65 protein-coding genes (1 of these 65 cut by a window edge) are annotated in these 55,678 nt (G+C 40.2%); 40 read left to right on the top strand and 25 right to left on the bottom strand.

Annotation, left to right across the window (positions count from 1 at the left end):
* Positions 1-1,881 carry the 5' portion of a glycoside hydrolase family 97 protein gene (locus HH219_RS16820; protein ID WP_169328124.1) on the bottom strand. 162 nt of this gene lie to the left of the window's left edge, so 1,881 of the gene's 2,043 nt are visible here — the first part of the coding sequence; the start codon lies at positions 1,879-1,881; the stop codon falls past the left edge of the window.
* Positions 1,882-2,063: 182 nt separating this feature from the next.
* Between HH219_RS16820 and HH219_RS16815 the strand changes: the two genes are divergently transcribed.
* Positions 2,064-2,687: a methylamine utilization protein gene (locus tag HH219_RS16815; protein ID WP_169328123.1), complete on the top strand. Its 624-nt coding sequence runs from the start codon at positions 2,064-2,066 to the stop codon at positions 2,685-2,687.
* On the top strand, positions 2,677-3,906 hold the full coding sequence (locus tag HH219_RS16810; RefSeq protein WP_169328137.1) for a hypothetical protein: 1,230 nt from the start codon (positions 2,677-2,679) through the stop codon (positions 3,904-3,906). Before HH219_RS16815 ends, HH219_RS16810 begins: the two co-directional genes overlap by 11 nt.
* Positions 3,907-4,031: 125 nt before the next feature.
* Here the strand turns inward: HH219_RS16810 and speE are convergent, their stop codons facing one another.
* Positions 4,032-4,895, bottom strand: a complete 864-nt coding sequence (gene speE, locus HH219_RS16805; RefSeq protein ID WP_169328122.1) for a polyamine aminopropyltransferase — start codon at positions 4,893-4,895, stop codon at positions 4,032-4,034.
* A 205-nt stretch (positions 4,896-5,100) separates the two neighbouring features.
* On the opposite strand from speE, the gene speA reads away from it, so the two are divergent.
* The 3 genes from speA (at position 5,101) to HH219_RS16790 (ending at position 9,296) form a co-directional block, all read left to right on the top strand.
* Positions 5,101-6,978, top strand: a complete 1,878-nt coding sequence (gene speA / locus HH219_RS16800) for a biosynthetic arginine decarboxylase (RefSeq protein WP_054206387.1) — start codon at positions 5,101-5,103, stop codon at positions 6,976-6,978.
* A gap of 63 nt (positions 6,979-7,041) precedes the next feature.
* Complete coding sequence (locus tag HH219_RS16795; protein ID WP_169328121.1) at positions 7,042-7,920, top strand: acyltransferase; 879 nt, start codon at positions 7,042-7,044, stop codon at positions 7,918-7,920.
* Positions 7,921-8,033: 113 nt separating this feature from the next.
* Positions 8,034-9,296 (top strand): mechanosensitive ion channel family protein, encoded by a 1,263-nt coding sequence (locus HH219_RS16790; protein ID WP_169328120.1) that lies wholly within the window; start codon positions 8,034-8,036, stop codon positions 9,294-9,296.
* Here HH219_RS16790 and chrA read toward each other — a convergent pair.
* Entirely contained in the window at positions 9,256-10,407 is a 1,152-nt protein-coding gene (chrA, locus tag HH219_RS16785; protein ID WP_169328119.1) for a chromate efflux transporter, read from the bottom strand. The genes HH219_RS16790 and chrA overlap by 41 nt on opposite strands.
* Positions 10,408-10,528: 121 nt before the next feature.
* Between chrA and HH219_RS16780 the strand changes: the two genes are divergently transcribed.
* Positions 10,529-11,323 (top strand): transporter substrate-binding domain-containing protein, encoded by a 795-nt coding sequence (locus tag HH219_RS16780; RefSeq protein WP_249118540.1) that lies wholly within the window; start codon positions 10,529-10,531, stop codon positions 11,321-11,323.
* Positions 11,324-11,399: 76 nt separating this feature from the next.
* Entirely contained in the window at positions 11,400-12,032 is a 633-nt protein-coding gene (locus tag HH219_RS16775) for an OmpA family protein (RefSeq protein ID WP_054206391.1), read from the top strand.
* Between the two features lie 154 nt (positions 12,033-12,186).
* Here the strand turns inward: HH219_RS16775 and HH219_RS16770 are convergent, their stop codons facing one another.
* From HH219_RS16770 to HH219_RS16760, 3 genes are all read right to left on the bottom strand, one after another.
* Positions 12,187-12,342, bottom strand: coding sequence for a hypothetical protein (locus HH219_RS16770; RefSeq protein WP_169328118.1), 156 nt, complete (start codon positions 12,340-12,342; stop codon positions 12,187-12,189).
* Positions 12,339-12,566 carry a hypothetical protein gene (locus tag HH219_RS16765; RefSeq protein WP_169328117.1) on the bottom strand — a complete coding sequence of 76 codons (228 nt, stop codon included), beginning with the start codon at positions 12,564-12,566 and terminating at the stop codon, positions 12,339-12,341. The genes HH219_RS16770 and HH219_RS16765 overlap by 4 nt, the downstream gene beginning before the upstream one ends.
* Before the next feature lie 234 nt (positions 12,567-12,800).
* On the bottom strand, positions 12,801-14,582 hold the full coding sequence (locus HH219_RS16760; protein ID WP_169328116.1) for an ABC transporter transmembrane domain-containing protein: 1,782 nt from the start codon (positions 14,580-14,582) through the stop codon (positions 12,801-12,803).
* An 89-nt stretch (positions 14,583-14,671) separates the two neighbouring features.
* Here HH219_RS16760 and HH219_RS16755 point away from each other — a divergent pair, with 89 nt between their 5' ends.
* From HH219_RS16755 to HH219_RS16730, 6 genes are all read left to right on the top strand, one after another.
* Complete coding sequence (locus HH219_RS16755) at positions 14,672-15,070, top strand: DUF3224 domain-containing protein (RefSeq protein WP_169328115.1); 399 nt, start codon at positions 14,672-14,674, stop codon at positions 15,068-15,070.
* 17 nt (positions 15,071-15,087) lie between these two features.
* Positions 15,088-15,270 carry a hypothetical protein gene (locus HH219_RS16750; protein ID WP_169328114.1) on the top strand — a complete coding sequence of 61 codons (183 nt, stop codon included), beginning with the start codon at positions 15,088-15,090 and terminating at the stop codon, positions 15,268-15,270.
* A gap of 48 nt (positions 15,271-15,318) precedes the next feature.
* Positions 15,319-15,861, top strand: a complete 543-nt coding sequence (locus HH219_RS16745; protein WP_169328113.1) for a PH domain-containing protein — start codon at positions 15,319-15,321, stop codon at positions 15,859-15,861.
* A 50-nt stretch (positions 15,862-15,911) separates the two neighbouring features.
* Positions 15,912-16,454, top strand: a complete 543-nt coding sequence (locus tag HH219_RS16740; protein ID WP_169328112.1) for a hypothetical protein — start codon at positions 15,912-15,914, stop codon at positions 16,452-16,454.
* Positions 16,455-16,857: 403 nt separating this feature from the next.
* Entirely contained in the window at positions 16,858-18,765 is a 1,908-nt protein-coding gene (locus HH219_RS16735) for a DUF1800 domain-containing protein (RefSeq protein ID WP_169328111.1), read from the top strand.
* A 9-nt stretch (positions 18,766-18,774) separates the two neighbouring features.
* Positions 18,775-20,118, top strand: coding sequence for a DUF1501 domain-containing protein (locus tag HH219_RS16730; RefSeq protein WP_169328110.1), 1,344 nt, complete (start codon positions 18,775-18,777; stop codon positions 20,116-20,118).
* Between the two features lie 105 nt (positions 20,119-20,223).
* On the opposite strand, the gene HH219_RS16725 is transcribed toward HH219_RS16730, so the two are convergent.
* Genes HH219_RS16725 through HH219_RS16705 form a run of 5 tightly spaced genes read right to left on the bottom strand, consistent with a single transcriptional unit; the run spans position 20,224 to position 24,138 of the window.
* Positions 20,224-20,547, bottom strand: coding sequence for a hypothetical protein (locus HH219_RS16725; protein ID WP_169328109.1), 324 nt, complete (start codon positions 20,545-20,547; stop codon positions 20,224-20,226).
* 19 nt (positions 20,548-20,566) lie between these two features.
* Complete coding sequence (locus HH219_RS16720; protein WP_169328108.1) at positions 20,567-21,133, bottom strand: DNA-3-methyladenine glycosylase I; 567 nt, start codon at positions 21,131-21,133, stop codon at positions 20,567-20,569.
* Positions 21,130-22,368, bottom strand: a complete 1,239-nt coding sequence (locus HH219_RS16715) for a hypothetical protein (RefSeq protein ID WP_169328107.1) — start codon at positions 22,366-22,368, stop codon at positions 21,130-21,132. Before HH219_RS16715 ends, HH219_RS16720 begins: the two co-directional genes overlap by 4 nt.
* Positions 22,355-23,284, bottom strand: a complete 930-nt coding sequence (locus tag HH219_RS16710) for a hypothetical protein (protein ID WP_169328106.1) — start codon at positions 23,282-23,284, stop codon at positions 22,355-22,357. Before HH219_RS16710 ends, HH219_RS16715 begins: the two co-directional genes overlap by 14 nt.
* Positions 23,284-24,138 (bottom strand): hypothetical protein, encoded by an 855-nt coding sequence (locus HH219_RS16705; RefSeq protein WP_169328105.1) that lies wholly within the window; start codon positions 24,136-24,138, stop codon positions 23,284-23,286. The genes HH219_RS16710 and HH219_RS16705 overlap by 1 nt, the downstream gene beginning before the upstream one ends.
* 140 nt (positions 24,139-24,278) lie before the next feature.
* Here HH219_RS16705 and HH219_RS16700 point away from each other — a divergent pair, with 140 nt between their 5' ends.
* Positions 24,279-25,151 (top strand): LysR family transcriptional regulator, encoded by an 873-nt coding sequence (locus HH219_RS16700; RefSeq protein WP_169328104.1) that lies wholly within the window; start codon positions 24,279-24,281, stop codon positions 25,149-25,151.
* Positions 25,152-25,226: 75 nt separating this feature from the next.
* Here HH219_RS16700 and HH219_RS16695 read toward each other — a convergent pair whose 3' ends face one another.
* Both HH219_RS16695 and HH219_RS16690 read right to left on the bottom strand, forming a co-directional pair.
* On the bottom strand, positions 25,227-25,571 hold the full coding sequence (locus HH219_RS16695) for a rhodanese-like domain-containing protein (RefSeq protein WP_169328103.1): 345 nt from the start codon (positions 25,569-25,571) through the stop codon (positions 25,227-25,229).
* Positions 25,571-25,759, bottom strand: a complete 189-nt coding sequence (locus tag HH219_RS16690) for a DUF2892 domain-containing protein (protein WP_082355714.1) — start codon at positions 25,757-25,759, stop codon at positions 25,571-25,573. The genes HH219_RS16695 and HH219_RS16690 overlap by 1 nt, the downstream gene beginning before the upstream one ends.
* A 105-nt stretch (positions 25,760-25,864) precedes the next feature.
* Between HH219_RS16690 and HH219_RS16685 the strand changes: the two genes are divergently transcribed.
* Positions 25,865-26,176, top strand: coding sequence for a metalloregulator ArsR/SmtB family transcription factor (locus tag HH219_RS16685; protein ID WP_169328102.1), 312 nt, complete (start codon positions 25,865-25,867; stop codon positions 26,174-26,176).
* On the opposite strand, the gene HH219_RS16680 is transcribed toward HH219_RS16685, so the two are convergent.
* Complete coding sequence (locus HH219_RS16680) at positions 26,169-26,846, bottom strand: nitroreductase family protein (protein WP_169328101.1); 678 nt, start codon at positions 26,844-26,846, stop codon at positions 26,169-26,171. The genes HH219_RS16685 and HH219_RS16680 overlap by 8 nt on opposite strands.
* Before the next feature lie 150 nt (positions 26,847-26,996).
* On the opposite strand from HH219_RS16680, the gene HH219_RS16675 reads away from it, so the two are divergent.
* Together HH219_RS16675 and HH219_RS16670 are read left to right on the top strand one after the other, a co-directional pair.
* Positions 26,997-27,875 (top strand): ABC transporter ATP-binding protein, encoded by an 879-nt coding sequence (locus tag HH219_RS16675; RefSeq protein WP_169328100.1) that lies wholly within the window; start codon positions 26,997-26,999, stop codon positions 27,873-27,875.
* Between the two features lie 11 nt (positions 27,876-27,886).
* On the top strand, positions 27,887-31,462 hold the full coding sequence (locus tag HH219_RS16670; protein ID WP_169328099.1) for a M1 family aminopeptidase: 3,576 nt from the start codon (positions 27,887-27,889) through the stop codon (positions 31,460-31,462).
* A gap of 427 nt (positions 31,463-31,889) precedes the next feature.
* Here the strand turns inward: HH219_RS16670 and HH219_RS16665 are convergent, their stop codons facing one another.
* Entirely contained in the window at positions 31,890-32,264 is a 375-nt protein-coding gene (locus HH219_RS16665) for a DUF5329 domain-containing protein (protein ID WP_169328098.1), read from the bottom strand.
* Between the two features lie 228 nt (positions 32,265-32,492).
* Here HH219_RS16665 and HH219_RS16660 point away from each other — a divergent pair, with 228 nt between their 5' ends.
* The gene (locus HH219_RS16660) at positions 32,493-32,807 is read left to right on the top strand and encodes a Bor family protein (protein WP_054206402.1); all 315 of its coding nucleotides are present in this window, start codon (positions 32,493-32,495) and stop codon (positions 32,805-32,807) included.
* Positions 32,804-33,133, top strand: coding sequence for a hypothetical protein (locus HH219_RS16655; protein ID WP_169328097.1), 330 nt, complete (start codon positions 32,804-32,806; stop codon positions 33,131-33,133). The genes HH219_RS16660 and HH219_RS16655 overlap by 4 nt, the downstream gene beginning before the upstream one ends.
* Here the strand turns inward: HH219_RS16655 and HH219_RS16650 are convergent, their stop codons facing one another.
* The 4 genes from HH219_RS16650 to HH219_RS16635 are packed head-to-tail and all read right to left on the bottom strand — an operon-like array spanning position 33,134 to position 37,000.
* The gene (locus HH219_RS16650) at positions 33,134-34,372 is read right to left on the bottom strand and encodes an ABC transporter permease (RefSeq protein WP_054206404.1); all 1,239 of its coding nucleotides are present in this window, start codon (positions 34,370-34,372) and stop codon (positions 33,134-33,136) included.
* Positions 34,365-35,072, bottom strand: a complete 708-nt coding sequence (locus tag HH219_RS16645; RefSeq protein WP_169328096.1) for an ABC transporter ATP-binding protein — start codon at positions 35,070-35,072, stop codon at positions 34,365-34,367. The genes HH219_RS16650 and HH219_RS16645 overlap by 8 nt, the downstream gene beginning before the upstream one ends.
* Positions 35,072-36,238: an efflux RND transporter periplasmic adaptor subunit gene (locus tag HH219_RS16640; protein WP_054206406.1), complete on the bottom strand. Its 1,167-nt coding sequence runs from the start codon at positions 36,236-36,238 to the stop codon at positions 35,072-35,074. The genes HH219_RS16645 and HH219_RS16640 overlap by 1 nt, the downstream gene beginning before the upstream one ends.
* A gap of 51 nt (positions 36,239-36,289) precedes the next feature.
* A complete protein-coding gene (locus tag HH219_RS16635) occupies positions 36,290-37,000 on the bottom strand; it encodes a YIP1 family protein (protein ID WP_169328095.1) in 711 nt (236 codons plus the stop codon).
* Between the two features lie 168 nt (positions 37,001-37,168).
* Here HH219_RS16635 and HH219_RS16630 point away from each other — a divergent pair, with 168 nt between their 5' ends.
* On the top strand, positions 37,169-38,062 hold the full coding sequence (locus HH219_RS16630) for an aldo/keto reductase (protein ID WP_169328094.1): 894 nt from the start codon (positions 37,169-37,171) through the stop codon (positions 38,060-38,062).
* 52 nt (positions 38,063-38,114) lie between these two features.
* Here HH219_RS16630 and HH219_RS16625 read toward each other — a convergent pair whose 3' ends face one another.
* Positions 38,115-39,170, bottom strand: a complete 1,056-nt coding sequence (locus HH219_RS16625) for a hypothetical protein (RefSeq protein WP_169328093.1) — start codon at positions 39,168-39,170, stop codon at positions 38,115-38,117.
* Between the two features lie 94 nt (positions 39,171-39,264).
* On the opposite strand from HH219_RS16625, the gene HH219_RS16620 reads away from it, so the two are divergent.
* Positions 39,265-39,432, top strand: a complete 168-nt coding sequence (locus HH219_RS16620) for a hypothetical protein (RefSeq protein ID WP_211842168.1) — start codon at positions 39,265-39,267, stop codon at positions 39,430-39,432.
* Between the two features lie 82 nt (positions 39,433-39,514).
* Here HH219_RS16620 and HH219_RS16615 read toward each other — a convergent pair whose 3' ends face one another.
* Positions 39,515-40,579, bottom strand: a complete 1,065-nt coding sequence (locus tag HH219_RS16615) for a hypothetical protein (protein WP_169328092.1) — start codon at positions 40,577-40,579, stop codon at positions 39,515-39,517.
* Between the two features lie 94 nt (positions 40,580-40,673).
* Here HH219_RS16615 and HH219_RS16610 point away from each other — a divergent pair, with 94 nt between their 5' ends.
* Positions 40,674-40,961: a hypothetical protein gene (locus HH219_RS16610; RefSeq protein ID WP_169328088.1), complete on the top strand. Its 288-nt coding sequence runs from the start codon at positions 40,674-40,676 to the stop codon at positions 40,959-40,961.
* Between the two features lie 48 nt (positions 40,962-41,009).
* On the opposite strand, the gene HH219_RS16605 is transcribed toward HH219_RS16610, so the two are convergent.
* The 4 genes from HH219_RS16605 to HH219_RS16590 form a co-directional block, all read right to left on the bottom strand.
* Entirely contained in the window at positions 41,010-41,687 is a 678-nt protein-coding gene (locus HH219_RS16605) for a TorF family putative porin (RefSeq protein WP_054206411.1), read from the bottom strand.
* A gap of 290 nt (positions 41,688-41,977) precedes the next feature.
* The gene (locus HH219_RS16600) at positions 41,978-43,141 is read right to left on the bottom strand and encodes a hypothetical protein (RefSeq protein ID WP_169328091.1); all 1,164 of its coding nucleotides are present in this window, start codon (positions 43,139-43,141) and stop codon (positions 41,978-41,980) included.
* Between the two features lie 148 nt (positions 43,142-43,289).
* Positions 43,290-43,490 (bottom strand): helix-turn-helix transcriptional regulator, encoded by a 201-nt coding sequence (locus HH219_RS16595; protein ID WP_054206413.1) that lies wholly within the window; start codon positions 43,488-43,490, stop codon positions 43,290-43,292.
* Positions 43,491-43,498: 8 nt separating this feature from the next.
* Positions 43,499-43,924 carry a hypothetical protein gene (locus HH219_RS16590; protein WP_169328090.1) on the bottom strand — a complete coding sequence of 142 codons (426 nt, stop codon included), beginning with the start codon at positions 43,922-43,924 and terminating at the stop codon, positions 43,499-43,501.
* A 235-nt stretch (positions 43,925-44,159) separates the two neighbouring features.
* Between HH219_RS16590 and HH219_RS16585 the strand changes: the two genes are divergently transcribed.
* From HH219_RS16585 to rplQ, 18 genes are all read left to right on the top strand, one after another.
* On the top strand, positions 44,160-46,094 hold the full coding sequence (locus HH219_RS16585; RefSeq protein WP_169328089.1) for an AsmA family protein: 1,935 nt from the start codon (positions 44,160-44,162) through the stop codon (positions 46,092-46,094).
* Positions 46,095-46,376: 282 nt separating this feature from the next.
* Positions 46,377-46,745: a 50S ribosomal protein L14 gene (gene rplN, locus HH219_RS16580; RefSeq protein ID WP_002959498.1), complete on the top strand. Its 369-nt coding sequence runs from the start codon at positions 46,377-46,379 to the stop codon at positions 46,743-46,745.
* A 10-nt stretch (positions 46,746-46,755) separates the two neighbouring features.
* Positions 46,756-47,070 (top strand): 50S ribosomal protein L24, encoded by a 315-nt coding sequence (rplX, locus tag HH219_RS16575; RefSeq protein ID WP_054206416.1) that lies wholly within the window; start codon positions 46,756-46,758, stop codon positions 47,068-47,070.
* A gap of 16 nt (positions 47,071-47,086) precedes the next feature.
* Positions 47,087-47,626, top strand: a complete 540-nt coding sequence (gene rplE, locus HH219_RS16570) for a 50S ribosomal protein L5 (RefSeq protein WP_054206417.1) — start codon at positions 47,087-47,089, stop codon at positions 47,624-47,626.
* 10 nt (positions 47,627-47,636) lie between these two features.
* Positions 47,637-47,942, top strand: a complete 306-nt coding sequence (gene rpsN, locus HH219_RS16565) for a 30S ribosomal protein S14 (protein ID WP_054206418.1) — start codon at positions 47,637-47,639, stop codon at positions 47,940-47,942.
* Between the two features lie 21 nt (positions 47,943-47,963).
* The gene (rpsH, locus tag HH219_RS16560; RefSeq protein WP_054206419.1) at positions 47,964-48,356 is read left to right on the top strand and encodes a 30S ribosomal protein S8; all 393 of its coding nucleotides are present in this window, start codon (positions 47,964-47,966) and stop codon (positions 48,354-48,356) included.
* A gap of 13 nt (positions 48,357-48,369) precedes the next feature.
* The gene (rplF, locus tag HH219_RS16555; protein WP_054206420.1) at positions 48,370-48,903 is read left to right on the top strand and encodes a 50S ribosomal protein L6; all 534 of its coding nucleotides are present in this window, start codon (positions 48,370-48,372) and stop codon (positions 48,901-48,903) included.
* 9 nt (positions 48,904-48,912) lie between these two features.
* A complete protein-coding gene (gene rplR / locus HH219_RS16550) occupies positions 48,913-49,263 on the top strand; it encodes a 50S ribosomal protein L18 (RefSeq protein WP_054206421.1) in 351 nt (116 codons plus the stop codon).
* Between the two features lie 9 nt (positions 49,264-49,272).
* A complete protein-coding gene (rpsE, locus tag HH219_RS16545) occupies positions 49,273-49,779 on the top strand; it encodes a 30S ribosomal protein S5 (RefSeq protein WP_002959485.1) in 507 nt (168 codons plus the stop codon).
* A 3-nt stretch (positions 49,780-49,782) separates the two neighbouring features.
* The gene (rpmD, locus tag HH219_RS16540; protein WP_004589203.1) at positions 49,783-49,965 is read left to right on the top strand and encodes a 50S ribosomal protein L30; all 183 of its coding nucleotides are present in this window, start codon (positions 49,783-49,785) and stop codon (positions 49,963-49,965) included.
* Positions 49,966-49,970: 5 nt separating this feature from the next.
* On the top strand, positions 49,971-50,405 hold the full coding sequence (gene rplO, locus HH219_RS16535; protein ID WP_054206422.1) for a 50S ribosomal protein L15: 435 nt from the start codon (positions 49,971-49,973) through the stop codon (positions 50,403-50,405).
* A gap of 10 nt (positions 50,406-50,415) precedes the next feature.
* A complete protein-coding gene (gene secY, locus HH219_RS16530) occupies positions 50,416-51,744 on the top strand; it encodes a preprotein translocase subunit SecY (protein WP_054206423.1) in 1,329 nt (442 codons plus the stop codon).
* A gap of 22 nt (positions 51,745-51,766) precedes the next feature.
* Positions 51,767-51,880, top strand: coding sequence for a 50S ribosomal protein L36 (gene rpmJ / locus HH219_RS16525; RefSeq protein ID WP_002959476.1), 114 nt, complete (start codon positions 51,767-51,769; stop codon positions 51,878-51,880).
* 125 nt (positions 51,881-52,005) lie between these two features.
* Positions 52,006-52,362: a 30S ribosomal protein S13 gene (rpsM, locus tag HH219_RS16520; RefSeq protein WP_054206424.1), complete on the top strand. Its 357-nt coding sequence runs from the start codon at positions 52,006-52,008 to the stop codon at positions 52,360-52,362.
* A gap of 12 nt (positions 52,363-52,374) precedes the next feature.
* Complete coding sequence (rpsK, locus tag HH219_RS16515) at positions 52,375-52,761, top strand: 30S ribosomal protein S11 (protein ID WP_002959471.1); 387 nt, start codon at positions 52,375-52,377, stop codon at positions 52,759-52,761.
* 21 nt (positions 52,762-52,782) lie between these two features.
* Positions 52,783-53,403, top strand: coding sequence for a 30S ribosomal protein S4 (rpsD, locus tag HH219_RS16510; protein ID WP_016710205.1), 621 nt, complete (start codon positions 52,783-52,785; stop codon positions 53,401-53,403).
* Between the two features lie 24 nt (positions 53,404-53,427).
* The gene (rpoA, locus tag HH219_RS16505; RefSeq protein WP_054206425.1) at positions 53,428-54,414 is read left to right on the top strand and encodes a DNA-directed RNA polymerase subunit alpha; all 987 of its coding nucleotides are present in this window, start codon (positions 53,428-53,430) and stop codon (positions 54,412-54,414) included.
* A gap of 39 nt (positions 54,415-54,453) precedes the next feature.
* Positions 54,454-54,855, top strand: coding sequence for a 50S ribosomal protein L17 (gene rplQ / locus HH219_RS16500; RefSeq protein WP_054206426.1), 402 nt, complete (start codon positions 54,454-54,456; stop codon positions 54,853-54,855).
* Positions 54,856-55,678: the final 823 nt, after the last annotated feature.

Genomic DNA, 55,678 nt, shown 5'->3' with positions numbered 1-55,678 from the left:
ATCGCCATCCAAAAAGTCGAGCTTAATATCAACCGTGCGGGCATGTTCATCAGTGACAGCGCCTAAATACCAGTCGTTACCAGAATAACCATCGCGTTTACGTTCTTTTCGTGCAAACACTATGTAGTCGCCAACTTCACCTGCAAGCGCAATACTGTGTTGCCAGTCGGTTGGTACATCTTGAATAAATTGAAATGCCTCAGGTTTTGCTAAATAGTTGCGCGGTAAATCTGCGGCCATTTGAATTGGGCTGTACATCACGACATACAAAGCGAGTTGTTTCGCTAGCGTGGTTTGTGGGCGGTTAGTTTTTGCGCCTAAACCATTAAAGCCCATATCAAAAATACCCGGTGTAAAATCCATTGGCCCAGCTAGCATACGTGTAAAAGCAAGCATAGGAATATGTTCAGGTGGATTAGGTGGCGTACCCCATGCGTTAAATTCTTGGCCGCGAGCTCCTTCGCGCGCTATCCAGTTAGGGTAAGTACGACGCAGACCTGTGTCTTTAATTGGCTCATGGGTGTTAATACTGATTTTATGTTTAGCTGCGAGTTTTACACTATGAAGGTATTCGTTAACCATAAATTGACCGTCGTGCCACTCATGACGTGCAATGCCATTATCATCGATACGTTTTATATTGCCGCCATCAGCTACATAGCCTGTTTTTACTTGGCTCACGTTCGCTTTTTCATAGAGTGCGTAGGCATCATTCATTTGGTTGCGATAGTTACTGACGTTACCAGATGTTTCGTGATGGCCAATTAGCTGAACGCCTTTTTGTTTGCCGTAACGAGTTAGTTCATCAATATCAAAATCATTATAAGGTTTAGTAAAACTAAATACGTCACCATTGAAAAACCAGTCTCCGTCCCAGCCAATGTTCCAGCCTTCAACTAATACGCCATCAAAACCATATTTGGCAGCAAAATCCATGTAATACTTGGTATTTTGTGTTGTTGCGCCATGTTTTTCACCGCTACCCCACGTTGTTTCGTTGATGTGCATACCCCACCAAATACCAACATATTTACCCGGTTTAACCCATGAAACATCGCCGAGCTTGTTAGGTTCATTGAGGTTTAAAATTATATCTGAATTAATCAAATCAACGGCTTTTTCACCGATTTGAATTGTACGCCAAGGGGTATTAAAAGCACCGTGTTTTTTAACTGCAATACCATCAGACCAAGGAGTTAGGTCTGCCTGAAATGTCCCCGGGCGACGTTGATTAAGCACCATACCTGCATAATCAACTAAAGCCGCCTCGTGAATACTGACATGTACACCGTCTGCATTTTTAAAAGTAAAAGGGGTATGTACAAGCCCAGCTTGTTGCAATGGTGTGGTGTTATAAACATATTCATAGCGGTTCCAGCCACGCGCAGGGATCCACCACGCGGTTGCTTTATCGGCGTTGGCAATTGCAAACTCGGTTAGCTCTTTAGTGATTTCAATGCTCTCAAAACCCGTTTGTTTGGGCACTTCGTAGCGAAATCCTACCCCGCTATTAAAGGCCTTAAAGCGGACTATGTAAGTGCCACCGTGCGGCGCAGGTTTATTAAAGGTAACCGTTAGCTCATTATGCTTATCTATAATAGTTTGACGCTCGCCCCACGGTTGCTGCCATTGACTATTTACTTGATTGTTAGATGTTTTAGTGATTTTAAAGCCTTCAGCGAAAGAGGCCTGTTGTTTAAAATTAAAACCAAGCGATGAGTTTTGAATAACTTCTTTATTGTTAAAACTGATTTTGTAGCTTGGTGTGGAGTGCGTATCTGATACCGTTATTTTTATTTTCCCATTGGGGGATTGAATTGTTGTATCTTTAGCAAAGCAAGCACTTGAAAGTGTAAGCAGAAGTAGCAAAGGTAATCGCATGACTGATCCTTGAGGTTAACGCTATTTTAATCAGTTAGCATAAAGCGCGGAGGCTTTGATTACGAGATGACTGCATACGTATTCAATCTATTAAACAGACTAAATAATATTTTAATTAAGTAACATTTTGCTCATAAAATAGGTCTATAATGAATTAAATCAAATAATAAGATCTTAAGACGATGAAGCTTGTACTCGTAATTGCATTAATTTTTATGGTATTTAAAAGCCATGCAGCCACTATTACAATTTATGATCAAAATCAGCAACCGCTGCCTAATGCCGTTGTATGGTTAACGTCATCAGTGACGATGCTAGATAATGAATTACCAAACGCCCCCTTTATGATGAAGCAGCAGGAACGCCAGTTTACGCCACATGTTTTAGTTGTGCCTAAAAACGCTCAGGTTGAATTTCCGAACGCGGATTCAATCATGCACCATGTGTATTCATTTTCTAAAAGCAAATCGTTTGAGCTCAAGTTGTATCGTGAGCAACCACAGGCGCCTATTACATTTGAACAAACGGGTGTGGTGGAGTTAGGTTGTAATATTCATGACTGGATGTTGGGTTATATCGTTGTAGTAGATAGCCTGTTTTATGCCATAACCGATGAGCAGGGGCGGTTATCATTAAACAGCCCACAAGGCGAATACACACTCAATGTTTGGCATGAGGGGTTTAGTGATATTAGTTCAACAGAGTCACAAGCGGTGACTGTTTCGAACAAAAATTTGCGTTATCAACTTAAGCAAAAAGTAATACCACGTGTTGCAATTGGTGTAGATGAATTTGATGATTATTAAAAACTCACTAGGTGTTGTCGCTTTAGTTGGCTTATTAAGCGCCACCAATGTAAATGCGCAAATTAAAGGGCTATTACACGTTAGTGCTGTAAAAGGCGATTCGCAATCGAGTTGGCAAGAAGGTGGTGTAGGGCTTTATCGCTATGACAGTGAAAACGATGGCGTGCTACTTTCACAAGGGTTAATTGATTTTAGAGCAGACTTGAGTACTGATTGGTCAGCCCATGGAGTGATTAATGCTTACCAAGATCCTGAGCCTACTTTAGGCTTTAGCCAAGCGTATTTACAATATAAGCCGCTAACTAAAAGTAAATATAAGTGGCATGTGCGCGTAGGTGGATTTTTCCCTTTATTGTCACTAGAGAATCCAGATATGGGTTGGATCTCACCTTATAACTACACTAACTCCGCCATAAATTCATGGATAGGTGAAGAAGTACGCACTCTGGGTGTTGAAGCAACCATTAAGCGCCCTGGGCGAAGCTTTAATAGTGCCCACAGCTTTGCATTTGTAGGAGCTACATTTAAAGGTAACGATCCTGCTGGCACATTATTGGCGTGGCGTGGTTTTGCCATGCACGATCGCCAAACAACGTTTAACGAAGGTGTTGCATTTGCGCCAGTGGCTTCTTTAAATACACCCCAATTACAGCATCAAGCAAATCAGGTTTTGCCTTTTGAAGAGGTGGATGGCCGTTATGGTTATTACACAGGGATTCATTGGGATTATTTAAAAAAATCACAATTTCGTTTTTATTATTACGATAACAACGGTGATCCTGCCGCGATCAATTACAGTATTGGGCAATATGCATGGGATACCCGATTCTCAAGCGCTGCATGGCTTTATAAATTTACGGCCAAAACACGTTTGATAACTCAGGCTATGTCAGGCAGTACTGCGATGGGGAAAAATAGAGGTGTTGATAACCGTTTTTATAGTCACTTTTTTTTACTAAGTCATAAAATAGCAGAGCATAGATTATCTATTCGTTATGATTATTTTAAAGTGACTGATAAAGACGATTGGGCGTTTGATCCAAATGCAAGCCATGGCGAAGGAATTACAGCAACTTGGCGTTACCAGTTAACACCACAGTGGCAGTTAGGAATTGAAGGTTCGGCTTTGCGCAGTCAAGCTGATAACCGCAAAGCGATTGGTATAGCATCAAGAATATCACAGCAGCAAGTTTTACTTAACGCACAGTGGCGTTTTTGATGTGAGCATTTTTTAGGTGTCAAAAATTAAAAAAGGGTTCATACGAACCCTTTTTTGCTACTTTATACCCAAGCCACCTCAAGATGCGAATTCTGCATCTTGAGGTGGCCTGGGTATATTATTGCTTACTTTTTCTCAAAAGCGCGTTTCATAAAGTTTGGGATTGCAAGTGCGCCGTGGTGAATACCGTTATTGTAGTATTGCGTACTTTGCGCCAGCTCTGCGGCAGCATCTTCTCTAAAGCCTGCAAATGCTTCACCTTTGCGTGCAAGCGTCACAGACCATAAACCACTTGGGTAAATAGGTTGTGGGAATGGCAATGTTTGCAAATCCTTAAAGCCCACTTCAGTCATTGCGTCACGCATTTCAACAAGTAATGGCATGTGCATAAGAGGGGATTCACTTTGTTGCACCATAATGCCACCAGGGCGAAGAGCATTTAAGCAGCTAGTGTAGAACGCATGGTTAAATAGTCCTTCGCCTGGGCCTACAGGGTCTGTGCCATCAACAATAACTACGTCAATTGACTCAGCAGCAAGTTCTCGCATGTATTTAATACCATCATCAAACATGACTGTTGCGCGTGGGTCTTGGTTTGCTTCACATAACTCTGGAAAGTATTTAAGTGACATTTGTGTCACAACTTCGTCAATATCAATTTGTGTTACCGATTCTACATCTGGGTGTTTAAGTGCTTCACGTAAAGTACCACAGTCACCACCGCCGATGATCACTACATTTTTAGGGTTAGGATGAGCAAGTAGTGCAGGGTGGCTGATCATTTCATGGTAAAAAAAGTTTTCGCGGCTACTTACCATTGTACAACCATCAATAATCATTAGATTACCAAAGTCAGTCGTTTCGTACATTTCGACTTTTTGAAAAGGCGATTGCTTTTCATCTAGCTTTTTATTGATGCGAAGAGAAAACGCACTGCCGTCACGTTCACTAATTTCGGTAAACCAGTTACTTTGATCTAAATTTGCCATGATTGCTATTACACTTTTTGAGTTAAAGACGAAAAAGGGGGCAATTCTGCCAGTGCTTGGCGTTTTGCTCAATGAAATTTTACTGTTCTTGTGAATAATTTAACCTGTGCTTTGGTTAAAGGTCAATTTTTGTTAGCGTAGGGGCTACTGACGTATTAAAATACGCGATTACAGATGCATTAGTTAACACTTGGAAGAATTTGCCATGACTTGGGGTTTAGACACAGCACGCGCTACATATAATGTTGCACATTGGAGTGACGGTTATTTTGATATTAACAGTCAAGGTGAGCTGGTGGCTTTTCCTGATGGCGACCAAACAAAAACGGCGATTTCACTTACAGAATTAACAGAGCAGTTTAAAAAGCAGGGTTTAACTCTCCCTGTTTTGGTGCGCTTTACTGATATTTTACAAAATCGTGTTGATACACTCACAAGCGCTTTTAGTAAAGCGCGTGATGTGCGGGATTATCAAGGTCAATACACCTGTGTATATCCGATAAAAGTAAATCAGCAGCGCTCTGTCGTTAGCAAGTTACTGGCGCATCCAAGTGGGCTTGTTGGTCTTGAGGCTGGTTCAAAGCCCGAATTGATGGCGATTTTAGGTGTTGCAAAATCACCGATTACTATTGTGTGTAACGGTTACAAAGACAGTGAATTTTTACGTTTAGCCTGCATTGGTCAAGCAATGGGCCATAAAGTTAAAATTGTGGTTGAAAAGCTTTCAGAGCTAACAACATTGTTAGCCGAAATAGAAGATTTAGATATTGAGCCTGCCATTGGTATCCGTATTCGTTTAAATTCTGTTGGTAAAGGCAAATGGCAAAACACGGGCGGAGAAAAAGGTAAGTTTGGCTTAACTGCAGGGCAAGTTTTAAGTGCCGTTGACGTTCTTAAGCAGCATAACAAATTACACTTAATGCAAATGGTGCATTTTCATATAGGTTCACAAATTGCCAATATACGAGATATCCACCGTGCTTTACGTGAGTGTTCACGCCATTTTGCTGAATTAACACAACTGGGTGTACCATTAAATACCGTTGATGTAGGTGGTGGCTTAGGTGTGGATTACGAAGGCTCAGGCTCTCGTAGTGCATGCTCTATGAACTACACCGTTGAAGAATATGCGCGTAATGTAGTGAATGCGTTTGCTGAAGTATGTGAGCAGCATGACTTGCCGCACCCTGCAATTATCACTGAATCTGGGCGCGCATTAACGGCGCATCATGCGGTGTTGATCACCGACGTAATTGACGTAGAACAAGCACCTAATCATATTAACCCAAGTGCGCCACAACCAAATAGTGCGCTTGTGCTAGATGAAATGTGGCAGTGTTTACAACGCTTAAACCCACGTATGGCGCTGGAAATTTATCACGATGCAATGCATTTATTCAGCGAAGCTCATGATCAATACGTACATGGCTTAGTGAGTATGTTGGAATGGGCTAAAATTGAGCAATTGTACTTTACAATATTACACCGTGTTCGTGCATCGCTTAGCAATGCGCGTGCTCACCGTGAGGTACTTGATGATCTAAACGAAAAACTAGCGGATAAATTGTTCGTTAATTTCTCATTGTTCCAATCGTTACCTGATGTATGGGGAATTCAGCAGTTATTTCCAGTAATGCCGATTGAAAATCTTGATAAACCATTAACGCAACGTGCCATTATTCAAGATATTACCTGTGATTCTGATGGCCAAATTCGCGAATATGTTGAAGGTGCAGGTATTGAAACAAGCTTGCCTATCCCACAGTATATACCAGGGCAGCAATATCATATTGCAATGTTTATGGTTGGTGCGTATCAAGAGATTTTAGGTGATTTACATAACCTGTTTGGCGATACAGACTCTGTGCATGTGGAACTCACAGAGCAAGGTTATCAACTTACTAATGCGATTAAAGGCGACAGCGTTAAGGATGTATTAAAGTTTGTTGACTATGATAGCGCCATTTTAGCAGATAACTTTGCCAATACAGTGCAGCAACTTGATGTCAGTGATCCTGTTAAAGAACAGTATTTAGCAGAGCTTAATGCCGGCCTTGAAGGGTATACTTATTTTGAAGATTAATTACGCCACTGAGTGTTGTGTAATGAGTTGTTGAGCAGTTTTAATGAAAGGAATTAAGTAGTAATGTCTTTGATCCGTTGTATTTTTAGTATTTTATTGTACACCTTAAATACTGTAATTTGGTTTATACCTATTTTTATCTTTGGCCTAATAAAATTACTGCCAATTAAAGCACTGCAAAAAGCAATGAGTTGGGCGGCGAAGAAGTGCGCGAGTATGTGGGTTACGTGTAACTCTTTAACTCAGAATGTATTTACGCCCTATAAGTTAAACGTGACAGGTCTTGAACAAGTAAAACTAAAAGACTGGTATTTAATTATCGCTAATCACCAAAGCTGGGTCGATATATTGGTGTTACAGCGTTTACTTAATCGCCGTATACCATTTTTAAATTTCTTTTTGAAAAAAGAATTAATTTACGTGCCTATTTTAGGTTTAGCGTGGTGGGCTTTAGATTTTCCATTTATGACGCGTACCAGTAAAAGTCAGCTTAAGAAAAATCCAAAGCTGCGCGGTAAAGATTTAGAAACGACCCGCAAAGCCTGCGAAAAATTTAAAGAGATGCCTGTTAGCATTGTTAATTTTGTAGAAGGCACGCGTTATACGCCTGCAAAACATCAGCGCCAAAATAGCCCATTTCCGCATTTGCTTAAGCCTAAAGCAGGTGGTATTGCTTTTGTAATGCAGGCTATGGGAGATCAAATATCTAAAGTTGTGAATGTAACAATACAGTATCCTGATGGGATCCCAACATTTGTGGATTTTGCCAGTGGGCGGGTAAAGAACATCAATGTTCACGTTGAAGTAATGCCTGTGAGTGAGGAGTTAATAGGCGATTACACGGGTGATAATGAGTTTAGAGTGCGCTTTCAATCAGAACTAAACCGTTTGTGGCAAGATAAAGAGCAGCAGCTGACTCAGCTTGAGCAGCAATCCAAGTAATCGATAGGCAGTGTATCAATCAGCTGTGGCTAACTAATAATTAGGTTAGTCGCTATAAACGTAATTTAGGATGCAGCTCACATAGCTGCACGCAGCAAGGAAATTGAATTACCATGACGACTCCAATTCATTTACAGCAGCTAGTTCAACCTTGGTTTGAAGGCATGCCAGAATCTACGTGGTTTAGCTCACTGACTGCCGTATCTATAGGTGTTTTTTCCTTATTAGTAGTGTACTTGTTTACTCGTCGTTTAATGTTGCCAGGTATTCAAAAAGTAGTAACAAAGCTATCTCCTGAACGAATTGGCGTACTAGCCCCGATGATAGACAAGCTCAACCGTCGCTTTGCTGGTATGTTGTGCTGTGTTTTATTTTTAGCCACGTTTGATAGCGTATACCCGGTTAGTGAGCTTGCAGGAGAGGTATTAAAAACTATTGGTCAGACTATTTTAATTATCCATGTGGGCTTTATTATTAGTAGTTTGGTGAGTATTGCTGGTGGTATTTATAACCAACTTGAGTTTGCGCGAGAGGTGCCAATTCAAGGCTTAATTCAAGTTGTTAAATTAATCACCTTTATGATTTGCGCTATTTTAATCGTCAGTATCGTACTAGAGAAATCACCAACGTATATTCTTTCAGGCTTTGGTGCTATCGCCGCAGTTACTTTGTTAGTTTTTAAAGATACCATTTTAGGTTTTGTTGCCAGTATTCAAATTGCGGCTAATCGCTTAGTAACTTATGGGGATTGGATTCAAGTTGAAAACTATGGCGCTGATGGTGAAGTGATTGATCTGGGTTTAAATACTGTAAAAGTACGTAACTGGGATAACACGATTACCACCATTCCGACCTATATGTTAGTTGCCGGCTCGTTCAAAAACTGGCGCGGGATGCAAGAGTCTGGCGGTCGTCGTATTAAGCGCTCACTTAATATTGATATGAACAGTATTCGTTTAGCTGATGACGAAATGAAGAAAGTGATTGGCCAATCAATTGTTTTGAAAGATTACATTAAATTAAGCACTTTGCCTGACCCTGTTTCTAATTTAGGCTTGTTTCGACGTTACGCGGAAGGTTATTTAAAGCGCCATAGTAAAGTTAATACTGCATTAACGCTTATGGTTCGCGAATTACAGCCACTGAATCATGGATTGCCAATTGAGTTTTATTGCTTTAGTGAAGATAAGCGCTGGATATCTTACGAGCATTTACAAGCAGAAATTATGGATCATCTGCTTGCAGTACTCCCTCTATTTGATTTACGCCCGTATCAAAGTGTCACGGGGCAGTTTAGCCCCCCAGCAAGTGCACCTACAAGTATCAAACCCACAATTAAAGTGGTAAATAATACTGAAGCAGACCCACGCCAATAAACCCAAGCAGTAGCCACCAAATAGGTGGCTTTGCCATTCTTAGCCATGCAAATGCAGCAATAACAAGGGCAATGTGCCATATGTTATGTACCGCGGAAGTCCAAATTGGCGAATAAAGTGCTGCCGCTAAAAATCCAACAACAGCGGCGTTAAGTGCAGCTATACTGCTGGCAAATCGCGGACGCTGTGCTAGTTGTAGCCAACTTTTTTGAAAGGCGAGCATAAGCAGTAAGCCAGGTAAAAAAATCAATACAGTCGCTATGAGTGCGCCAATGATAGGTTGAGTATCTGTCAGTTGTGCGCCTAAGTAAGTGGCAATGGTAAACATAGGTCCCGGTACGGCTTGCGCGCTGGCATATGCACTTAAAAATTGTTCAGTGCCTAAGCTTGGTAAGCCTGCTTGTAGTAGAGGCAATACAACATGCCCGCCGCCAAAGACTAATGCTCCAGCTTGATAAAATGGTGCAAACAAACCTAACTCTTGCCCTAGAGGAATGAAGCTAATTATTAATAACAACGAAAATAAAGCTAAGGCAACCCAATTTATACCACTTTTTGTCGTGGGAGAGGAGATAGTGCTTTTTTCTAAATTCAATAGAGGCCAGATAGCCCCAATTACTGCTGCAATAACTAATACTGCGATTTGCGTTGTCATGTTGGGCAGTAAAATTAAGGCTAACGTGCTCAGTGTAGCAAGTGCTTTAAGTGCCCAGCTAGTACAAAAGCTTTTTGCCATACTAACAATGGCATCAGCAACAATTACAACTGCAAACAACTTTAAGCCTGCGATAATTGCAAAGTAAATAGCATCAAATTGATGGGCGCTAATAGCCAATAACACCATGATTAGAAATGATGGCAAAGTAAAGCCAATAAATGCAGCAATACCACCCAGTACACCACTGCGCTCTACGCCAATAGCAAAACCAACTTGGCTAGACCCTGGGCCCGGCAGCGCTTGACTTAAGCTGATCAATTGCGCGTAACGTTGATTGTCTAACCAATTTAAATTATCAACAAAGTGACGTTTAAAGTAGCCAAGGTGGGCGGCAGGCCCACCAAAACTCATACAGCCAAGTAAAAAAAACTGCTTAAAAATAGCTAACAACATGATATTTATGATCCTTTGGGTATACGCTATTGCATTATGACAAAATTTTGTGACATTTATATGGTCTTTATCGTTTGTACCTTAGTACAATGGTCATAAGTTACACTTTTGACTGGTCGTTATGCGCCTAATTGATAAAATTTTATTGCTGTCGTTATTCGCTTTATCATTTTTGATGAAGGTATCGGCTGCCCCTATCCCAAGGCTATCGTTAGCCGTTGATCATGCTCCCCCGTATAGTCAGATAAATGAAGAGGGTGATATAACAGGTGCAATAGTTGATATTGCTGAGGCGATTCAAGCACGGGTCCCTTTTAAGATTGAGTTAGTTGCTTGTCCTTTTCCTCGCTGTTTAAAAATGCTTGAGGATGGTGAGGTAAATGCTATGGGCGGACTCATCCGTACCGTAGAGCGTCAAACTCAAATGCATTTTTTAATGCCCCCGTATATGATTTTATCGTCTTCTTTTGTGTTTTACGGTCGTCACGATAGTGAGTTAGCTGTTCAAAACTACGGTGATTTATATGGCAAAAAAGTAGCGGTAATGCGTGGTGCTGCTCACTTTAAGCGTTTTGATCAGGATCAAAAGTTAGAAAAAATTGAAGCATTATCTGAAAAGAATGCAATAGATATGCTTTTAAAAGGCCGAGTCGATTTGGTTGTGGCAGTGGAGGAGACCGCTGAACACTCTATGAGCGTGTTAAATCAACCAATAAATAAATTAAAAAAAATGTCTTATCGTTATGATGATGTTATATATGGTTATTTTGTATTAAGTCGTCAATTTAAAAATACCCCTTTAGCCATCGAAATAGAGCATCATATGAAGTTGTTGGCGCAAAGTGGTGAGCTTACTGATCTTGTGGCACCTTATAACTTACCTCCTATTGAACAGCCAACCCTGGGCTTTTATTAACTCCTTCTTCATAGTTTGTTCATTGATGTGTTTGCATACTTGCTGTTATTGAAATAATTAATAGGCAGGATACATCATGACTATAATCAAACCATTAGTAACAGCCACGGCGTTAGCGCTATTACTTACAGGGTGTGAAACCACCAAAACAGGAACTGGCGCTGCAATTGGTGCTGCAACAGGAGCTGTATTGGGCAAAGCCACCGGTGATCATGATGATAAACGTATTTTTATTGGTGCTGCCATTGGTGCTTTAGCGGGTGCTGCGATTGGTGATTATATGGATAAACAAGAAGCGGCCTTTCGCGATGAGCTCGCAGGCTCTGGCGTAGAGGTTATTCGCGAAGGTGATAATCTACGTTTAGTTATGCCATCTAATATCACCTTTGCCACTGATCAATCTTATATTTCATCTGGCTTTCACAACACTTTGGACGCTATCGCTAAAGTAATGAATAAATATGAAAAAACATATTTAAGCATTGAAGGCCACACCGACAGCACAGGGAAAGACAGCTATAATATGACCTTATCGCAGCAGCGTGCGCAAAGCGTTAAGGGATATTTAGTGAATCAACAAATTTTAGCAGCACGTATCAGTACTCGTGGCTACGGAGAAACGCGCCCTATAGCAGGTAATGATAACGCCAACGGGCGAGCTCAAAACCGTCGCGTCGAAATTCAAATAGTACCTAATACACAAAGTTAATTTACTGATGAAACTTAAAAGCTGAAAGCTATTTGGATCAATATTCATTGCGGAAGAAGAACCGCCCATTACACTTCCTGTTAATAAAAAGCGCATGATGGGTGGTGTGGGGCTGGAGGTTAGAGACCGGTGGCTACGCGATTAGGTGCAAATTTTAATACTGCCCTTTGAGCCACCTTTTAGCTGTGATTTTTTCAAGTTTTCTTCTGTACTTTTTTTGAGAAAACTCTTCTGCGTTTCCATTTAGAACATCAAAGATATCTTCTGAGATTAGCGCACCAATAGCATGGATTGCTTCATGTCGATTCAAACCTTGCCTTGTAAGTTTAGCAATAGTTTCAGGTATGAATTCAACCCCATAGCTAATTGATTTTCAACTAGGACATGGATTGTTGAATGTAAGCTTAAAGCATCATCAGCCATTTCAAGGCCTAACTCTGAGTGAAAATCACGAACCAGTTCAATTCGTATAGCTTCATCGAGTGCTAACCAATGTTTAGAATTTACTGGTTGCTCAGGATTGTATTTATCCATAGTTGCCTCGAATGCATAAGTTTGTTTTGCACCTAACGAGCCTGTAAAATAACTCGTTTTTAATTTATTTTTCTTGATGGTTTAACCATAGCGGAGTTCATATTTTGATTCAATCGCAATAATTAGGGACAGGCACATAAAATTTCTGCATATCCTTTTTTACTTACAACTTACAACTTACAGCTTACAACTTACAGCTTACAGCTTTTTACCTTCCAGCTTAACCCCCCCCCTTTAATCCCTATTAAATTGCAGCTCACACAGCTTTTGATACAGCGGATTGCTTGTTAATAGTTGTTGGTGAGTACCTGTAGCTATAATTTCACCATGTTCCATCACTACGATTACATCAGCATGTTTTACTGTGGCCAAGCGATGGGCAATAATTAGCGTAGTGCGGTTTTGCATTAAGTGTTCTAGTGCAGCTTGAACGTGGTGTTCGCTTTGTGCATCAAGAGCACTGGTCGCTTCATCGAGTAATAGTATTTCGGGGTCTTTTAATATAGCGCGTGCTAATATAATACGCTGTTTTTGGCCACCAGATAAACGCACACCTTGCTCACCTAAAAAGCTTTCATAGCCGTTTGGTAGTTGCGCGATAAACTCATCGGCGTGAGCATGTTTAGCTGCTGCGTAGACTTGTTCGTCAGTCGCATCAGGGTTGCCATAGCGAATATTGTGCATAACATCGGAGCTAAATAAAATGGGATTTTGTGCGACCATACCCATACTGTTGCGCAGCCGATTAAGCGATAGATCTTTTATATCAATTCCGTGGAATTCAATGGCGCCGGTGGCTGGGTCGTAAAAGCGTTGTAGTAGTTCAAATAAAGTTGTTTTACCGGCTCCTGAGGGGCCAACTATCGCCACAGTTTGGCCTTGCTTAATAGTTAGCGATACGTTCTTCAGTGCGCTAACATCAGGACGAGATGGGTAGTTAAACGTAATGTTGTTGAGTTCAATTGCCGCAATACCGGATTTTGGATGTAGCTTTTCATCAAGGGGCTGTTCAGGGTTAACAATTTCGCTTTTGACGGCCAATAACTCCAGTAAGCGTGCTGCAGCACCTGCTGCGCGCTGTAGTTCACCGTATACCTCGGCAACGGTTGCCACTGACATCGCTACCATAATGGCGTAAAACACAAATGCGCCTAACTCACCACCGCTCATCGTACCTGCAAGTACATCACTGCCGCCAACCCACAGCATTACACTAATAGCGCTGAAAGTTAAAAATATCACTGCGGCGATTAAAAATGAACGCTGCTTAATACGGCTTTTAGCAACGGCAAAGGCTTTTTCGGTTTCTAGAGCGAACGCGTGTTGTTCTCGTTGTTCGTGGCTATAACTTTGCACCACTTTAATATTTTGAATGATCTCACCGGCGTATGTGCTTATGTCAGCAATCGCATCTTGGCTAGAGCTGGCTAATTTACGCACCTTCTTACCAAACACCATCATTGGCACTAACACCAAAGGTACACAGGCAACCACGACTAAAGTGAGCTTTAAATTAGTAAATAACAGCATGACTAGGCCACCAACGAGCATGAGGGCGCTTCGTAGTGCCATTGAAAATGACGAACCAATAATTGATTGCAGCAAGGTGGTGTCGGTTGTTAAGCGTGACATTAACTCGCCACTGCGGTTTTCTTCAAAGTAGCTAGGGTGCAAAGTCACTATGCGGTTAAATACCGCTTTACGAATGTCGTTACTAACGCGCTCCCCAATCCACGACATTAAATAAAAGCGGCTAAAGGTGCCAATGGCTAATAGGCTGATCAGCCCTATTAGCACTAAAACAGCCTGCTTTAATTGCTCTTGTGAGCCTGCAATAAAGCCATGGTCGATTACAAATTTAACTCCTTGGCCAAGAGATAAATTAACTCCCGCGGTAACGAGCAACGCCATAAGCGCCGAAAAAACTACCCATTTATAAGGTTTAATAAACTGAAAAATCGGAATTAAACTACTAAAAGCAGCCTTGTCTTTTTGCGCGTTTTTGCTATTACTCATGGTGGATTCTTTTATGTGAATAGGGTATAGATATGGTTACTTTAATCATAATTTCAATAACCAATTAAAATAACAAATAAGGGACTAGTATGGTAACTCATAACGTAACGGGTCAATTTAATGTAAAACTCAATCCAATTGAGGGCTACGCCAAAGGGATTGACGGCGTAAATTTAGGGCGTATGTCGATTGATAAAACATTTACCGGCGATCTTGATGCAACGAGTACAGGTGAAATGCTTAGCGCAATGACCACGACTCAAGGCAGTGCTGGTTATGTGGCAATTGAACAAGTTGTTGGGTCGCTTGTTGGCAAGCAGGGCAGTTTTGTATTGCAACACTTTGGTACGATGGATAAAGGCCAAGATTCATTAATTTTAAATGTAGTCCCCGACTCTGGTAGTAATGAACTAGCAGGTCTTAGCGGTAAAATGGTGATTCGTATTGAAAGTGGCGTACATTTTTATGATTTTGAATTTCAGTTATAAAAGGTGAAAAAGTGGTTGTGCAAAAAATAATTGAATTTAAAAAGACCCGTTTTTTTGGTGGAATAGATACAGAAGCCCTTAATCAGCGAATATACAAACTAAACCTAGATGGTTGGAAAGTGATAAATGTAGGGCCAATTACAAATTTTTTTGGTCAAGTTTCCGGTTATGTATTACTTATTGAAAATGATGAGCCGTAAATGTCGCTCGTATTTTGATAAGTTAAGTATTTAATTATAAGGTGTTTTATGTCTGATTTTACTTTAAAAAGCGCATCGTTCGATCCAAAAATTAAATCTTATTGGTTAGTGTTCGCTTTATGTGTAAGCACATTAGGTATTGTTACTATTCCTTTAATTCCCGTCATTGTCTTAATAGTGTGGCTAGTGAGTAGCAGTATCTTAGCCGCAATGTCAGCGGAACTACTTGAGCGCAAGTTAGTCGTTAAACGCGGGGTATTTTTTAAAGAAGAAAAATCGATTCCGCTTGAAAAAATAACCGACGTTGGATTAAGCCAAGGCCCACTGATGCGATTGTTTGGTTTATATAGGTTAAGTTTTGAAACGGCAGGTCAATCAAGTCATGGTGCATTAGTCTCATTACTGGGAGTGGTTGATGCCAGCGAGTTTCGCGAAGCAATTTTAGCTCAAAAAGATAACCTAGCCGGGGCGCAGCCAACGAAAGCTAAAAGTGATGAGCCACAAAACCAAGTGGAGTTACTGCGTGCACTAACTTACAGCGTGAAGAATATTGAACAGATGCTAGTGACGCTGATGGATGAGAGAAAGTAGCAGAATGCTACACACTTAGTTTGATGCACAGGGTGAGTTAGGGGGTATTTATGCGCAGGCTTATTGCTTTATCTACAGTGCCGTCTATTATTTTTGTAGTGGGATATTTATTTTTTAGCGCAACAAATTCTGAATTGAAAGTAAAAGACTTCCTTGTAGAACATGCTAGTGATTTAGAGCATGCAATTTTGCTCGCAGAACAAGGTAACTTTCAGGCTGTTCAATGGGTAGGTGGCGAAGATGATACAAAGCTGCCAATTAAATTAGTAAGTTTAAGGGGGAGTAAGGAGTATATAAATGTTACAGATTCAAGTGTGGATGAGCTTACGCTTTTTTTACTTAATAAAAATTTAGATGTGCTCTGGATCCAGCAGTTTCATGACATTTGGCTTGTAAGAAAAGCCTTTACCTTTTCATTTCAGGGTAGAAAAGAAGAGGGGTATTTTACTTTTGGTAACCCTTTTGGAGTAGGCTTATGTACATTTGGGAGTGAAAGTGAAGATTACGGGGAGTATGAACATGTAACTAATAACTGGTATATAGCAAAGTGCAAATACCCTGTAAAGTTGACTGAGCGATTAGTAACCTACTAAAAAGTAATTTTTCTAGCATGCGATTAATTTTGTGTAACTTTTTCTGCAGTGAAGCGTCTCTTAACCTCGCAGTGAATTAATGACATACAAATATTGTGACGCAAAGAAAAATAAATTAGGCATCGCTGTTTAAATGTGCGCACAGAATATTTTTTCGTTGGGTTTCGTTGCGCTGAACCCAATCTACGCGCAGTGCCACTTAATCCCCATTTGCAAGCCCCTAACAAGTTAATGATAAAGGGTTGTTTTTGGCTTTTTTATTGTTTTTATCGATCCTTTTTTATGGATTTAATGGGTTCGGTTACAAAAAACAAAGGGTTTAATTGTAAATTTTGTGTTTCAATAAATACATCGAAATTGTTATGCACTAGCGTACCTTTATTAAATAAGATGGCGATTTACCATGTGTTATAAGTTTTTCTTAGTAACAAGTTCTGTTTTATTACTTAGCGCCTGCGGTGGTTCAGGCTCAGATGAGACGCCAATTGTTAATAACAATACTCCCCCCACCTTATCTATTGCCAATATTGCAAGTGATATAACTAAAAACCAAACTATTGAATTAAAAGCAACAGCAAGTGATGAGGATGGCACGATTGTCAGTGTGATTTGGGAGCAAACTGCGGGGTATGGAATACTTGCTGAACCGGTAAATGAAGCCGTCGTAACAATAAAATTACCAGCTGCTGTGAGCTATGCGGCGCAGGAATATGCGTTTAGTGTAACGGCAACCGACAATGACGGTGCAAGCACAGTTAAAACTGTTAACTTTAGCGCCCGTAACAGCATAGATGAATTTGCAGCTGCACGTTTATTGCAGCAAGGCAGCATGGGGGTTAAGTTAAGCGAAATACGTCAAGCGCAAGGTATGAGTGAACAGCAATGGCTAGAGCAGCAAATAGCGTTACCCATTGGTTATCATCGTAGCTATTTAGTAAAAAGCCAAGATGAAAATGAGTTTAGGTATATTGATCGCATAGATGCTTGGTGGAAAGCGGTGTTGCAAAGTGATGATCAGCTTCGCCAGCGTGTCGCATTTGCATTAAGTGAAATCTTAGTCGTGTCGGATGCAAATAGCAGTTTACGCTCGCAACCCGAAGGTATGATCACTTACTATGACTTGTTACTAAAGCATGCCTTTGGTAATTACAGAGAATTACTTGAAGATGTAACCCTCTCACCTATTATGGGCACTTACTTGAGTCATTTGGGTAATGAAAAAGCAAACGATGAGTTTAATATTCGCCCGGATGAAAACTATGCGCGAGAAGTTATGCAGCTATTTACGATTGGCCTTGAAGAACTCAACCAAGATGGTAGCGTAAAGCGTGATACCCAAGGCAATACCATTGCCACCTACGGACAGCCTCAAATTGAAGGGTTTGCCCGTGTATTTACCGGCTGGACATTTGCTGATAGTGAAACGTTTAAACGTAAAAGTCGTAATTACATCAAACCAATGCAGGCTTTTACTGAATACCATTCAAGCAAACAAAAAGTACTGTTAAATAATCAGGTTATCCCCGCAGGTTATAGGCCACAAGAGTCGTTACAAATCGCGCTCGATAATTTATTTAACCACGCCAATGTTGCGCCATTTATTAGTAAGCAGCTTATACAGCGTTTGATCACCTCAAATCCAACAGCGCAATATATTGAGCGAGTCGCGAATGTGTTTAACGACAACGGTCAGGGGGGACGCGGCGACTTAGCAGCGGTCATTAAAGCGATTTATTTAGATGATGAAGCGCGTCATTTTGGTAGTGTCTTACATTATCAGGGTAAGCTAAAAGAGCCTTTGTTAAAAACGGTGCAGTTTTGGCGTAACCTTGATGCTAAATCTGTAGCGGGGTATTACAAAACATGGAATCTATTAAATAGCTATGGGCAAGGCCCAATGCAATCACCATCAGTATTTAATTTTTTTAGACCGGACTATCAACCAGCTCAACTGCGTGATGAACAGCTTGTCGCCCCAGAATTACAAATAGCTGGTGATGCTAATTTGATTGCTACTATGAATGAGCAGTTTGCTGATTTAGTGTGGCGAGTTGCTGAAGGACGTGATGATTTAAATCCAAGCGCGATATATCTCTATATTATTAATGACATTAACTACTTACAAAATGAGGGTCTCGAGGCCTTACTTGATCAGTACAACGTTTTATATTTTGCGGGCTCAATGAGTGTTAATACTCGCCAAGCTTTACGTGATTTAGACGCCTATTTTAAAGATGAGCAGCATCGAGAGCGGATATCATATTTGCTTTATACGATAGCTATTTCACCTGAATTTAATTTGCAGTATTAGGAGAACATAATGAGCATTAATAGAAGGCAATTTTTGTCGTTATGTTTAAAAGGGAGTGTGTCGGCAGCTGCACTAACTAGCTTGCAACTGCAAGCATTAACTGGGGCGGCAAACGCTGTTGAATTGGGGGATTATAAAGCTTTAGTATGTATATTTTTATATGGCGGCAATGATTCACTCAACATGCTGGTGCCATTAGAAGGCGATCAGCGAAGTTTATATGAGCAAAGCCGGCAGAATCTTGCTGTTGCCTCTCCTATTGCGTTAAATACGGCGACTGAGTTTGCTGGTGGTGTTGGAATGCACCCATCACTGACTGCGATTAAAAGTGTATTTGATTCCTCTAATTTAGCCTTTGTGGGTGGGCTTGGAACATTGCTTGCGCCTACTCGCTTAGACGACTATAAAAATAAGACCGTAGCACTGCCTAAGCATTTGTTTTCGCATAATGATCAACAAGCATCATGGATGTATGGCCGTGAAAAACAGTCACTAAATAGTGGTTGGGGTGCACGGTTATTAGAGCGTCTTGAACAACAAGAACAGTTCGCCGCAAATATATCGATTAATGGTACGAACCTTTGGCAAACGGGTAATGAAACAAAGGCATTTTCACTTAATAAAAGTGGTATTAGTAAAATAAATGCATCTGTTGGTTATCAGCCGCGTGTGGATCATGTGACCAATATTATGAATCGAATAATGGGCAATACACAGCACCCACTTAGTGGTGCTTATGCACATAGTTTCAAGTCGGCAATTAACAATACACACGCAATGAATACTGCACTTGAAACCTCACCAGCACTCATTACCTCATTTAGTGATACGAGTTTGTCAGAGCAGTTAGCTGCGGTGGCTAAAACTATCAGTGTTCAAGCTAAGTTAAGCACTCAGCGTCAAGTGTTTTTTGTCTCTATGGGGGGATTTGATACGCATGATGACCAGCTTAATACACACCCTGCATTATTAAGCACTTTAGCCCAAGGGTTAAATGAATTTGATAGTGCAATGAAAGAGCTGGGTATGGCTGATAAAGTAACCGCTTTTACAATGTCTGATTTTGGCCGTACGCTCACCTCTAATGGTGATGGCACAGATCATGGTTGGGCAGGCAATCAAATCGTCATGGGCGGAGCAGTTCAAGGTGGCGATATATATGGTGAGCTATTAACTCAGCATTTAGATGGTCCGCAAGACACGGGGAGTGGTCGTTTAATTCCTAGTGTAGCTAATGAGCAATACTTTGCTACGCTAGCGCAATGGTTTGGTGTGCCAAGCTCTGAACTGGTTGATATATTTCCAAACTTAGCTAATTTTGATCATGCAACGCTCAATTTCTTAAAGGCTTAGTTGCTAATAGTTCGCTACTCACTACTTTTTTCAGTACTTGCAAATACAGTATTGCGCTAATTTACGCGCAATACTAATTTAACCAAAGTGACTCATACGTGTAGTTTATTTTCCTATTGTGACTTTGCCTGATGATTGCAAAGCGGATAGAACATCGAGAGATACCGAGGCTGGATCTATAAGTGACATTAAAGCTGAGAACGACTTTTTTTCAGCCATTATATCATTTGATGCATGGGCAGATGCTTCATCTTCCCAGTAATAAATATCAACCCATTCGTTGTTACTATCTTTATATAATGTTTGCTGTAAAAAGCCCTTACAAAATTTCAAATCTACAGCGAGATCATTGATAGCAGTAACCATCTCACCATCTGAAATTCCAGGCTTACTTTTCCATTTTACAACTTCAAAACATACGTTATTCATTAAATTTTCCTTTAAGCTATTAGCACTGATTAAAACGAAAGCAATCAATCGTGTGATCATTAACTAAACCAACAGATTGCATAAAGGCATATATTGTTGTTGTTCCCAAAAACTTAAAGCCTTTCTTTTTTAGTTCCTTACTTATGTGAGTGGATAACTCAGTTGATGCAGGTATGTCTTCTTCAGATGCCCAATTACCTACAATGGGTTTATTGCCAACAAAGCGCCAAAGATAATTAGAGAGGCTGTTATACTCCTTTTGAATGGTTAGGATACATTTTGCATTGTTAATAATTGCGGAAATTTTAGCGCGGTGACGAACAATTCTTGCATCGACTACTAACGCTTCAATTTTATCGTCGTTAAAAGAGGCGACTTGTTCAATATCAAATTGATTAAACGCAATTAAATAACCACTACGCTTACTAAGGATTGTGTGCCAGCTTAAACCAGATTGACACAATTCAAGTGAGAGTAGTTCAAACAATTTGTTATCACTATAAATAGGTACGCCCCATTCTTCATCATGATAAGCCTCTTCAAGGGCTGTTTTTAAAGACCACTGACATTTATTTATCTTGTTCATACTTTGATCATTACCTCTTTTGTTTCTATAATTCTGTCTTGCATATCATCGTAAAACACGTCGTCAATGTGACTATCAGCATCAGGCAAAGTAAGTCCGGTGGCCATTTGTGGGGCGCCATTAGTAGGATGCGCTAAGTATTTTCGACCTCGTTTTTGATGGCTAACACGCCAGCGAGTTAATGATTCAATGTTTTTATTATAGAGATCGATTAGCTCAACATCTTTGCATTGATTTATGAAAGGATATAAAACACAGCAGTTATCGAGTAGCGTCAATAGCTTCCTTTGTTTGGGGAGTAAATACATTCTGCTATTAAATGTTGCTTTACCTATAGTAGATTCAGAAGGGATCCCAAAAAAAGAGTTAAGCATTGCCAGTGTGCCAACTTGCATTCCACTTGCTCCTTCTAATTTTTGACCGTTGACAATAAGCCCCCAACCAAATGGAATATGAATCACTTCCTTCCAATCTTTAATCAAAATATTTTTTGTTCTGATTCGCTGGCCAAAAGATTTATTGAGTTCATTAATTAAAGCATCTAAATTAAGCAGTACGTTCTTTAATCGGGATGGTTCGTTATTTTCTATTGCTTGAAATGCTTTTGTAATGCATTTTAAAATTCCTCCACCAAAGCGCTCCAACTCAACAAACGATAAAAGAAAATGTGCAAGCTGTTCCTTGTAGGGGCTTTTTAACCAGGGATAAAGTAATTGAAGGTTGTGAGAATTTATATCTTCGGGAAGGTAGCTCTCACCAGGCTTTTTATTCTTTAACGTCCAATTAGAAGCAATTACGCAGTAGTATGTATTTGATAAGGGCATCGATAATTTATGGCTTAAACTCTGCCACGGCTGATATAAACCTGAAGGAAAGGTCATTTTCTCTTTTTTATATTCATCAGCCGAAGGTGGGCAGCGATCCCATCGATATGACTGAATCAGAATCGATAAAATAGTGTAAAACTCACATTCTTGTTCGTATGTAAGTTTATCAATTACACCATCTAGTGAGCTATCATACGTTTCGAACACTTTATCAAATGACGTTCTGACCCCATTACCTCCAACAGAAAAATAGTCTGGTAATGATCGTGTGTATAGCATGTATAGCGATAGCGATGTGGGTAATGTTACGCCAGGTACATAAGAAGGTAAAAAGCCATTACTAAAGTCATTTTTTTGAATAAATGCCAAAAAGCAGGCTAATGATTTTTCTGGGCTAAGCTTTTTCATAGGAATAGAATCCAACGCGATGTACATGTGCAAGTGTATTAAGGTGCACGGACTGATTGTATTTATGTTGTCCTGAGTCATCCCACATAATTTCTTGATCAAAAGACTTGATTGATACTCCTTCTATAGAAGATGTAATTGGGTAGTCTACCTTGCGAAAGCTTGCAATATCGTCACAGTTATTTTGGCAATAAATTTTTTCTACGTCCGTTGCCACTGATATCTTACCTTTAGCTGCGAGCATTCTCCCTAAATCGGATAAATGGTATGAGAATATGCGTTCGTTATAAATTTGCCATAATGGAAAAATATGAGCCAATAATAGCTCAACGTTTTCTGTGTTTTTGCTGAGCTCTGATTCACAATCAAATAAAGCAGGTATTCCTGTGTATGTGGCTACGAGCTCACTATATATGTAACTAGCCCCGACGATAGGGGGGAAGTTAATATCTGGAGACAATCGATTAATTATTTCTTCAAAATTGCTATTGAGGTATTCAACTCGGTCCAAAAATGTAGAAGAATTGCCATTAAAAAGCGAAGTGATTAGATTATAAAAAACCTCGCTTAGACCATTCGTAATATCATACGTATGAAAGGAAATGTCTTTATCAGGAAATAATTTACTTAGTCTTTTTTTTGCCTGAAGTAAATATGTTTCAGATATATCTAGTAATATAATCCGGTTATATTTTTCTATTTCAGAAAAGCAAGGAGTTCCCTTTTCAATTATTGGGGCTAATGGGCCGCAACCAATGTACACAAAACTATTTTTGCACGGTTGAGACGCTAGGCTTTTCGATAGCTGTTTTTGTAATGGGGCATAAAGGCTTATTTTCCAAGCGTCTTCGCATAAGTTTGTATCAGAAATATGTACATTTTGCATGTAGCTTAATTGAGCATTTTGGTAATTCATTATTCTATAGCCTGAACATTAAAAGGGAATGCAAGGTGTGAGTGTGTAACTATTCCACTTGGAAAACCTTCTCGAGGATTATCAGGAATACCACCGTATACATTTCCATCAGAATGGTAATCAAATTCAACAACGAGCAGTTGTTCGTTACGGCTTGGGCAAAAATTTAAAGATCGCTTGAATGTTGCTTTGCCTTTATTATTTGCAACAACGACATTAGGTAAACCACCTAACGGTATTGCAGCTAAACCATCTGCTACGCCATTACCGCTATTATCTTGGCTAAATACACCCCAGGCTGTATATACTCCGTTGGGTATTAGACCATTTAGCTGAAATGAGATGCGAGCTTGATTATTTGCATTACATTTGTATTTCGCATTTCCTTTTGCTGAAAGCCATAGTTCAAGCGTGATAGGTGAGTGATAAGCAGCTTTACTTATTTCATCAATATCAGCTATAAAAATTGACTCCAAAGGCTTTCGCCCATACTCACTTCCTATGCTATAAAACACTTCTCTAAGAGGTAAATTAATATGTTCGTAGTTAACATCATTAATTGAAATACTTAAGGTAGATAAGTAGTTGTTATCAACGCCAGTTGCTACTAATGTTTTCCATGATGTCGTATAGGTTAGGGGAGCAGGTTCATGAGTATTAGGGGTGTGTTCAAATAAAAAATTAAAGCCAGCAGTATCAAAAGGTTGCCCCAAATTCCATAATGGCTCACTTAAATACCGATTAAATCCAGTAACGGCTTGTCCTTTAACAAAACCTTGGTGGTGGGTTTGGGCAGCGTTAGTATAAAGCGGCGTAATATACAGACATAACGCCAGTAAGCCCTTGTTTTTCATTATTAATCCTTTTTATAGAAGTGAGTATTTTATTTATAGGCCAGTGCTGTCCTATAAATACCTCTTAAAACCCTATCCCATTTACCATTTGAATATAATGCATTAAAATATATATAGATAATTTCCAAAATGGAAAGAATATGAAAGTGTTTGATTCTGCAATGATTTTTAAGGCGATCGTGGAGCGAGGTTCTATGGTCGGTGCTGCTGAGTTTCTTTGTATAACTCCTCCTGTTGTCAGCAAAAAGCTTTCTTACTTAGAAAGTGAGTTAGGCTTGCAATTATTAAAACGCACGACTCGACATGTTGAGTTAACAGAAGTCGGGGAGGTATTCTATGAGCGAATATCTGGCATAAGTAAAGATTGGAATGCATCTATTGAGGAGGTTGTCAGTTTAAATAGTAATCCAAAAGGAACACTACAAATAAGCTCACCTCAGCCACTATGTAGCCGTTTGCTAGTGCCTATTTTGCATGAATTTCAAGCCTTATATCCCGATATTAAACTCGAACTATTACATACAAACTACGAGCAATTACCTCATCAAAGTGCTGATATTACAATTTGTAGAAAATTAGATGAATTCAACTCGATGAGCTACATCGGTATCCCACTTTTTACTTATCATAATTCACTTTTTGCTTCCAAGACTTACTTAGATAAGCATCCAAAAATAACGCAAGTAGCTGATTTGAAAAAGCATCAATGTATAACTTATGGTGTGGGAAAACCTGCATACCAATGGCAGTTTGAAGATAGGTCTTTTGTAGATATAAACCCTTATATTACCGCAGATAATACAGAGATTATTATCTCTTCTGCCGTTAATGGTCTTGGCATTGCTTATATTCCACAAGAAATATTACAACAAGAATTAGCTTACTCAAGGCTAGCCAATGTTTTACCTGAAGTAAAAAGTAAGCCGTTTGAAACTTATCTTTATTATCAGAGTATGAAGTTTACACCAAAAAAAATTCGCTTATTCATTGATTTTCTCAAGAACTATTTTTAGCTTTAAAAGATGACGTGAAAAAATCAACGGTCATAGAGTTGGGTTTCGTTGTACTCAACCCAACTTAAATAACAATTAAAACACTTGGCAAATTTGCTCTGCGTTACAGGTGATCACAGTAACATTTTTGTAGCCAACTCGTGTTAGCGCTTCTGCACTTAGGGTTGCGCGCGCGCCGCTGGCACAGTGTAAATAAATTGGCCGTGCTGGGTCTTTTTCAATTTCCATTAATTTCATTTCAAGTAAACCACGGGGGATATTAATTGCACCGATGGCTGCTTTTGTCGCATGTTCAGCAGGTTCACGTACGTCAATTAATAAGCCGTGATTATCTGCCAGTTCTAGCTTGGCTTGCTCTGCATCAATACGGCGTTGATTTGGAGTGATTATTTTCATTAGATCTGGAATTGAAGTAAGCATTAGTCTGTAAATCCTCGTTTGCGAAAAAAATTTATAAGTGGGCACCACTTAGTAAACGCTGTTTGGATCAGGTTTACGCCTATCAATAGTGTTAACAACATAAACCGACTATCTACAAAGTAGCTCAAAAGCACAGAAATTGTCACCATTGATCCTGCAAGTAGTAAGATCCCATCACTTATTTTCATTATGACCTCTGTATTTAATATTAGTATTTCCTAATGTTAAATTATATTAGAACTTACTAATGTAAAAGTCTATACTTAAAACATATTTTATTAGCGGTTATTAAAATGAATATTGAGCAGCTAGCAAGCAATGCTGAACAAGCCGAGCAGTTTTTAAAATTAATGGCGAACAAGAATCGTCTAATGGTTTTATGCAGCTTGTTACAAGGTGAGTTAAGTGTAGGGCAGTTAAATGAACGTGTACCATTGGCACAATCTGCATTGTCTCAGCATTTAGCGAGTTTAAGAAAAGCAAATTTAGTAGCAACACGTCGTGATGGCCATACTATTTATTATTATTTGATCGACCCTAAAGTTGAGTCGATCATTGGGTTGTTGTATCAATGGTTTTGCGTAACCGATAATAACCCTAAATAAACGTGGCTATTTCATTGAGTGATTTTTTCACAAGTGCGTGGTTCGGCACGGTGGCATCTTCACTTGGGTAACCAGCAATAAGCAGCATATAGGGGCGTTCGTTGTCTTTATCTCGGCCACAAATATCGGTTAAAAAGCTCATTGGCTTAGGGGTATGAGTTAGCGTTGCAAGGCCTGCCCTGTGTAGTGCTTGAATTAAAAAGCCGGTTGCCAGTCCTACAGATTCATGTACATAGTAGTTCGTGTTTTTATCATCAGTACTTAAGCCGCCTTTCTTTTGGCTAAATACCGCAATAAGCCAAGGCGCATGCTCTAAATAAGGTTTACTTGCGTCAGTACCCAGTGGTTTTAGTGCATCTAGCCATTCCTCGCCAGCACGGCCTTCATAGAATGAACGTTCTAGTTTTTCAGCTGCTTCACGAATTTGTTTTTTTATATCACTTGAGTGAATAGCAACAAAATGCCAAGGCTGGTGGTTTGCACCACTTGGCGCCGTGCCTGCTGCCTTGATACAGGTTTCGATAATTTCTTTAGGCACAGGGCGATCGCTAAAGCTACGAATACTATGACGGCGCTGGCTGGTGGCTAAAAATTCGGTAGCGCGCTCTAGCATTTGATCATGTGGGTATTCGGTAAAGTCGGTTAGGGGGATGCTTGCATGATCTTTCATAATGATCCTTTATTGTTGTTTATTTGCAAAATGTTTCAAGAGTGTTTCAATGTTTACACTTGTTTGCAAATGAAACTTTAATGTTAATTGTCCCTAATTCTATTCAGTGTTATAAACATTGCAATAATTAAAAAAGTAAAGGACATATAAATGCTTAAAATATCGGAACTATCTAAAACCTATGACAATGGTGTACATGCCTTGCAAGGTGTTAATTTAACAATACCTAAAGGGATGTTTGGTTTACTGGGTCCAAATGGGGCTGGTAAATCTTCACTTATGCGTACAATTGCAACATTACAATCAGCAGACAGCGGCAGCATAGAGTTTGATGGGGTTGATGTTTTAGCACAGCCTAAAAACTTGCGTGAGCGTTTAGGTTATTTACCACAAGACTTTGGTGTTTATCAGCGTGTTAGTGCTTATGACTTACTTGATCATATGGCTATTTTAAAAGGCTTAAACAACAAAGCTGAACGTAAAGAGGCCGTTGAAGGGTTGTTAGCGCAAACTAATTTATATGACCACAGAAAAAATGCGGTGAGTGGTTTTTCTGGGGGGATGCGTCAGCGTTTTGGTATTGCACAAGCTTTATTAGGCGATCCTGATTTATTGATTGTTGATGAACCAACGGCAGGACTTGATCCTGAAGAGCGCAATCGTTTTCATAATTTATTGGTTGGTTTAGGTGAAAGTAAAGTAGTGATCTTATCAACGCACATAGTTGAAGATGTATCTGAGCTTTGCCCGAATATGGCTGTGTTAGCAAGTGGACAAATTTTACTAGAAGGTAATCCAATTGAGCTGACTAATACGCTACAGGGCAAAATATGGCACAAGGCGATGAGCCAAGCTGAAGCTGTCGAACTCGAACAGTCATTACCTGTGATCGCGAAACGTTTGTTTGCAGGAAAAACATTACTTAGTGTATTTGCTGACGACGCCCCGCAAGGTTTTGAGTCAAAACCAGCTGATTTAGAAGACGTCTATTTTTCAACATTGCACAAACATCGCAATAAAGCGGCATAAGGATACTGATTATGTTGTTTAACATGATGCGATTTGAGCTGCGCTATTTTATGCGTCAGCCCTCATTCTATATTACGTCACTTATTTTGTTTTTCCTTACTTTTATGGCGTCGGTGTCTGACTCGGTGCAAATAGGTGGAAGCAGCAATGTAAATATAAATTCTCCTTACGCAATTTTGCAAGTTATTGCGATTATGTCGGTGTTTGCTATTTTTTTAGTGGTCAACTTTGTCGGTAGCTCCGCTATTCGTGATGACGTGAGTAAACTCAATGAACTAGTTTTGAGTAAGCCATTAAATATCGCTCAGTATAGAGCGGGTCGATTTATCGGGGCTTATTTGGTCACGCTATTAGTGTTTTCAACTACTATGTTGGGTGTGTGGGTTGGCAGCGGTTTTGGTAGCTTAATGGGCTGGTTAGATAGTGAAATGGTTGGTGAAAATAAACTAAGCTATTATTTAGTGCCTTTCTTTTATATTGCTGTTCCTTCTTTATTTGTTATCTCTTCATTAATCAATGCTGTAGCAATGCGCTTTCGCAGCATGGTGACGCTCTATCTAGTCGCCGTTGCCTTACTTATTAGTTATTTGGTTGGATCGAATATCTTCTCTGATATTCAATATCGCGAAATCTCAGCTTATTTAGATATGTTTGGTATGTCTGCAATGAGAATGCAAATGGAATATTGGACAATAGCACAGCGCAATGTGATGGAAATTACATTAACTGATCAGCTATTACACAATAGGTTAATTTGGGTCGGTATTGCCTTGGTGGCATTAGTAACTGCAGCGCTCAATACATCCCATCACTTAGTGCAAAAGCAAAAAGTGAAAGGCAAAGCTAATAAAGATAATAATACCAATTCTGCAGCCGCTCTTAGTTTTAATATAAAGGCAAAGGCGACGGGAAGTAATGCATGGTCACAGTTTTCAACGCGAACTGTTTTTGAAGTCAAACAAGTTATAAAAAGCTATTCGTTTGGTATTTTACTTATTTTATCTTTAGCGACATTAATTCCTGCGTTAGTAGGTTCAATGGGTGCATACGGAACGGATGTTTGGCCTGTCACCTTTAGAATGGTTGAGCTTATTCAAGGTAGCTTTGGCATATTGATGATGATTGTACTCGTTTATTATTGTGGTGAACTTGTATGGCATGATCGTGAATCACGAATGGCCGAAATTGTTGACGCTTACCCCGTTGCGAATTGGGTGTTCTGGGGCTCTAAATATGTAGCGTTGAGTGCAGTTTTATTATTGTTATGCGCATTTGGTTCTGTGGTGACATTGTTTTATCAAATGATCATGGGCATGGCGAACTTTGATATTGCACAGTATGTAATAAGGCTCGGTTATTTATTTGTACTTGTGCTTGTTTTCCAAGGTGGCTTTGCTTTTTTATTACAGGTAATTAGCCCTAATAAATACGTAGGTATGGGTTTGTATGTGCTTTACTTCATCGCTACTTTGGTGATGAGTAACTATGGTTTTGAGCATAACATGTTTGCTATTGGTAGCACGCCAGATGCGCCTTATTCAGATATCAATGGTTATGGCCATTTTTTAACTGCTGTACATTGGTACAATTTGTACTGGTTAGGTTTTAGTATGATCATTGCCGCACTTAGCTATGCACTTTGGCCGCGTGGGGCTGGGCAAGATTTAAAAGCGCGGGTTAAGTTATTAGGCTATCAGCTTGGCAACTCGGGTAAAGTGGTTATGGTATGTGGAACACTTATTTTTGTTGGTACGGGTAGCTATATTTACTACAACACAACGGTGCTTAACCCATTTATAACCAGTGATCAGTATGAAGACTTGCAAGAGCAATATGAGCGTGAGTTTGGTCAATTTGTTGATGCAGCCGTGCCTATTCCAACTGATGTTGTTGTTACTGCAAATATCTATCCTCAAGAGCGCCGTATTACAGCAACCGTGGTAATGCAGGTAGAGAATAAATCGCAACAACCTATTACGCGATTATTGGTAAATAAGCCTGATCATACTCATAACTGGAGTGTTGAAGTTGAGGGCGGGCAACTAGGCGAGTTGAACGAACTTTACCGTCATGCTTGGTTGGATTTTGCACAGCCAATGCAACCAAACGAAAGCCGTGAAATTGTGATGAGCGTAGAGCGTTATACTAAAGGGTTTGTAGATAGAGGCAGTGATGAACGACTTGTGTATAACGGTACATTCATTGATAACACGGCTTTGTTCCCAAGTTTTGGTTATTCCTTTGGTAAGCAAATACAAGATAAAAATGAGCGTCGTCAAAGAGGTTTACCAGAATTAAAGCGTGGCAATAAAATTGAAGAAACGCAGTATCATAATCAGCCTTTGTTTGCGGATAATTATGTAAGTTTTGCAGCAACAATTACCACCGATGAGTCGCAAGTTGCGATGGTGCCAGGTTACTTGCAATCACAAAGTACTAAAGACGGTCGCACAACTTTTGTATATGAAATGGATGCACCTATGTTGCATTTCTATAATTTGCTATCGATGGAGCTTGAGGTCAAAAAAGAGCTACATAATGGTGTAAATATAGAGGTGTACCATCATAAAGATCATGCTTGGAATGTAGATACGATGATTCAATCTACCAAAGATTCTTTAGATTATTTTTCCAAAGAGTTTGGCCCCTATCAGCATAAGCAAATGCGTATTATTGAGTTTCCTCGCTATCGTAGTTTTGCACAGAGTTTTGCTAATACAGTGCCGTATTCTGAAAATATGGGGTTTATTACCGATACGCGTGATCCAGATAATATTAATTTTCCTTACTATGTAACATCGCATGAATTGGCGCACCAGTGGTGGGCACATCAGGTGATAGGCGCGAACGTTGAGGGTTCTAATATTTTATCTGAAATGCTATCGCAATATGCAGCGATCATGGTGATGAAAGAAAAGTATGGTGAAAACAACCTACGTAAATTCTTAAAGTACGAACTTGATCGCTACTTATTTGGGCGCACGACAGAACCTTATGAGGAACGTACACTTGCACGCGCCGCAGGGCAGCAATATATCCACTATAATAAAGGTGCCGTGGTAATGATGGCCATACATGATTTGTTAGGTGAGCAGCGCGTAAATGCCGCTTTGCGAGCATTTTTACAAGATTACCAATATGCGCAAGAACGTTACCCAACCACGTTAGACTTTATTGCCTATCTAAAGCGAGGAACGAGTGAGCAAGAGCAAGCATTTATTGAAGATCAGTTTAATTCCATTACGTTATATGATTTAAAAATCAGTGATGTTGATGTACAAGAGGCTGAATCAGCTGGTGAGGAGCACACCATTACATTGACCATTTCTGCAGCGAAGAAACATGCCGATGGTGAAGGTAATGAAGTGGATGTCCCGCTTATACAAATGATAGATGTTGCTTTATTTAGCGCAGATCCTAATGAGATACATGACACAGATACTGTTATCTATATGCAAAAACATGAGATTAAAACGGGTGAAAACACCCTTATATTAAAAGTAACTGAGTTGCCTAAATATGCCGGAGTAGACCCATTTATCAAATTAATAGATAAGAAAAGCGGAGATAATATCAAAGCACTATAAATATAAAAGGCCTCTTACGAGGCCTTTCTCTTAGGTGTGGGAGTTTATACCAAACTACCTCAATATACAGGCTTCAGCGTTTCACAGGGTCTTAATATCAAGGCGCTACTTTACAATAATGGTAGTCCCTTTTTAAAAGTAATCTCTTTTAAAAAGTAATCCCGCAGAGAGTAAGTGCCTGTGAATCGCCCAACGACGTTCATATCTTGAGGTGGTTTGGGTGTTTAAATCGAGCATGAGTAATCTCTAGTTTACATTATGGGAATGTTAAGTTTTTTTGATTATTATTAAATCATTGTGTTAGCTAAATATTAGGCTATATTAATTTTATAGTGTGACTTTAAAGTAGTGCTATTAGCAGTAGTCAAGCTTGTCAAATATACAGAATACCTGTTCACCTCTCCTAAGAGTGAAATCGAAGCCGCATTTACTGCGGCTTTTCTGTTTCTCTAAATTGCGTCAATTCAACAGTCAACCAGTCGTTCGCTGTGAGTTTCGTGCCATCAGTAAGGATAACGGTGTAGACCTTACCGCTCCATGAGCTTTTACTGGCTAAGTTTTCGATAAAATCATCTGCTGTTTTTGCGTACCGCTGTGCTTTTTTGTATTTCATGGCTAGGTGGTCTGCGGCTTCTTGGCTGGTGTGTTTATCACCATTTCGGATAAAAACAGCATTACTTTTTGCGATGAAGCTAATTAAGTGCCCAACTTCTTGTTCAGGGGTTGCTGCAAAACTTAAATGGCTAAACATTATTAAAATAAAGGCAAAAGGCGCGAGTGTATTATGGATTAATTGTTTCATCGTTCATCTCGTTCATGTATTGAAGTGGTTTGGGTATAACAATTTAAATAACGCATGATTATGTAAGTATGGTGCGTTAGGTTCATGATATTGGCAAAAGTTCAGTCCAATAATGAGCAGCCCTAAAGCTTACAGGAGTCTACATTTTTACAACAGTTTCTTACTTATTTTACAGTAAAGGCGAATGTATAATGATGACTTTCCAAACCAACACACAAGGACAAGGCCATGAAGGCTTTTCTAACTACATTATTATTGCTGATACTCTCTGGGTGCTCAGCAGTTACGATTCAGCCACAAAAGATGGCAAAAGTAAGTACCTCGCCAACATATCAAGATAGCCGCCCATTTTTTATGTGGGGACTGGTTGGTGATCAACGTGTTGATGTAAAAAAAGTATGTGGTGAGCAAGCTGTTGTACAAATGCAGTCGCAGCAAACTTTTACAGATGGGGCACTGGGGTTAGTTACCTTGGGCATCTATTCACCTCATACAATTAAAGTGTGGTGTGATGAACAGAAAAACAAAGGAGCGGGGATATGAAAAATACAGCACAATTAATGCTGGGTGTGGCATTTATAGCACTGACGGGTTGTACTAACATCCATTTTGATAACGGTCAGTATGATGACTTGGCTACCAATCATAAAAGTGAGCAATGGCATCATAACTTTGCAGCTGCACTTTATGAAGGATCAGATACTGTTGATTTATCTGATGTTTGCCCTGATTCGCAATGGCAAAGTGTACATACCTATAAATCATTTTCCAATGGCGTGGCTGAGCTCGTTGTGAATGAAGTAGGCCCTGCTTGGTACCCTAAAACAGTAGAAGTAAGCTGTGCTAAGGTACCTTATAAAGTGCAATGATCATTCGTAGCGTAATGCATCTATTGGGTTTAGCCTTGCAGCTTTTATCGCGGGGGCTAATCCAAACACGATCCCAATTAACGAAGTAAAACCGAACGACAGCATAACGGCCCAAGCCGGTATATACGCATCCGGCATACTGGGCATTGATAATGAGATCAATGTTGCAGCCCCATAACCAATAGCAAGACCAATTAAACCACCAAATAATGACAATACTACAGCTTCAACTAAAAACTGGAGCATAATAAACCCTGGGGTTGCGCCAAGTGCTTTGAGTGTACCAATAACACGCGTGCGCTCTGTTACTGATACTAGCATAATATTCATAACACCAATGCCGCCAACAATGAGACTAATCCCGACTATCCCAGCTGTTATAGCGGTGGCACTGCCTGTAAATTTATCAACATTCGCGCGGGCTTTTTCAGCGGTTTCAAATTCAAAGTCATTTTCATCATCATCTTTAAGTTTGTGTAATTGACGTAAAATTCGAGTGATTTTGGCCAGTACCAACTCTTCATCGCTGCCTTCTTTAAGCCTAAACATTATTTGTACATTACTACTGCTGTTCGCGCCTTCTAGTGCGCTCATTGTACTGATAGGAATATTTATATAATCATCTTGATCAAAGCCTAGCAAGCTGCCTTGTTTTTCGGCTACACCGATAATTCTAAACCATTCACCACCGAGCTTAATATACTCGCCAACAGGGTTCTCTGGTAAATTAAGTTTTTCGATGATGGAGGGGCCAATAAAAGCGACGCGACGGCGTTTTTCATCGTCTTCCGCACGAATGAAACGACCAAGTTCAGGGAACGTTCTATAGGCTTTTTGATAATCTTGCTCTGTTCCCATAACACGTGATGAGTGGCTTTTATTACCATATTCAGCACCACCAGAAAAGCGCCAAGTAAACATTAAAGCGGTAAATGTTTCAGCTTCTTTGACTCGGGCTTTTAAGGTTAAAAAGTCTGTGTAAGTTAGCTTGGCGTTTTTGCCAACCATTTCTTGTTCAATACTGGTAAATGGCTTAATAGAAGTTACATCTGGTGCCATGTCGGCTAATTGATCGTTAATCTGTTTGGTAAAACCCTGCATAACAGCAACCACAGTTATAACTGCGGCCACCCCAATGATGATCCCTAAGCAGGTTAAGGCACTGCGCATTGCGTTGGCCTTAATGGCCATTAATGCAGCTTTAGTGCCTTCTATGATAGCAATGGCGGATTTAAACATTTTGTTTTTCTCCCGTACCTTTGCGTACATCGCTGACAACTTTACCATCGACTAAGCGAATGACACGTTGGCAGTGATCAGCAATCTCTTGTTCGTGAGTTACCAATATAATGGTATGACCTTCGTTATGTAGCTCATCGAATAAAGCCATAATCTCGGTGGTGGTTTTACTATCTAGGTTGCCAGTTGGTTCATCGCCAAGCAAAATATGTGGCTTAGTCACTAAAGCACGGGCAATGGCAACACGTTGGCGCTGGCCACCCGAAAGCTGGTTTGATAGGTGATTTACTTTATCGCCAAGGCCTACTCGTTGTAATGCTTCGAGTGCTTTTTCTTTACGTTGCTTTGCAGGAATAAACCGATAAACCAAAGGTTGCATAACATTTTCGAGTGCGGACGCACGAGGCAACAGATTGAAGCTTTGAAAAATAAAGCCCACACTTTCATTGCGCTGATGAGCAAGTTCGGTTTCAGTCATGCTTTTTACGAGCTTATCTTTTAAAAAGTAGTCACCGCTGGTTGGTGTATCTAAACAGCCAAGTAAGTTCATTAGCGTTGATTTGCCAGAACCCGAAGGGCCAATAATAGCAACGTATTCGTTTTCTTCAATTACAACGTTTACATCATCAAGGGCCTTAAATATTTGATCACCCATTTTGTATTGCTTGTTAATGTGCTCAAGCTTAATGACCGCAGACATTATTTAGCATCCTTGGCGATAGATTGTTTAATTTTTACTGTATCGTTTTCTTTTAACTTACTAACAGGGCGAGCAGGGCCAATCACTATACGCTGACCTTTATCCAGACCACTAGTGACCGCTTGTTCAATATCAGATGAAATACCAACTTTTACGTACGTTTTAGTAACGGTATTGTCATCATTTAAGCGCCACACAAAATATTTGTCATCTTCTTTTTGTATTGCTTCAATAGGCAGTTTTAAGCCATCAACCGCGATACTTGTCGCAATTTCAGCGCGACAGCTCATACCTGCATATAATTGTCGATCAGTGTTATCCAGCAATACTTTTACTCTGAATGAGAGCCCTTGCGAACCAACTTGGTTTTTAGCCGAAGTACCAATGTTAATGACTTTGCCAGTAAAAGGTTGATTTGGGTAAGCGGCTGCGTATATATCAGTATGTTGGTCGAGTTTAATGCCAGCAATATCGGTTTCATCAACTCTTAACTCAGCTAAAATAGCACTAGGATCAGCAACAAGCATAAGATCTGAGCCAATAATATTGGTTGTACCAGCAATCACAGTTTCGCCTTCTTTAATATTTACTGAGGCTAACAAACCGCTCATTGGGGCACGAAATACACTTTTACTGAGTCTATCTTCAGCAATAGATAGTGAAGCTTTAGCTTGATTATAGGCCTCACCTCGCGCTTCAATGTCTATTTTTGCAAGATCTCTTGCGTTTTTCAGATTTTCATACACTTCTTGACCAGCGAGGCCTACATCATAAAGCTCTTTTTGACGCTTTAATTGGCGTTCAATATTTAGTAGGCGAGTTTTACTGTGTTTAATCTCTATTTCGCTGGCACGTAAAACAGCTTTGTTACGTGTTACTTCTGATTCAAATGCGGTGGTATCAAGGCGCATTAGAATATCGCCTTGTTGTACACTCTGTCCTTCCTCAACAAATACTTTGTCTACACGGCCTGTTACCTCAGAGCGCAGCTGTACTTGCGTGTTAAAAACCAAGTTACCAGAGGCCATAATAGAATCTGCAATACTGCCTTGTTCCACGGTTGCAATGTTAACCTCGGCTAGATCTTCATTGCCGGTGATTTGCTTAGATACAATAAGAGCAATAAAAGCGCTGATCGCAAGGGTAACTATAATTGCTTTTTTCATTTTACTTCCTGTTAATACGCAATAGGCAGGCTATTACACCTGCCTTTATTTTTATACTAGAGCGATGATCGCCCAAATACCAAATATGACTACATTTGGTAAAGCAGCAAACAAAATAGCTTTATTCAAACTAAAGTTAGTCCAGCACTTTAAACCAATGGCTGCCAGTGCAATGCCCCAAACAGTAAATATACTAATGGCTTCTGTTAGCGAATAGAGAGAGTGACCAAGTGGTAGCCCTAAAATCAATTGATTAATCGAAGCGTAGTTAAAAATACTCATTGAAAGCTGATCCGTACTGGCTGTAAGTACCAAAGCTAATACACCCAAGCTTGAGATAATTGCTGGCATCATGGTCCACACACCAAAGCCATACCAAGCCCCATAGCTATGCTGAGCATCTGGATCTTGTTTGGAAACCAATAAATAGTAGCCGGCAATAAGCGCATTCATGATAATTATGGCAAAAAGGCCACCGCCAATTGCAAACCATACTTGGCTATCAATACTTTGCTCCATACTTTGGCGGATCATTTTTTGTTCACCAATCGTGGCATCAATACTGGCTGCGGCTACTTGCTCTTCTAGAATAAACTGTGAGTCCGCATTGGTATAAAATACGTATGTACTAATAGCAAGTGCTGTAGCTATTAATGTAAAGGCAAGCCAAGACCAGCCTTTTGCGTCTTTTAAGCCATTAAAGGTTTTGCTTGGGCTGATAAAAATATCAACACATGCAGATAGGGCGTTTGATGAGCTCATTGTTATTATTCCTTTATTAATCATTTATAGGTACAAATATTATTGCTATTAATACCTTATTAAGAGGGTAGAATAAAGCATAACTCATGCGTGATGAGAATTAAATTGTAACGGCTTATTAACACAGGCTTAACGGCAAGGAAGTAAGCAATAACAGTAAGGTAAATTATGACTAACACAGAACGAAAAATAGATGAATTGGTACTTGGTTTTTGGCGGTTATTAGATTGGAAAATCTCTGCGCAGCAATGCTTAAGCTTTCTAGAGCAAGCTATAGATGCAGGTGTAAAGCACACTGATCATGCTGATATTTATGGCGAGTATGGCTGTGAAGCGCAGTTTGGTAAGGCGTTGTTATTAAAGCCAAGCATTCGTGATGATATTAAAATTATTACCAAGTGCGGTATTAAGCCCGCATTTCCAAGCTTGGGGTTGGCGGGTCAGGCAAACCATTATGATTCAAGTGCGCGGCATATTATAGCTTCAGCGCAGCAATCCCTTAAGCATTTTAATACAGATCGTTTAGATGTATTACTTATTCATCGTCCCGATTATTTAATGAATGCCGACGAAATGGCCAAAGCATTTACTACCCTAAAACAAAGTGGCGATGTGTTGGAATTTGGCGTATCTAACTTTACGCCATCGCAATTAAGCTTATTACAATCACGCTTGGATTTTGAACTAGTCACTAATCAAATTGAGTTTTCACCCTATGAAATGAAAGCGCTGGATGATGGCAGTTTGGATCAATGCCAGCTACTTGATATCAAGCCTATGTGTTGGTCACCATTAGCAGGCGGGCGCATCTATGCGGATAACGATGATAAAGCCATTCGCTTGCGCCACGTACTTGAGCAAGTTGGCAGAGAAATTGGTGAAAGTTCAATAGATCAAGTTGTTTATGCGTGGTTATTAATGCATCCAAGCTCACCATCAGTGGTACTGGGCACGGGCAATATCAAACGTGTTGAGTCTGCGGTTGCAGCTAAACAATTAAAACTCAGCCGTGAGCAATGGTATCGGATTTGGCAAGGTTCAACAGGGCATAGTGTGCCGTGAAGTGTAAGATTATTTTATAGCGCGATTCGACATCGCGCTATAAATATTAAAGCTAGCAGTTACCAACGGCTATATAAGTTGTTTCTCTTTGATAAATATTTATAACGCGCTCGTTACCGTGTTTGTCCACAAGTATAACTGTACGTATTAGTCTTGTATTGACGCCAGTCATTACACCTTGAGGGCGACAATGAGTTTCTAAGTTGTTTTTTCTTACTAGAGATTCAAGTTCATCAGGTGAGTAAAAATCTTCGACCTTATTTATATCATTAAGAAATTTTTTCAGGGTCTGGCCATTAGCGGCACTTGAAGCATCTAAATCAGCAATGATTTTTGCAACCCCTCTAGTTACATCTACGTTGACAACTATCATACTGCCATCATCAAAGCGCATAATTACGTCATAATTGAGTATTTTATTTAACTTGTCAGTTTCAACATTGCCTAAAACGAGATTAATAAAGCCGCTTGCTTTATCCAGTGCAGCAACGACCGCAATTGCGTTGGCATTATTTTGAACTTCAAGACGAATCTCGTTGTTTAAAATACCTCCGCAGTTACTATCATTATTAACGTAGCTCATTGCAGTTTTACAGGCATTGAGAGACGATTTTACCGTTGACTGTTCACTCCCCGAATACATGACACTATCTTTCTGAGTGAAGAACAGCGTATCTTGTACTTGTTTATGGTAATGCTGTGCTTCATTTAAGTGCTTTACAAAGTCACGTTCGTGTTGTGTTGAGTTTATGCGTTGCACGGTGATGTGGCCTTGTTGAGTCACTAGACCATTTGCGTTAACTACCTTGGGGACTATTTTGACTTGGAATCTATTGGCTTCGTTATCATCAATATTATAAATAGCGTAAGGTTGATAAAATGGCTGATTATTGGCATCACCAATACAAATAGCATCACCATTACTGCAGCTATCTTGTAAAGTAGGTATGTAGGTTTGTTGTTTTATAAAAGCAATTTTATCTGCAGGACAGCTTGAAAATTGTGCCTGCCAGTAATTACTACAAATAAGGCCATCCCCTTGTGCTGAAACATGTTTTGCTAGTAGAAAAGCTGGCAATAACAAAATAAAAAGCAGTATTTTATTCATCGTGTTCAATTCCCTTTGATTGGTTATCAAACAATATATCAGGGGGGGGACAAATGTAAATATACTGTTTCATTTTGTTGATGAGTCATTGTTTATGTTTGATGGGAAGAGCTGCGAGATCGACCAAGTCGTTTATGCCTTGCTATTAATACACCCAAGTTCCCCAACGGTTGCACTAAGTACAGGCCATTTCAAGCGTATTGAGTCTGCGGCTGCAGCTAAACTATTAAAACTCAGCCGTGAGCAAAGGTATCGTATTTGACAAGGTTCAACAGGGCATAGCGTGCCGTGAAGTGTAAGATTATTTTATAGCGCGATTCGACATCGCGCTATAAATATTAAAGCTAGCAGTTACCAACGGCTATATAAGTTGTTTCTCTTTGATAAATATTTATAACACGCTCGTTACCGTGTTTGTCCACAAGTATAACTGTACGTATTAGCCTTGTATTGACGCCAGTCATTACACCTTGAGGGCGACAATGAGTTTGCAGATTGCCTCTTTGTGGATTGTTTATTAAAGACTCTAGCTCATCAGGAGAGTGAGATTCTTTAATAACATTTTGAGATTCTAAATATTTTTTCAGGGTTTGGCCATTAGCGGCACTTGAAGCATCTAAATCAGCAATGATTTTTGCAACCCCTCTAGTTACATCTACGTTGACAACTATCATACTGCCATCATCAAAGCGCATAATTACATCATAATTGAGTATTTTATTTAACTTGTCAGTTTCAACATTGCCTAAAACGAGATTAATAAAGGCGCTTGCTTTATCCAGTGCAGCAACGACTGCAATTGCGTTGGCATTATTTTGAACTTCAAGACGAATCTCGTTGTTTAAAATACCTCCGCAGTTACTATCATTATTAACGTAGCTCATTGCAGTTTTACAGGCATTGAGAGACGATTTTACCGTTGACTGTTCACTCCCCGAATACATGACACTATCTTTCTGAGTGAAGAACAGCGTATCTTGTACTTGTTTATGGTAATGCTGTGCTTCATTTAAGTGCTTTACAAAGTCACGTTCGTGTTGTGTTGAGTTTATGCGTTGCACGGTGATGTGGCCTTGTTGAGTCACTAGACCATTTGCGTTAACTACCTTGGGGACTATTTTGACTTGGAATCTATTGGCTTCGTTATCATCAATATTATAAATAGCGTAAGGTTGATAAAATGGCTGATTATTGGCATCACCAATACAAATAGCATCACCATTACTGCAGCTATCTTGTAAAGTAGGTATGTAGGTTTGTTGTTTTATAAAAGCAATTTTATCTGCAGGACAGCTTGAAAATTGTGCCTGCCAGTAATTACTACAAATAAGGCCATCCCCTTGTGCTGAAACATGTTTTGCTAGTAGAAAAGCTGGCAATAACAAAATAAAAAGCAGTATTTTATTCATCGTATTCAATTCCCTTTGATTGGTTATCAAACAATATATCAGGGGGGGGGGAAATGTAAATATACTGTTTCATTTTGTTGATGAGTCATTGTTTATGTTTGATGGGAAGAGCTGCGAGATTGACCAAGTCGTTTATGCGTGGTTATTAATGCATCCAAGCTCACCATTTGTAAGTTTTAAGCGCCCTGAGCGCTTGGTAAGCCTTGACATAAAATCTGAATTGAGTAGATTTTGGCTTACCGCTTACCGCTTACCGCTTACCGCTTACCGCTTACCGCTTACCGCTTACCGCTTACCGCTTACCGCTTACCGCTTACCGCTTACTGCTTACTGCTTACTGCTTACCGCTTACCGCTTACTGCTTACCGCTTACCGTGATTGAGAAAGGGCCTTGCGGCCCTTAGTGTTGCAGCAAGTAACACATTCTTTTTTATAAATTAAAATCGACAGAGTAAGCAACGTAAGCTTTTAAATCTGAGCCATCGATATCGTTATCAGACAGGCCAAGTGTAAAGCCATCTTTAGAGATTGAAATACCGTAGTCGATGATGTTGTCATCGCCTATAAAGTCACCTGAGTAATGGCCAACATGCAATGCCATTTCAGTCCCGTTACTACCAATAGCGAAGCCATAATCAGCGGTTAGGTATAAAGAGTCACCGAAGTCAGATCCATCACCACTTGCCGCTGACGTTGCCAAAATAGATGCACCAAAGCTGAAACCGCCCATGCTGAGACTACCGTAAATTTCAGAAAAATCAGCGTCAGCAGATGATGCCGCATCAGGGTATGCGTAATAAATATAACCGACGTCATAACTGATATTTTCGTTAATATCGCCACCAAAGCCTGCGTAAAAATCAAGTTCATAGGTCATTTCATCGGCCCAAGATGCATTGGATACCCAAGTACCTGCGTAAAAACCAGACTCGTTTACATAATCAATACCACCAGATATTGCAGCATCACCATTAGTTTGCTCTTGTCCACGCCATAAGTAGTTTGAAGTTGCTGCTACGTTAGCTGTTACTTCTGCATAAGCTGTTGTTGATGTTGTTCCCATTAATGCAAGCGCGCTTATAGCAATCACTGTTTTTAGTCTAATCATGTTTGGTATCCTGTTGTTATGCTGATTTATTGACTCGTAATTATTTTAGTTGGTTGCAGCCTATTAATTGGCGAGCCCTTTTTAGTTGTCTAATAAGATATTAGCAGTGCTTGTGCCAAGTTGAATTGAAATTGCACATTTATATTTTTATCACTTTAAAAACAAAGATGTGAATTTTTAGAGGGAAGAGGGTGGGTTGTATTAGGTAAGTATTACGCACTTTCTTGGTGCATAAAAAAACCCGCATGCACAAAACGATTGCAGCGGGTTTTTACCAATTTTAATGTAAATTAGCCAAAGATTGTGCGCATTAGGCTAATTGTTTCATTAACTCCACGGCCTTTTTGCACTTCGCTAATAATAGAATCACGTTTGGCACGAATATGCTCAGGCATATCCTCAGCAGCTAGAGCGCGATCAACTAATATTTCAGCTGATTCTTTACCGCGACGAACCTTTTTTGTGCCAGTGCTAGTTGCACGTTTAGGTTTGTTTAGTAGCTTAATGTAGTTAGAGTTCTCTGGTGTGTTTTTATCAGCATAATAAAATAAACAAGGCAGCAGTGCTTTAATTGCAACAAGCTGTTGGTCTAATTCACTTTCGCCATTTGCCATTTTAAACCAAGACATATTATTAATTGTTTGCACAATATCTTGCCAATAGCGCGCAAAGTCACGGTTATTTAATTTGGTAATAGCCAGCGCTGAACAAAGTGCATCTAAGCGAGTGTTATTAATGGGTGTAAATACATCCGGGCGACGCATTGCAAGCAGTCGAGTTGCAGGTGCGAGAGTTGGTTTTTCATTACTTTCGTTAAACGCGAGTAAATATTTAACAACAAATTCTTGGTAATCAGCTTCAGTTACTTCGCCTTCAAGCGGTATATGCGCGAGTGCATCATCAAATAATGCAGGCAGATCACCCAGCATTAAATGAAAACCTTTCGCGCTTTTTGTTGAACTAAACCATTCTACATCAAAATTGTAGTTACTAGGATCAAGAGACGAAGTGTGTTTACCGCTAAAAGCGAGTAAATCTTCAGGGATCATATCTTTTAATGTTTGTTCACGAATGCTTGCAATATAAGTTGTAAGGCGTAATTGCTCATCAAGTGCTAATATATCTTTATGTTGCTCTATAAAGACACTCACTACGGGCCAAGGGGCTACACGTAGAGTTTTTAACTGCAAAAAGCTAATCGCTGAAATTAATAAGTCATGGAGCTTTTTTAATACAGGTAATTGGGCGCTTTCAAGTAAGTCATAATTAATACGATCGCGACTAGCGTTGAGCAGTTCGTAACACCAACCTAAAAAGTCTTCAGGATGATTTTCTATTTTCACCGCCATTAGATTAAGGCTGAGCTCTGAAGCCTGCTTTAAGATATTTTGATAAATATGACCTTCTTGATCGCCTAATGCCATTTGTGAAGGTGAAATAAGCAGTTTTTTCATGCCGGACGGTACTCCAAGTATATACATTTTTTAGTTGTTTAATTTTAGCGCAAAAAGCCTAAAAACAACAGGGCTATGCATCATACCTAAGAATAAAGGGGATGCAATCTTGCTAATGCAAATCTACACAAGATTGCGTTTAAAGTGTTTAATCACCATCGTCAAGCGTAAAAAGATGCTCAACAGAGGTATTAAAGTGTTGTGCTATCTTCAATGCAATGATCACTGACGGTGTAAAGCGTGATGTTTCGATTGTGCTAATGGTTTTACGAGACACACTAATCGCATCGGCTAGTTCTTGTTGCGACAGTCCTGCAGCTTTGCGAAATTCAGCTATATGGTTGTGCACATTAACTCCTAATCACGGCTCTGCCAAAGCAATGAAGCGCCATATCCCAAAAGCATGATCCCTATGTAGAATACTGCCATAGCGGCATGCGAAAATTCGGTAGGTATTTCATCGCTTTTATAAAAAACACCAAGAAGGCAAAGTCCAAATGCAATACTTGTGTGTTTATATGCATTAGTGTCAATGGTGTTTAGAAACTCATCTTTATAAGCGTATTGAAAATACATTTTTAACGGAAAGCCCCCTTTAATAACGTAAATGATCACTATAATCATATAAAATAAAACGCTCATTCCAACAATCAAAAGCCCCTCAATATCATGCTTTATTAGTGAGTAAACACTGAGAAGTAAACAAACTATGCCAGCGCTTAAACTAATCCATATGTTCTGACTCATAAATTTTTCTTCTGTTTTAATCTCTTGTTGTTTCATAAAGTCCATCCTGTGAAAGTGTTAATTTATATTTTTGTAACCTACAGGTATCAATGTAACCTCAAGGTATCATTGGGTCAAGTTTTTTTGTAACCTAAAGGTATCAAAATGTTTCAGTGACTATTCATGTCATTAATATAGACTGAGGAAAATTCATTTTTTACAGGCGGAGCAATGCTTTTGGGTCTTACTCCCGCTATTATAAGAACATTATTTGCACATTCGAAGGATCATCATGAAAACCCTACTCAAAGTAATTGGTGTAATACTCTTGCTGTTCGTAGCTTTAATCGTCGCGGCACCTTTTTTAATACCAACAGACGCAATCTTTAATAAAGTCTCGCAGCAGGTTGAACAAACCACAGGACGTACATTAACGATTAAAGGGGATAAAACATTATCGGTTTTTCCTTCATTAAAGCTTGAACTTGAAGATGTGCATTTTGCCAATATGAAAAGCGGCTCACGTGCAAATATGGCAAGTATGCAGCAACTTGCGATCCACATCCCATGGTTTTCATTATTTGGTGGTGAGCTGAAGCTAGAGAAGTTTGTGATCAATGAGCCAGATATTCTGCTTGAAACGGATAAAAACGGTAAAGCTAATTGGCAACTATTTGATGCGGTAGCAAAACCTGCTGAGCAACAGCAAAATGGTGGTGCAGTTAAATTACCTGAAAATTTTGATATTTCGTTAGGGGAAGTGGCTATTTATGGTGGAAAGTTTGTTTACTTAGATGGAAAAACAGGGGTTAAGCAAGAAATAAACGACCTCGAACTAGCTATATTATTACCTTCACTTCATAAAACACTAGAAGTGAAAGGGGCTATTACCTACATGCAAGAACGTTTTGAGCTTGATGTGACGGTTGATAATCCGGCCAAAGTAATTGAAGGGGATACATTTAATGTAACCAAAAATATTACATCAAAGTTAGTAGATGTCGAATTTAAAGGTGCTATTGCAGGTCAAGGTAAGGATATTCAAGGTCAATTGGCACTTAGTGGTGACTCAGTTAAAGATATCGCCAAATGGCAAGGTGTTGACCTTAATGCGAAAGACAGTGCCTTTAACGCATTTAGTGTTAGCGGTAAAATGCGTATGAAAGATGATAGGTTTAATTTATCTGAATTGATTGCTACATTGGATGAATTAGAGGTTAAAGGTAAAAGCGAGCTTAGCTTAGGTAAGCGTTTAGCTGTTAATGCTGATATAGATTTAGGCATGCTTGATTTAAACCCTTACTTACCTGAAGCGGTTGCTCAAACCGAAACTCCAGAATCTGCAAGTGATGCACCAGCACAGCCTATAGTTTGGGATAATACCAAAATGGATTTAAGTGGCTTAAATGCCCTTGATGCAAATATCGTGATCCATTCAAGTGGATTAAAAGCAAATGAGATAAAACTTGGTGCAAACCAATTCACAGTAAACCTTAAAAATGCAGTAGCAAAAATTAGTCTTGATAAATTTGCAGCGTATAAAGGTAATGGCAAAGGCATAATAACGGTTAATGCAAAGCAAACGCCTTATAAAATCAGCACCAACTTTTCATTAGCTAAAATAGATGCACAACCTTTACTAACTGATGCCGCAGGTTTTGATAAATTGATCGGTAAAGGCTCACTTAATTGGGATTTATCGACGTCAGGGCAAAGTCAAAAAGACTTTATGGGGGCACTACAAGGTAAGTTAGCCTTTGAGTTTGCTGATGGGGCAATAAAAGGCGCAAATATTGCTGAAATGGTACGCAAAGGCAAAGAGCTTATAAAAGGCAACTTCGGCGCTGTCTCTGAAGGACTCGATACGGGCTTTGATAATTCACAGCAGACTGACTTTTCGGCGTTAACGGGTAGCTTTAATTTTACGAATGGCGTGGGTAAAAATACAGACTTGAGCTTATTGAGTCCATTGGTGCGCATTAGTGGTGAAGGGGATGTCAATTTGCCTGCTGCTACTGTTAACTATCGGTTAGTCACAGGTATCGTCGATTCACTTGAAGGTCAGGGCACGACTGATAATAGCACTGGCTTTAAAGTACCACTGCGTATCAAGGGGCCATTTCACGATGTTAATATTAGTTTAGATGTGAGTAAAGCAGCTAAAGATGAAGTCAAAGAAAAAGCAAAAGATAAAATCAAAGATAAACTAAAAGGTTTATTTGGCTAACCTTTACTGTATTTATTCGTAGAAAAAACAATCAGGGTATAAAAATACCCTGATTGTTTTATAAACAGCTGTTAAATAGCAAAATATACTCCCCTCTAAGATTACCTAGTGCTGTAATTCTAAATTAATTAAAAAATAACCTATCGCTACCCCTTCAATGCTGGTACAATTGCCCGCCCTTAAGAGACAACGCTGTTGTTTTTTGAGTGGTTTTTAATCTAAATGTCTTGATTTTAAACAAATTTAAGACAATTTGTTATAACTACACCGGAGGTCATTAACATGATCCAAATGCAAACTCAGCTGGAAGTTGCTGATAACAGCGGCGCTCGCAAAGTGCAGTGTATAAAAGTCCTTGGTGGTTCACACCGTCGCTACGCAGCGATTGGCGATATCATTAAAGTTTCTGTAAAAGAAGCTATTCCTCGCGGTAAAGTGAAGAAAGGTGATGTTAAAAACGCGGTAGTTGTGCGTACCAGAAAAGGTGTTCGCCGTCCAGATGGTTCTTTGATCCGTTTTGACAGCAACGCGGCTGTTATCTTAAATGATAACTTGCAGCCAATTGGTACACGTATTTTCGGCCCTGTGACTCGCGAGCTTCGTAATGATAAGTTCATGAAAATCGTTTCACTAGCCCCAGAAGTACTGTAAGGAGCCAATCATGGCAGCAAAAATCCGTCGTGATGACGAAGTAATCGTACTAGCAGGTAAAGACAAAGGTAAGCGCGGCAAAGTGCTTTCAGTTGTTACTGAATCTGGTCGAATCTTTGTCGAAGGCATAAACTTGATCAAGAAACACCAAAAGCCGGTTCCACAATTGAACCAAGCTGGCGGCATTGTTGAGAAAGAAGCGTCTATGGATGCATCAAACGTTGCGATCTTCAACTCGGAAACGGGTAAAGCAGATCGTGTAGGTTTCAAGATTGAAGATGGTAAGAAATTACGTATCTTTAAATCTACTGGTAAAACTATCTAATAGTTGGAGTAGAATGATGGCGAAACTGCATGAAGTATATAAAGACACAGTAGTTGCTGAACTTCAAGAGAAGTTTGGTTTCAGCTCTGTCATGCAAGTCCCTCAGATCGAAAAGATCACATTGAATATGGGCGTGGGCGAAGCCCTAGCTGACAAGAAGATTTTAGATCACGCTGTTGCTGATCTAGCTGCAATCTCTGGTCAGAAACCTTTAATCACTAAAGCACGCAAATCTGTTGCTGGCTTTAAAGTGCGTGAAGGCTACCCGATTGGTTGTAAAGTAACCCTACGCGGCGAGCGTATGTGGGACTTTTTTGAGCGTTTGGTTTCAATCGCTATCCCACGTATCCGTGACTTCCGTGGTGTGAGTGCTAAGTCTTTTGATGGACGTGGTAACTACAGCATGGGCGTACGTGAACAAATCATCTTCCCAGAAATTGATTATGATAAAGTAGACCGTGTACGCGGTATGGATATCACAATCACTACATCTGCGAAAACAGATGAGGAAGGCCGTGCGTTGTTAGAAGCGTTTAACTTCCCATTTAAGAAATAAGGGTAGGGTTATGGCAAAGAATTCTATGAAAGCGCGCGAAGCAAAGCGCACTAAATTAGTTGCTCAGTTCGCTGAAAAGCGCGCAGCACTAAAAACTATCATCAGTGATGTGAAAACATCTGACGATGATCGTTGGGACGCAGTACTTAAGCTACAAGCTTTACCGCGTGATTCTAGCCCTGCACGTCAACGTAATCGTTGTAACATTACGGGCCGCCCACATGGTTACCTTCGCAAATTCGGCATGAGCCGTATTAAAGTTCGCGAAGCAGCTATGCGCGGTGAAATTCCTGGCCTTAAAAAGGCTAGCTGGTAATAGAATCACGGGAGTAAGACTATGAGCTTGCAAGATCCTATCGCGGATTTGTTCACACGAATTCGTAACGGTCAGTCAGCGAAGAAAGTATCTGTAACGATGCCTAATTCAAAGCTGAAAGTAGCATTAGCTAAAGTATTAAAAGATGAAGGTTACATCACTGATTTTGAAATCAATGGTGATGTTAAACCTGAGCTTTCTATCGAGTTGAAATACTTCGAAGGCAAAGCTGTTATTGAAAATATCCAGCGTGTTAGCCGCCCTGGTTTACGTATCTATAAGAGACGTGACGAATTACCAAAGGTAATGGGTGGTCTAGGTATCGCTATCGTATCAACTTCTAAAGGCCTAATGACAGACCGCGCCGCACGTAGTGCTGGTGTTGGTGGTGAAATCATTGGTTTTGTAGCTTAATCGGAGGGGAACTATGTCTCGCATAGCAAAGGCACCAATTAATGTTCCTGCCGGTGTAGAAGTTACATTAAAAGGCCAGGACATCACAGTTAAAGGCAAAAACGGCGAATTAACGCGTACTATCAACTCAGCTGTTGAAGTACAACTTAACGACAACGTTATTACAACTTTACCTCGTGAAGGCGTAGCCAATGCATGGGCACAAGCAGGTACTGCTCGCGCTCTTATCAACAACATGGTTGTTGGTACGCATGAAGGTTACGAGAAGAAACTTCAGTTAGTAGGCGTTGGTTACCGTGCAGCAGCAAAGGGTAAAGTTTTAGACTTAACTCTTGGTTTCTCACATCCAGTTAATTTCGCAGTTCCTGAAGGAATTACGATTGAAACTCCAAGCCAAACAGAAGTTCTAGTTAAGGGCGTAGATAAGCAGTTAGTTGGTCAAACAGCTGCTAACATTCGTGCATACCGTAAACCTGAGCCTTATAAAGGTAAGGGTGTTCGTTATTCAGATGAGAATGTACGCCGTAAAGAGGCTAAGAAGAAGTAAGGTAAGACGATGGATAAAAAAACAGCTCGTCTACGTCGTGCTAAACGCACTCGTAGAAATTATATTGAACAAGGCACAACGCGTCTTGTTATCCACCGCACGCCACGTCACATATACGCTCAAGTAGTTACTGCTGAGGGTAATGTACTGGCTGCTGCTTCTACTGTTGAAAAAGCTATTAGCGAAACAGTTAAAGGCACAGGCAACCTAGCAGCTGCGCAAGCAGTTGGTAAAGCGGTTGCAGAACGTGCGGCTGACAAAGGCATCGAAAAGATTGCTTTTGATCGCAGTGGCTTTAAATATCACGGCCGTGTGAAGGCGCTAGCTGATGCTGCGCGTGAAGCCGGTTTGCAATTCTAGGAGTAGACAATGGCTAACGTAGAAGCAAAGCAACAACAGCCTGATCTAGCTGAAAAGCTAATCGCGGTAAACCGTGTGTCTAAAGTAGTTAAAGGTGGTCGTATCTTTAGCTTCACTGCACTAACAGTAGTTGGTGACGGCGCAGGTAAAGTAGGTTTCGGTTATGGTAAAGCTCGTGAAGTTCCAGCTGCTATTCAAAAAGCAATGGAAAAAGCACGTCGCAACATGATCAACGTAGACCTAAATGGCAACACATTACAGCACCCTGTTAAAGGGCGTCATGCTGGCTCACTAGTGTTCATGAAACCAGCCTCTGAAGGTACTGGTATCATCGCAGGTGGCGCTATGCGTGCAGTACTTGAAGTGACTGGTGTGCAGAACGTACTTTCTAAATGTTACGGTTCTACTAACCCGATCAACGTTGTACGTGCAACGATCTCAGCTCTTGAGAATATGAATTCTCCTCAGTCGATCGCTGCTAAACGTGGTCTTCGAGTAGACGAGATTCTGGGGTAAACCATGGCTAATAAAACTGTAAAAGTAACACAAGTAAAGAGCTCTATCGGTCGTTTACCGAAGCATAAAGCTACATTACGCGGTCTTGGTTTACGTCGTATCAATCACACTGTTGAGTTAGAAGACACAGCATGTGTGCGTGGTATGATTAACCGAGTTTCATACATGGTTAAGGTTGAGGGGTAATTCGAATGCATTTGAATACACTTTCTCCTGCTGCAGGTTCTAAATCTGCTCCAAAACGTGTTGGTCGTGGTATCGGTTCTGGTCTAGGTAAGACTGGTGGTCGTGGTCACAAAGGTCAAAAGTCACGTTCTGGCGGTAAAGTACGCGTTGGTTTTGAAGGCGGTCAAATGCCTATGCAACGTCGTCTACCTAAGTTTGGTTTCACTTCTCGCAAATCTTTAGTATCTGCAGAAATAAACCTATACGAAATCGCTAAAGTAGAAGGCGATGTGGTAGACCTAAGTACGTTACAAGCAGCTGGTCTAGTTAAAAAGAACGTTCTGTTCGTTAAAGTTGTTAAATCTGGCGAAGTTTCACGCGCAGTTACTGTAAAAGGCCTTAAAGCCTCTAAAGGTGCTCGCGAAGCTATTGAAGCTGCCGGAGGCAAGGTAGAAGACTAAGGAAGTACTAATGGCTAAACCAGGTCAAGATATACAAAGTGCACAAAGTGGGCTTTCGGAATTGAAACGTCGATTACTATTCGTATTGGGCGCTATCATTATTTACCGTCTAGGTTCATTTGTGCCGATCCCTGGGATTGACGCCGCTGTACTTGCCGATTTCTTCGAGCAACAAAAGGGCACCATTGTTGAAATGTTTAACATGTTCAGCGGTGGTGCGCTTGAGCGCGCTTCAGTGTTAGCACTGGGTATTATGCCTTACATCACAGCTTCAATTATTACGCAACTATTAACGCATATGTATCCTCCGTTTATAGAGCTTAAGAAAGAAGGTGAACAAGGGCGTAAGAAAATAAGCCAGTACACACGCTATGGCACGCTTTTGCTTGCTACTATCCAATCAATCGGTATTGCCACAAGCTTACCGGGTATGATGGACGGGTTAGTTGTTAACCCTGGTATGGGTTTCTATTTCACCGCAGTGGTGAGTTTAGTAACAGGTACCATGTTCCTGATGTGGTTGGGCGAGCAAATTACTGAACGAGGTATCGGTAACGGTATTTCAGTTCTAATATTTGTTGGTATTGTAGCTAACCTGCCGTCTGCTATCGGTTCGACAGCCGAAATGGCGCGCCAAGGTGACATACATGTTTTAGCATTGTTATTGATTGCGGTAATCGTATTCGCTGTAACTTATCTTGTAGTATTCTTTGAACGTGGGCAACGTCGTATCGTCGTTAACTACGCAAAGCGTCAACAAGGTCGTCAAGTATTTGCTGCCCAAAGCACGCATTTACCACTGAAAGTTAATATGGCGGGTGTTATTCCACCAATCTTTGCTAGCAGTATAATACTGTTCCCTGGTACTATTGCCAGCTGGTTCGGTCAGGGTGAAGGTCCTGTCGCTGATGTGTTACAAGCTATTGCTTCAACGTTGACTCCAGGTCAGCCATTGTATGCATTAGTTTTAGCCGCAGCCATTATCTTCTTTTGCTTTTTCTATACAGCGTTGGTGTTTAACCCACGTGAAACAGCAGATAACCTGAAAAAATCTGGCGCATTTATCCCAGGTATTCGTCCAGGCGAGCAGACATCGAAATACATTGATAAAGTGATGACACGCCTGACATTGGCAGGTGCTTTGTATATAACCTTTATCTGTCTGGTGCCCGAATTCATGACGATGGCATGGCAAACGCCATTCTACTTCGGCGGTACATCAATTTTGATTATCGTTGTTGTCATCATGGACTTTATGGCACAAGTACAAACTCATATGATGTCTCATCAATATGATTCTGTGCTGAAAAAAGCGAACCTTAAAGGCTACGGTCGATAAGGTCAGTTTACGGAGTTGAGCAATGAAAGTACGTGCTTCCGTTAAGAAAATATGCCGTAACTGTAAAGTTATTAAACGTGCCGGTGTTGTACGTGTAATTTGCAGTGAGCCTAAGCATAAGCAAAGGCAAGGTTAATTAATAAGTCGTACAGGCTGAGGTTACTCGGCCTGTGTTTTCAGTAGTGATTTGGTCTTCGTTTGAGTATCCTTACGGGCTCTTCAAACAGATGATAACCGAATTCAAATATAGGAGATGTGTTAGTGGCCCGTATTGCTGGCATTAACGTCCCTGATCATAAACATGCAGTTATTGGTTTAACAGCTATTTATGGCATAGGTAAGACTCGCTCTAAGGCTATCTTAGTAGCGACTGGTATCGCCGAAACCACAAAAATCGGTGAACTTTCAGACGAAACACTTGATGTATTGCGTGAAGCAGTAAGCAAGTACACTGTAGAAGGTGACCTTCGTCGTGAAGTTACTTTGAATATCAAGCGCCTTATGGACCTTGGTTGTTACCGTGGCCTACGTCACCGTCGCTCTTTACCACTTCGTGGTCAAAGAACTAAGACTAACGCGCGTACCCGTAAGGGTCCTCGTAAGCCTATTAAGCGATAAGGGGATAGTATTATGGCTAAGACACCAATTCGTCGTAAAAAGGTTAAAAAGCAAGTTGCTGATGGTATGGCTCATGTTCATGCGTCTTTCAACAACACTATTGTTACAATTACCGACCGTCAAGGTAATGCACTATCATGGGCTACTGCCGGTGGTTCAGGTTTCCGTGGTTCACGTAAATCTACACCATTCGCTGCTCAGGTTGCTGCAGAGCGTGCAGGTACTGCTGCTCAAGAATACGGTTTAAAAAATCTAGAAGTTTTCATCAAAGGTCCAGGTCCAGGTCGTGAATCTGCTGTACGTGCTTTGAATGCTGCTGGTTACCGTATTACCAACATTACTGACGTGACGCCTATACCACACAATGGTTGTCGTCCACCGAAGAAACGTCGCGTTTAACAATAGGTTAGGAGAAATAACATGGCAAGATATTTGGGCCCTAAGCTCAAGCTGAGTCGTCGTGAAGGCACTGACCTGTTCCTTAAGAGCGGCGTAAGAGCTATCGACTCTAAGTGTAAACTTGAGACTGCACCTGGTCAGCACGGCGCTCGTAAAGGTCGCTTATCTGATTACGGTTTACAATTACGTGAAAAGCAAAAAGTACGTCGTATCTACGGTGTATTAGAAAAGCAATTCCGTAACTATTATAAAGAAGCTGCTCGCCTTAAGGGCAACACAGGTGAAAACTTGTTACAGCTTTTAGAGCAACGTTTAGACAATGTTGTATACCGCATGGGTTTTGCAAGCACACGTGCTGAAGCACGTCAGCTAGTAAGCCACAAAGCGGTTTTAGTTAATGGTCGTGTTGTGAACATTCCTTCATTTGTAATTACTCCAGAAGATGTAGTAGTTATCCGTGAAAAGTCTAAGACACAAGCTCGTATCATCGCTGCTCTAGAACTAGCCGAGCAACGTGAAAAACCGACTTGGGTTGAAGTTGACGGTAAGAAAATGGAAGGTAATTTTAAACGCCTACCTGAGCGTTCAGATCTGTCTGCGGACATTAATGAACAACTAATCGTCGAACTTTACTCTAAGTAAAGTTAAGAGTTAAGAGAGGATAAAATGCAGGGTTCTGTTACAGAATTTCTAAAACCAAGGTTAGTCGATATCGACGCTATAAACCCAACACGTTCTAAAGTTGTTTTAGAACCATTAGAGCGTGGCTTCGGTCATACGTTGGGTAATGCCTTACGCCGTATACTTCTTTCGTCTATGCCTGGTTGTGCAGTTACCGAAGTTGAAATCGACGGTGTGTTGCATGAGTACAGCGCGAAAGAAGGCGTACAAGAAGACATCATTGAAATTCTGTTAAATCTTAAAGGTCTAGCAGTAACTTTAGAAGGTAAAGATGAAGTTTTTCTTACCCTGACTAAGTCTGGTGTAGGCCCTGTGACTGCGGCAGATATTCAGCACGATGGCGATGTAACAATTGCTAACCCAGATCACGTTATTTGTCATTTAACGACAGATAGCAGCGCGATCAGCATGCGAATTCGTGTTGAACGCGGTCGTGGTTATGTGCCGGCATCTAGCCGTTTATCCTCTGATGACGATGAGCGTCCAATTGGTCGATTGTTGCTTGATGCATCATTTAGTCCAGTTGAACGTATTGCGTACTCGGTTGAATCAGCACGTGTTGAACAACGTACAGACTTAGACAAGTTAATCATTGATATGGAAACAAACGGCACTTTAGATCCTGAAGAAGCGATCCGCCGTGCGTCTACTATCTTAGCTGAGCAATTAGAAGCATTCGTAGATTTACGTGATGTTACTGAGCCAGAAGAGAAAGAAGAGAAGCCAGAATTCGATCCTATTCTACTTCGTCCAGTCGATGATCTTGAATTAACAGTACGTTCTGCAAACTGTTTGAAAGCCGAGCAAATTCAATATATCGGTGATTTAGTTCAGCGCACAGAAGTAGAGCTTCTTAAAACGCCTAACTTAGGTAAGAAGTCTCTAACTGAAATTAAAGACGTGCTAGCTTCACGTGGTCTTTCTCTAGGTATGCGCCTAGAAAATTGGCCACCTGCAAGCCTAGCTGAATAATCTAAATCACTATATTAGTTTAGTTAGAAGGATAGGGTCATGCGCCATCGTAAGAGTGGTCGTCAATTAAACCGTAACAGCAGCCATCGTAAAGCGATGTTCAGCAATATGGCAGGTTCTTTGGTGAAACACGAAATCATCAAAACTACATTGCCTAAAGCGAAAGAGTTACGTCGTGTAATTGAACCTTTAATCACACTGGCTAAGACTGACAGTGTAGCAAATCGCCGTTTAGCGTTTGCTCGCACGCGTGATAATGAAGTAGTTGGTAAATTGTTCAGTGAAATCGGTCCTCGTAACGCGGATCGCCCAGGTGGTTACACTCGTATTCTTAAGTGTGGCTTCCGTACTGGTGACAAAGCACCAATGGCTTATATTGAACTAGTAGGTCGCACATCTGCTACCGAAGAAGTTCAAGATGACGCGCAGTCTGCTGAGTAAGTCTTAAAGACACCAAAAAGCCGAGCTTATGCTCGGCTTTTTAATGTCTGGAATTTAGAGATATAACGAATGACTCAGCTAACTCTATATGCTGCGAGTTGAACACTAAACATTTTTCATCCTATTAACACACCTCAAAAAGTAACCCGCCTCAACTATTGCATATTTACATGAACTTACCTTCAGGCTGTTACCTTTAAAGTGTGCACTGTAATACTGCAAAATTACCACATGTATTAGTCGCAAATGCTTTACGATTCTATTGCCATAATGAAACCAATAATTTGGGCTAAATTGAGGTGAGTATCTAAACTTAATAATAAGCGTATGTGGTTGTAATCAAAAAGGGGCTGGGATGAGCCTGCACATATATACGCCAGCATTTATCTGACATATATAGATTAGATGAAGCTTATCAGAAACAGTCTGTGTTCAATTTTTTAATACTATTTAAATTATGCTTAGTAAAACAATGCAAATCCGGAAGATCCAACATAAAACCGATTATTAGGGTAAGGAGCCACTCCCAATAAATAGACGTGGCGACTTATTTTCATTTAACTAATGGAATATGAGTGAAAATAGAGATGTTTAGTGTTGTTTTTGAGCGTTTAGCTTAAATACTCATCGAACAGTGTTTAATTTCAAGTTTTCATCAAAAAAGGGTTGATCTGTTTTTGGATCTCCCTATAATGCACCCCACTGAGACGGCAGACAGCAACGCTTAGCGGGGCAAGAGTTAATCAGTGAGTCGAGTAAAACTTGAGTTTGAATTTTTATAAAGTTTAAATTTAAGTGTTGACAAAAAAAGTGGAAAGCGTAG

Origin of the sequence: Pseudoalteromonas sp. NEC-BIFX-2020_015 (assembly GCF_012952265.1) — a bacterium.
GTDB lineage: Bacteria > Pseudomonadota > Gammaproteobacteria > Enterobacterales > Alteromonadaceae > Pseudoalteromonas > Pseudoalteromonas neustonica.
This window is presented reverse-complemented; position numbering and strand designations above follow the sequence as displayed.

Bases quoted from the DNA above. Each gene is read 5' to 3' on its own strand.
- HH219_RS16815 (WP_169328123.1), top strand. From the start codon at position 2,064: ATGAAGCTTGTACTCGTAATTGCATTAATTTTTATGGTATTTAAAAGC.
- HH219_RS16810 (WP_169328137.1), top strand. From the start codon at position 2,677: ATGATTATTAAAAACTCACTAGGTGTTGTCGCTTTAGTTGGCTTATTA.
- speE (WP_169328122.1), bottom strand. From the start codon at position 4,895: ATGGCAAATTTAGATCAAAGTAACTGGTTTACCGAAATTAGTGAACGT.
- speA (WP_054206387.1), top strand. From the start codon at position 5,101: ATGACTTGGGGTTTAGACACAGCACGCGCTACATATAATGTTGCACAT.
- HH219_RS16795 (WP_169328121.1), top strand. From the start codon at position 7,042: ATGTCTTTGATCCGTTGTATTTTTAGTATTTTATTGTACACCTTAAAT.
- HH219_RS16790 (WP_169328120.1), top strand. From the start codon at position 8,034: ATGACGACTCCAATTCATTTACAGCAGCTAGTTCAACCTTGGTTTGAA.
- chrA (WP_169328119.1), bottom strand. From the start codon at position 10,407: ATGTTGTTAGCTATTTTTAAGCAGTTTTTTTTACTTGGCTGTATGAGT.
- HH219_RS16780 (WP_249118540.1), top strand. From the start codon at position 10,529: ATGCGCCTAATTGATAAAATTTTATTGCTGTCGTTATTCGCTTTATCA.
- HH219_RS16775 (WP_054206391.1), top strand. From the start codon at position 11,400: ATGACTATAATCAAACCATTAGTAACAGCCACGGCGTTAGCGCTATTA.
- HH219_RS16765 (WP_169328117.1), bottom strand. From the start codon at position 12,566: ATGGATAAATACAATCCTGAGCAACCAGTAAATTCTAAACATTGGTTA.
- HH219_RS16760 (WP_169328116.1), bottom strand. From the start codon at position 14,582: ATGAGTAATAGCAAAAACGCGCAAAAAGACAAGGCTGCTTTTAGTAGT.
- HH219_RS16755 (WP_169328115.1), top strand. From the start codon at position 14,672: ATGGTAACTCATAACGTAACGGGTCAATTTAATGTAAAACTCAATCCA.
- HH219_RS16745 (WP_169328113.1), top strand. From the start codon at position 15,319: ATGTCTGATTTTACTTTAAAAAGCGCATCGTTCGATCCAAAAATTAAA.
- HH219_RS16740 (WP_169328112.1), top strand. From the start codon at position 15,912: ATGCGCAGGCTTATTGCTTTATCTACAGTGCCGTCTATTATTTTTGTA.
- HH219_RS16735 (WP_169328111.1), top strand. From the start codon at position 16,858: ATGTGTTATAAGTTTTTCTTAGTAACAAGTTCTGTTTTATTACTTAGC.
- HH219_RS16730 (WP_169328110.1), top strand. From the start codon at position 18,775: ATGAGCATTAATAGAAGGCAATTTTTGTCGTTATGTTTAAAAGGGAGT.
- HH219_RS16725 (WP_169328109.1), bottom strand. From the start codon at position 20,547: ATGAATAACGTATGTTTTGAAGTTGTAAAATGGAAAAGTAAGCCTGGA.
- HH219_RS16720 (WP_169328108.1), bottom strand. From the start codon at position 21,133: ATGAACAAGATAAATAAATGTCAGTGGTCTTTAAAAACAGCCCTTGAA.
- HH219_RS16715 (WP_169328107.1), bottom strand. From the start codon at position 22,368: ATGAAAAAGCTTAGCCCAGAAAAATCATTAGCCTGCTTTTTGGCATTT.
- HH219_RS16710 (WP_169328106.1), bottom strand. From the start codon at position 23,284: ATGAATTACCAAAATGCTCAATTAAGCTACATGCAAAATGTACATATT.
- HH219_RS16705 (WP_169328105.1), bottom strand. From the start codon at position 24,138: ATGAAAAACAAGGGCTTACTGGCGTTATGTCTGTATATTACGCCGCTT.
- HH219_RS16700 (WP_169328104.1), top strand. From the start codon at position 24,279: ATGAAAGTGTTTGATTCTGCAATGATTTTTAAGGCGATCGTGGAGCGA.
- HH219_RS16695 (WP_169328103.1), bottom strand. From the start codon at position 25,571: ATGCTTACTTCAATTCCAGATCTAATGAAAATAATCACTCCAAATCAA.
- HH219_RS16690 (WP_082355714.1), bottom strand. From the start codon at position 25,759: ATGAAAATAAGTGATGGGATCTTACTACTTGCAGGATCAATGGTGACA.
- HH219_RS16685 (WP_169328102.1), top strand. From the start codon at position 25,865: ATGAATATTGAGCAGCTAGCAAGCAATGCTGAACAAGCCGAGCAGTTT.
- HH219_RS16680 (WP_169328101.1), bottom strand. From the start codon at position 26,846: ATGAAAGATCATGCAAGCATCCCCCTAACCGACTTTACCGAATACCCA.
- HH219_RS16675 (WP_169328100.1), top strand. From the start codon at position 26,997: ATGCTTAAAATATCGGAACTATCTAAAACCTATGACAATGGTGTACAT.
- HH219_RS16670 (WP_169328099.1), top strand. From the start codon at position 27,887: ATGTTGTTTAACATGATGCGATTTGAGCTGCGCTATTTTATGCGTCAG.
- HH219_RS16665 (WP_169328098.1), bottom strand. From the start codon at position 32,264: ATGAAACAATTAATCCATAATACACTCGCGCCTTTTGCCTTTATTTTA.
- HH219_RS16660 (WP_054206402.1), top strand. From the start codon at position 32,493: ATGAAGGCTTTTCTAACTACATTATTATTGCTGATACTCTCTGGGTGC.
- HH219_RS16655 (WP_169328097.1), top strand. From the start codon at position 32,804: ATGAAAAATACAGCACAATTAATGCTGGGTGTGGCATTTATAGCACTG.
- HH219_RS16650 (WP_054206404.1), bottom strand. From the start codon at position 34,372: ATGTTTAAATCCGCCATTGCTATCATAGAAGGCACTAAAGCTGCATTA.
- HH219_RS16645 (WP_169328096.1), bottom strand. From the start codon at position 35,072: ATGTCTGCGGTCATTAAGCTTGAGCACATTAACAAGCAATACAAAATG.
- HH219_RS16640 (WP_054206406.1), bottom strand. From the start codon at position 36,238: ATGAAAAAAGCAATTATAGTTACCCTTGCGATCAGCGCTTTTATTGCT.
- HH219_RS16635 (WP_169328095.1), bottom strand. From the start codon at position 37,000: ATGAGCTCATCAAACGCCCTATCTGCATGTGTTGATATTTTTATCAGC.
- HH219_RS16630 (WP_169328094.1), top strand. From the start codon at position 37,169: ATGACTAACACAGAACGAAAAATAGATGAATTGGTACTTGGTTTTTGG.
- HH219_RS16625 (WP_169328093.1), bottom strand. From the start codon at position 39,170: ATGAATAAAATACTGCTTTTTATTTTGTTATTGCCAGCTTTTCTACTA.
- HH219_RS16620 (WP_211842168.1), top strand. From the start codon at position 39,265: ATGTTTGATGGGAAGAGCTGCGAGATCGACCAAGTCGTTTATGCCTTG.
- HH219_RS16615 (WP_169328092.1), bottom strand. From the start codon at position 40,579: ATGAATAAAATACTGCTTTTTATTTTGTTATTGCCAGCTTTTCTACTA.
- HH219_RS16610 (WP_169328088.1), top strand. From the start codon at position 40,674: ATGTTTGATGGGAAGAGCTGCGAGATTGACCAAGTCGTTTATGCGTGG.
- HH219_RS16605 (WP_054206411.1), bottom strand. From the start codon at position 41,687: ATGATTAGACTAAAAACAGTGATTGCTATAAGCGCGCTTGCATTAATG.
- HH219_RS16600 (WP_169328091.1), bottom strand. From the start codon at position 43,141: ATGAAAAAACTGCTTATTTCACCTTCACAAATGGCATTAGGCGATCAA.
- HH219_RS16590 (WP_169328090.1), bottom strand. From the start codon at position 43,924: ATGAAACAACAAGAGATTAAAACAGAAGAAAAATTTATGAGTCAGAAC.
- HH219_RS16585 (WP_169328089.1), top strand. From the start codon at position 44,160: ATGAAAACCCTACTCAAAGTAATTGGTGTAATACTCTTGCTGTTCGTA.
- rplN (WP_002959498.1), top strand. From the start codon at position 46,377: ATGATCCAAATGCAAACTCAGCTGGAAGTTGCTGATAACAGCGGCGCT.
- rplX (WP_054206416.1), top strand. From the start codon at position 46,756: ATGGCAGCAAAAATCCGTCGTGATGACGAAGTAATCGTACTAGCAGGT.
- rplE (WP_054206417.1), top strand. From the start codon at position 47,087: ATGGCGAAACTGCATGAAGTATATAAAGACACAGTAGTTGCTGAACTT.
- rpsN (WP_054206418.1), top strand. From the start codon at position 47,637: ATGGCAAAGAATTCTATGAAAGCGCGCGAAGCAAAGCGCACTAAATTA.
- rpsH (WP_054206419.1), top strand. From the start codon at position 47,964: ATGAGCTTGCAAGATCCTATCGCGGATTTGTTCACACGAATTCGTAAC.
- rplF (WP_054206420.1), top strand. From the start codon at position 48,370: ATGTCTCGCATAGCAAAGGCACCAATTAATGTTCCTGCCGGTGTAGAA.
- rplR (WP_054206421.1), top strand. From the start codon at position 48,913: ATGGATAAAAAAACAGCTCGTCTACGTCGTGCTAAACGCACTCGTAGA.
- rpsE (WP_002959485.1), top strand. From the start codon at position 49,273: ATGGCTAACGTAGAAGCAAAGCAACAACAGCCTGATCTAGCTGAAAAG.
- rpmD (WP_004589203.1), top strand. From the start codon at position 49,783: ATGGCTAATAAAACTGTAAAAGTAACACAAGTAAAGAGCTCTATCGGT.
- rplO (WP_054206422.1), top strand. From the start codon at position 49,971: ATGCATTTGAATACACTTTCTCCTGCTGCAGGTTCTAAATCTGCTCCA.
- secY (WP_054206423.1), top strand. From the start codon at position 50,416: ATGGCTAAACCAGGTCAAGATATACAAAGTGCACAAAGTGGGCTTTCG.
- rpmJ (WP_002959476.1), top strand. From the start codon at position 51,767: ATGAAAGTACGTGCTTCCGTTAAGAAAATATGCCGTAACTGTAAAGTT.
- rpsK (WP_002959471.1), top strand. From the start codon at position 52,375: ATGGCTAAGACACCAATTCGTCGTAAAAAGGTTAAAAAGCAAGTTGCT.
- rpsD (WP_016710205.1), top strand. From the start codon at position 52,783: ATGGCAAGATATTTGGGCCCTAAGCTCAAGCTGAGTCGTCGTGAAGGC.
- rpoA (WP_054206425.1), top strand. From the start codon at position 53,428: ATGCAGGGTTCTGTTACAGAATTTCTAAAACCAAGGTTAGTCGATATC.
- rplQ (WP_054206426.1), top strand. From the start codon at position 54,454: ATGCGCCATCGTAAGAGTGGTCGTCAATTAAACCGTAACAGCAGCCAT.